The organism is Streptomyces sp. GbtcB7 (assembly GCF_019091445.1).
In the GTDB taxonomy this organism is placed as follows: Bacteria; Actinomycetota; Actinomycetes; order Streptomycetales; family Streptomycetaceae; genus Streptomyces; species Streptomyces mirabilis.
In genome coordinates, this window is sequence record NZ_JAGXJM010000011.1 from 1 (window position 1) to 57,309 (window position 57,309).

A 57,309-nucleotide genomic window follows, 5' to 3' on the forward strand; every position below is an offset into this window, starting at 1 on the left:
GATCGGTGACGTCGTGATCGTCAAGAACTCCGAAGACAAGACCACGTTGGCCCCCGACAACGGCCTCAGCGACTGGAACATGCCGTGGAGCGAGTGGGTCGCGGGCAGCACCACCCACTGACGCCACGTCACTCCCCAAGCATCTGAACCTGAATCCCTTCCGCCAGGCGGAGGGCGACACGGTGTCGCCCGCCGCCTGCGGCGTCAGGACGCTCGAGCAGCCTTGCCGCGTGTGGGACCGCGGTTGCGTCACGTCGCCCAACAGACGACCGATGTCGGCGGACCGGTGGGCTGTTCGACACCAGTACTGTGCGCCCATCGCCCGCCAGTCCCGCTTGGTACTGGGCCGGAAGAAGCTGATCGCGAGCAGCGCGAACAGCACGGTGTTCAAGATCACCCGAGGCCACAGGCCATACGCGGCGCCGTCCATCATGCAACTCCCTCCACGGCGCATCCTGCGGTCCGTCCGACAGGCGGCGAGGGCGTGCCCGGCTGCCCCTTCAGGATCGTGGCGGGGGCGGCGAAGACCCGGCCGACATGGCGAGCCAGCCCCATCCGCTGGTATACAGCAGCCGTTTCCACCGTCGTCTCCCACAACCTCCCCTACCGCAAGCGGGCTTGTTCCCGTCACATCAGTAACACGACGGATACACAGCACCGTTGACGCGTTTCAGTGCTGATCCTAGGCTCGCTCGCCATCGGTTCCGGCCAGGGTTCGCACACATGGTCCCGTTCCTTACATGTGTGCGACCGTCCGTCGTCACTGCGATGGCGGGCACTCGGAAACGCCGTTCCGCTCCGTACCGACGACTCGGGAGAGCATGCGAGCAGACGTCGCGCGCCCGGCTGGGCCGCCTCGGCACTCATCACCACTCTGGCGCTGACGGGCGCACTCGCCGGCCCCACCGTCGCGTCAACGGCCGCCGTTTCCGCTCAGACTCCGACCACGGCGGCCGCCACCGCGACCGACGGCATCGCGCACAAGCAGAACGACCGTGTCCCAAAGGGCTCGGTCTGGACCCAGCCCTACTTCCCGTCCTCGGACGGCTCCGGTACCGAACTGCACGGCGACCTGCTGACGCCCGAAGGCGTGCCCGCCGGGCAGAAGGTGCCGATCATCCTCTCCATCGGCCCGTACTTCGGGCACATGGGCCAGACGAACCGCGAGGGCGGACCCACACCGGTCCCTCGAATCGCTTCCAGGACTTCATCGAGGGCAGCGACCTCTTCGCCCATGGCTACGCGTTCCTCATGGTCGACCTGCACGGCTTCGGCGGCTCGACCGGCTGCCTCGACTGGGGCGATCCCGTGAGCAGGCCGACGTGAAGGCCGCGATCAACTGGGCCGCGAGCCAGTCGTGGTCGACCGTCGCGGTGGGCATGTACGGCAAGTCCTACGACGCCGTCACCGGCCTCATCGGCAACGACCTGAAGCAGTCCGCGCTGAAGGCCGTTGTCGCCGGGGAGCCTGTGGGGCTCACAAAGTCATCGCTGCAGGCGGGAGCCCGCGTACCGAGCCCTCGACAGTGGCTGGGATGCTGCACGGGTGATCACCTCGCTGCTGTACCGGGCCACCCGTGCACTGCTGTCCGTGCCGGCGGTACTGCTGCGCCGGGAGACCACCAAGGATGCCGAACTGCTGGTGCTGCGGCACGAGAACGCGGGCGGATCTTCACCATGTACGTCGACGGCATGAGCGACAAGGCCATCGCCGCCCGCCTCACACGCGACAGTATCCCCTGCCCATCCGCCCACGACCCGGGCCGCAATCCCCACCGCGCGAAAACCGCGTGGCAGCAAGGCGCCGTACGGGCCATCCTCATCAACCCCCGCCACCGGCTACGAGGTCTGGAACAAACAACGCAAGGAAGAACGCCTACTCGACATCGACGACGTCACCCTCGGCCACACCACCCGCATGACCCACAACCCCACCGAGCAGTGGATCCACTCCCACGAAACGATCATCAGCCCCAACCGGTTCGACACCGTCCAAACCCTCCGCAGACAGCGCGCCCGCAACCACGGCCGGCAGGAACGAGCCGGAAAACAAGGCGCACGCCCCTACACCCTCCGCGGACGGATCCGATGCACCCTCTGCGGACGAAAGACGAAGCCCGCCACCATCCGCAACGGCGTCTACTACCGCTGCGAATTCAAGGACCAGGAACAGGCCCTCTACCCCGGCCTGACCCCCCCCCCGCACCGTCAACCTGCGCGAAGACATCGTGTGCCAGGCCCTGGACCAGTGGATCGCCCGCGCCTTCGCCCCGACCGACTCACCGCCACCATCACAGCACCCACCCACGCCAGCGCCGCAGCAAACGCCGCAGAGACCCACACACCCGAGCAGGCCCAAGCCCGCCAGGCAATCAAGGACTGCGAACGCCGACTCGCCCGCTACCAGGCCGCCATCGAAGCCGGAGCCGACCTCGCCGTCGTCACCCAATGGATCAACCACGCGCAGAGAGACAAGGAAGTGGCGCGGAAGAAACTCGACGCGCTCCCCGCCGTCACCCGGAAGAAGGAACCCCCACTCGACGCCCAGCAGATCCGCGAGATCACTGAAAGTCTCGGAGACATCACCCAGCACATCCGCACAGCCGACACCGAGAAGAAAGGCCCGCTCTACGAAGCCCTAGGCATCACCATCAATTACGAAAACGCAACAAGGACCGCGACCGTAAGGTCGAGGCCCTCATCACCGTATCGTCAGTGGTTGTAACGTTGTGTCCGAGGGGGGACTTGAACCCCCACGCCCGATAAAGGGCACTAGCACCTCAAGCTAGCGCGTCTGCCATTCCGCCACCCGGACTAGGTGTCTGCCGCCTGGCCGGGGGTGTTCCCCGCGGCGACATGGACAACAATACCAAGGTTTCGGAGTGCCTTTCACCTGCATATCGGGGTCCTGGGAGTGGCTGCACGGGGCCGAAGGAGGGGGTGCGCGGCCGATCACAAAAGGTGACGCGAAGATCACCCAGGGTCCACGCGGGAGGGGCGAAGAGCCCCCGTACCCACACCGTCACTCCGCGATCCGACGCTCCTCCACCACCAGGATCCGCAGGGCCCGCACAAGCGCGTCCGCCGCTTCCTCGCCCAGCGGGTCGAGGAAGCGCCGCTCCATCGCGAGGCGCGCGCGCTCGGCCCGGTCGAGGCAGTCCCGGCCCTCGGGCGTCAGCTCGACGATGTTCTTGCGCCGGTCCTGAGGACTGCGGCGCCGCTCGACCAGCCCCTGATCCTCCAGGCCGTCGACGAGCGCGACCATCGTGGTGCGGTCGACGCCGAGCCGTCCGGCCACCTCGACTTGCGACAACGGGTACTCGGCGGCGAGCACCGCCAGCACCGCGAGCTCGTGGCCGTCGATCCCGAAGGGCGCCAGCGCCTCCGCGGACGCCCGCGCCAGCCGCTGCTGGGCGTGCTTGAGCAGATAGCCGAGCCGGGACTCAAGGGGCACGGGAGGGACATGACGCACTGGAGGTACGGGAGGGCGCTCACCGGTCATGCCGGGAACTGTACCCAAGACTGATTGTCAGCTCAGCTGATGATTGTCTAAGCTGAGCGATATGAGCGATCAACGCGTGCGCTTCGGTATCAAGACCACCCCCATGCACGTCTCCTACGACGACATCCGCCGCGTCTGGCAGGAGGCCGACGCCCTGCCCGAGATCGAGGACGCCTGGCTCTGGGACCATCTGCTTCCGCTCCGCGGCCCCAAGGACGGCCAGATCCATGAGGGTTGGACGCTGCTCAGCGCCCTGGCCGCGCAGACCGAGCGGCTGCGGCTCGGGCTCCTCGTGACCAGCAACCGCATCCGCCCGCCGGCCGTCCTCGGGAAGATGGCCTCGACCGTGGACGTGATCTCCGGCGGTCGGCTGGTCATGGGCATCGGTGTCGGCGGCACCCACCAGCCGCCCAACGCAGGCGGGATCGCCGACGAGAATCCGGCCATCGCCGAGTACGAGGCGTACGGGCTCTCCCTCGTCCCGCCGGGCGAGGGGGTCGCCCGGCTCGGCGAGACGGTCGAGATCCTGCGCCGGATGTGGACGGAGGACGAACCCTTCGACTTCGAGGGGCGTTACTACCGGTTGCGGGGCACGCGGAACGAGCCCAAGCCGGTGCAGCGGCCCGGGCCGCCCCTGCTGATCGGCGGCTGGGGGACTCGACTGCTGCGGCTCGTCGCCGAGCAGGCCGACATCTGGAACATCCCCGGGCCGCCGCACAACGACGTCGAGTTCGTCGCCGAGCGCGGTCGGGTGCTGGACGCGCACTGTGCGGACATCGGACGGGATCCACGTGAGATCACGCGTTCCGTACAGGTCGTCGTCTCGTACGACGATCCCGCCGCCACCCGCGCCACCGTCGCCGACCTCATCGGCATCGGCGTGAACCATGTGGTGCTCGGTCTGCCCCAGCCCTACCCACCAGGTGTCGCCCGCTGGCTGGTGGACGAGATCATCGCAGGAGTCCGCAGGGGTCCGACAGAGCAGGCGGCGCCCTGAGGCGGGTACCGCCCGCCCTCACCTCACGGAACGAGCTGGTACTCGGGGAAGTTGCCCGGCAGCCGCTCCCCCGCCGGTCCCTGTGTGACGGCGCGCACGAGCAGCTCGCCGCCGACGAAGGCGCCGCGCCAGGACGCGCCGAGGCCGCCGAAGAGCTCGTCGCGGTCGCCGCGGGAGCGGGGCTTGCCGCGGCCGACCTTGAACGCGCGGATCTGCGGGGCCAGTCGGGCGTACGTCGCCTCGTCGTCCGTGGACAGCGTGGCGACGAGCGCGCCGTTCGACGCGTTCATCGCGGCGAGCAGCTCCGCCTCGGTGTCGACCAGGACGATGGTGTCGACCGGCCCGAAGGGCTCCGCGTGGTGCAGCGGTGAGGATGGCGGCGGGTTCAGGAGCGTGACCGGTTGGACGTATGCCGCCGTGTCCTGGCCGGGCAGGAAGCGTGCGTCGCTCAGCTTGCCGCGGTGCAGCGGGACGGCGCCGCGGTCGATGGCCTCCGCCACCTGGTCGTGCAGCTCCTTCGCCTTGGCCGCGTTGATGACGGGCCCGAAGTCCAGCGCGGGGTAGGGGTCTTCGGGGTGCTCGACGGCCAGTGGGTGACCGACCCGCAGGGTGCGGACGGCGGGGAGGTAGGCGGCGAGGAACTCGTGGAACAGCGAGCGCTGGACGACGAAGCGCGGGTAGGCGGTGCAGCGCTGCTTGCCGTAGTCGAAGAGCTTGGGGATGACGGCCGTCAGTGCGTCCCAGTCCGTGTGGTTCCAGATGCCCCAGGTGTTGAGTCCCTCCTGTTCGAGTACATGCCGTTTGCCTAGGTCGGCGACGGCGGTGGCCACCGCGGCGCCCGTGTCACGACCGCCGACGAAGGAGACGCAGCCGATCTCGGGCGCGCGGACCAGCGCCTCCGACAGCTCGCCTCCGCTGCCGCTGACGAGGGTGACGGGGATCCCTTCGCGTGCGGCGAGCGCGCCGGCCAGGGTGAGGCAGGCGACGCCGCCGTCGGTCGGGGTCTTGGCGATGACCGCGTTCCCTGCCAATGCCTGTACCAGCATTGCGTGAACGAGCACGCTCATCGGGTAGTTCCAGCTCGCGATGTTGGACACGGGCCCCTCGAGCGGAGCCCGGCCGTCCACCATGGGCTCGATGCCGTCGACGTACCAGCGCACGCCGTCGATCGCCCGGTCCACGTCGGCCTGCGCGAGTCGCCAGGGCTTGCCGATCTCCCAGACGAGGAGGAGGGCGAGCAGCTCGCGGTGCTCGGTCAGGGCGTCGAGGGTGGCCGCGACGCGCGCCCGTCGTTCGGCGAGCGGGACATGGCGCCAGGCCCGGTGCTGGTCGAGTGAGGCCCGTACGGCCTGATGGGCGGTCGCGGCGTTCAGGCGGGGCGGGCCCGCGATGGGGCTTCCGTCGACCGGACTGGTGGCGGGCAGTGCCCGGCCGTCCGCCCGCCAGGCGGCGTCCCAGAGATTGAGGACGCGGTCCTCCTGGAACGCCTCGGGGGCGACGGCGAGGCAGCGCTGCCAGGCGTCGGCCCAGGACGTACCGGACTTCAGGACGAGGGGGGTGTTGAGGGTGGATGCCATTCGGATGTCTCCGCTCTCGGTGCACAGTCGGGGGCGGGAGGTGCCTGGCTCCTGCCGAGCTGCATGGTGCACGGGCCCGGACGAGGAGTGGTCGCATCCGTGCGGAGGAGGACGGTGGTCGCGTCCGCACGGAGGGAAGGGTTCGTACGCGCAGGGTGGTCGCGTACGTACGGAGGAAGGTACTGAGGAGGCTCCGCTCGTGACAGTCACCTCACATCAACTATGAGTGACGTCTCATCTCACCCCTGTGCGGCGACACGCTCCGATTCCAATCGGGTCAGCACCAGCCGGGCCGTCTCGGTCGGTGTGCCGCCCACCCTTACTCCGGCCGCCTCGAGGGCCTCCTTCTTCGCCTGTGCGGTGCCCGAGGAGCCGGAGACGATCGCGCCCGCGTGGCCCATCGTCCTGCCCTCGGGCGCGGTGAAGCCGGCGATGTAGGCGACGACGGGCTTGGTGACGTGGTCGCGGACGTACGCGGCGGCCCGTTCCTCGGCGTCGCCGCCGATCTCGCCGATGAGGACGACGAGTTCGGTGTCCGGGTCGTCCTGGAAGGCGGCCAGGCAGTCGATGTGGGTGGTGCCGACCACGGGGTCGCCGCCGATGCCCACGCACGTCGAGAAGCCGATGTCGCGGAGTTCGTACATGAGTTGGTACGTCAGCGTGCCCGACTTGGACACCAGGCCGATGCGCCCCGGCTTGGTGATGTCGGCGGGGATGATGCCCGCGTTCGACTGCCCCGGAGTGATCAGGCCCGGGCAGTTGGGGCCGATGACGCGGGTGCCCTTCGTGGCGGCGTACGCGTGGAAGGCGACGGAGTCGTGGACGGGGATGCCCTCGGTGATGACGACGGCGAGCCCGATGCCCGCGTCGGCGGCCTCGGTCACCGCGGCCTTGGCGAACGCGGGCGGTACGAACACGACGGTGACGTCGGCGCCGGTCGCCGCCATCCCCTCGCGCACCGAGCCGAAGACGGGCACCGCCCGGTCGTCGAAGTCGACGGTCCGGCCGGCCTTGCGCGGGTTGACCCCGCCGACGACGTCCGTGCCGGCGGCGAGCATCCGCCGGGTGTGCTTCATGCCCTCGCCGCCGGTCATGCCCTGGACGAGAACCTTGCTCTCCTTGGTGAGGAAGATGGCCATGTCCTGTTCCTCCTTCAGCCGGCGGTGGCGAGTCGGGCCGCGCGGTGTGCGGCGTCGTCCATGGTGGTGGCCTGCTGCACCAGGGGGTGCGCGCGGCCGTCGAGGATGGCGCGGCCACGGACGGCGTTGTTGCCGTCGAGGCGGACCACGAGGGGTTTGGTCAACCGCACGGTCTCCAGCGCCCGCACGATGCCGTCGGCGACCGCGTCGCAGGCCGTGATGCCGCCGAAGACGTTGACGAAGACCGATTTCACGGCCGGGTCGGAGAGGATCACGGAGAGGCCGTCGGCCATGATCTGGGCGGAGGCCCCGCCGCCGATGTCGAGGAAGTTCGCGGGGCGGGCGCCGCAGCCCGCGACCACGTCGAGCGTCGACATGACGAGGCCCGCGCCGTTGCCGATGATGCCGACCTCACCGTCCAGTTTGACGTAGTTGAGGCCCTTGGCCGCGGCCGCCGCCTCCAGGGGGTCGTCGTGCGTGGCCTCCTGCTCACCCCAACGCGTCTGGCGGAAACGGGCGTTGTCGTCGAGGGTGACCTTGCCGTCCAGGGCGAGGATCTGTCCCCGGGCGGTGCGTACGAGGGGGTTCACCTCGACGAGCACGGCGTCCTCGCGGGTCAGCACCCCCCAGAGGCGGACGAGAACGTCGACGGTCTCCGGGGGCAGCCCCGCGGCCTCGGCGATCTCGGTCGCCTTCGCCGAGGTGACGCCCACGGCCGGGTCGACGGGAACACGCGCCACCGCCTCCGGGCGGCTCGCGGCCACCTCCTCGATGTCCATGCCGCCCTCGGCCGACGCGATCGCGAGGAAGCGTCCGGCGGCGCGGTCGAGGACGTAACCGACGTAGAACTCGCTCTCGATGTCGACCGGTTGGGCCAGCATCACCTTGCGGACCGGGTGGCCCTTGATGTCCATGCCGAGGATCTGACGTGCCGTGAGTTCGGCGGCGGCCGGGTCGGCGGCGAGTTTGACGCCGCCTGCCTTGCCGCGTCCGCCGGTCTTCACCTGGGCTTTCACGACGACTCGGCCGCCGAGCCGGCGGGCGATCGTGCGTGCTTCCTTGGGCGAGTCCGTGACCTCGGCCCTCGGCACCAAGATGCCGTGTTCCTCGAAGAGTTCCCTTGCCTGGTGCTCGTACAGGTCCATCACCGGCTCCTGACTGCTGTGTCTGTCCGGGGAGCGACTCTCAGACCCCCGAAAAGTGCCGCACGCCCCCTGGACACCACCCACCGGATGCGGGATAACAAGCTTCATACAGTATTCGTCGACTGTATGCAATGTACCGCGAGAGCGTTCCAACCCCCTACGAAGGGACAGGACTTCGCCATGCCCGACGACATCAGCCAGGACTCCATCTCCGGTGGGCATCTGGTCGCCAAGGCGCTCAAAGCAGAAGGTGTGGAGGTCATCTACACCCTGTGTGGCGGCCACATCATCGACATCTACGACGGCTGCGTCGACGAAGGCATAGAGGTCGTCGACGTCCGTCACGAGCAGGTCGCCGCCCACGCCGCCGACGGCTACGCACGCATCACCGGCAAGCCCGGATGCGCCGTCGTCACGGCGGGTCCCGGTACGACCGACGCCGTGACCGGCGTCGCGAACGCCTTCCGCGCCGAGTCCCCGATGCTGCTCATCGGCGGCCAGGGCGCGCACACCCAGCACAAGATGGGGTCCCTGCAGGACCTGCCGCACGTCGACATGATGACGCCGATCACCAAGTTCGCGGCGACGGTGCCGGACACCGCGCGCGCCGCCGACATGGTGTCGATGGCGTTCCGGGAGTGCTTCCACGGCGCGCCCGGCCCCTCCTTCCTGGAGATCCCGCGCGATGTCCTGGACGCCAGGGTGCCGGTGGAGAAGGCCCGGATCCCGGCCGCCGGCCACTACCGGGCCTCGACCCGCTCGGCCGGTGACCCCGAGGCGATCGAGAGGCTCGCCGACCTCCTCGTCCACGCCGAGAAGCCGGCGATCCTGCTGGGCAGCCAGGTATGGACGACGCGCGGCACCGCGTCCGCCATCGAGCTCGTCCGCACCCTCAACATCCCGGCGTACATGAACGGCGCGGGACGCGGCACGCTGCCGCCCGGGGACCCGCACCACTTCCAGCTCTCGCGCCGGTACGCCTTCTCCAACGCCGATGTCATCGTCATCGTGGGTACGCCCTTCGACTTCCGCATGGGCTACGGCAAGCGGCTCTCCCCGGACGCGACCGTCGTGCAGATCGACCTCGACTACCGGACCGTCGGCAAGAACCGGGACATCGACCTCGGCATCGTCGGCGACGCGGGTCTGATCCTGAAGTCGGTCACCGAGGCGGCCTCCGGGCGCCTCAACGGCGGCGCGTCGAAGCGCAAGGAGTGGCTGGACGAACTGCGGGCCGCCGAGCAGACGGCCATCGAGAAGCGGCTGCCCAGCCTGAAGTCGGACGCCTCACCGATCCACCCGTACCGCCTGGTCAGCGAGATCAACGACTTCCTCACCGAGGACTCGATCTACATCGGGGACGGCGGCGACATCGTCACCTTCTCCGGGCAGGTCGTCCAGCCCAAGTCACCCGGGCACTGGATGGACCCGGGCCCGCTCGGGACGCTCGGCGTCGGCGTCCCGTTCGTGCTCGCGGCCAAGCAGGCCCGGCCCGACAAGGAGGTCGTCGCCCTCTTCGGGGACGGCGCCTTCTCCCTCACCGGCTGGGACTTCGAGACCCTCGTCCGCTACAACCTCCCCTTCGTCGGCATCGTCGGCAACAACTCCTCCATGAACCAGATCCGTTACGGCCAGGCCCAGAAGTACGGCCTGGAGCGCGAGCGGGTCGGCAACACCCTCGGCGACGTCCACTACGACAAGTTCGCGCAGATGCTGGGCGGTTACGGCGAGGAGGTCCGCGACCCCGCCGACATCGGCCCGGCGCTCCAGCGTGCCCGGGAGTCGGGCAAGCCGTCGCTGATCAACGTCTGGGTCGACCCGGACGCGTACGCCCCCGGAACCATGAACCAGACGATGTACAAGTGAGGTGCCCCCGATGACCCCGATCACCCCGATCACAGGAACGTCGACCAAGGCTCTCGAAGGCGTCCGTGTCCTCGACATGACGCACGTCCAGTCGGGTCCGTCCGCCACGCAGCTGCTGGCCTGGCTGGGCGCGGACGTCGTCAAGCTGGAGGCGCCGACCGGTGACATCACCCGCAAGCAACTGCGCGACCTCCCCGACGTCGACTCCCTCTACTTCACGATGCTCAACTGCAACAAGCGGAGCATCACCCTCAACACCAAGACCGAGCGCGGCAAGGAGATCCTCACCGAACTGATCCGGCGCTCCGACGTCATGGTCGAGAACTTCGGACCGGGCGCGGTCGACCGCATGGGCTTCACCTGGGACCGCATCCAGGAGATCAATCCGCGGATCGTCTATGCCTCCATCAAGGGGTTCGGGGACGGCCCGTACACCAACTTCAAGGCGTACGAGGTCGTCGCGCAGGCCATGGGCGGGTCGATGTCGACCACCGGTTTCGAGGACGGGCCGCCGCTGGCGACGGGGGCCCAGATCGGTGACTCGGGCACGGGCGTGCACGCCGTGGCGGGGATTCTCGCGGCGCTGTACCAGCGGGAGAACACCGGGCGCGGGCAGCGGGTCAACGTGGCCATGCAGCATGCCGTGCTCAACCTCTGCCGGGTGAAGTTGCGCGATCAGCAGCGACTGACACATGGCCCGCTCGCTGAATATCCCAACGACGACTTCGGCGTCGAGGTTCCCCGCTCCGGCAACGCGTCCGGCGGCGGCCAGCCGGGCTGGGCGGTCAAGTGCGCTCCGGGCGGCCCCAACGACTACGTGTACGTCATCGTGCAGCCCGTCGGCTGGAAGCCGATCACCGAGCTCATCGGACGGCCGGAACTGGCGGACGACCCCGACTGGGCGACCCCGGAGGCCCGGCTGCCACAGCTCACCAAGATGTTCCAGCTCATCGAGGAGTGGTCGGCCACGCTCCCCAAGTGGGAGGTGCTGGAGAAGCTCAACGCCCACAACATCCCGTGCGGCCCGATCCTGTCCACCAAGGAGATCATCGAGGACGAGTCGCTGGTCGCCAACGAGATGGTCGTGTCGGTGCCGCACCCCGAGCGGGGCGAGTTCGTGACCGTGGGCAGCCCGCTGAAGCTCTCCGACTCCCCCGTGGACGTGACCAGTTCACCGCTGCTCGGCGAGCACAACGAAGAGGTCTACGTCGGCGAGCTCGGCCTCGGCGACGAGGAACTTCGCCTGCTCAAGTCGAACGGAGTGATCTGAGTGATGGGCGAAGACCGGATTCTCAGGGTGCGCACGCTCCTCGACGCCGTGCGGGCCGAGGGGCGGAGCGCGCTCACCGCGCCCGAGGGAAAAGTGATCGCCGACGCGTACGCGATCGCCGTCCCCGGCGAGGAACTGGCGACGGACGTCGACGAGGCGGTGGCGTACGCGGCGCGCTTCGGCGGACCCGTCGTGATGAAGATCGTCTCGCCGGACATCCTGCACAAGACCGACGCCGGCGGCGTGATCGTGGGTGTGGACGGCGCGGCGGACGTACGCGCCGCCTTCCACAAGATCGTCGAGAACGCGCGGGCGTACGACCCTGGGGCCCGTATCGAGGGCGTCCAGGTCCAAGAGCTGCTCCCCCAGGGGCAGGAGGTCATCGTCGGGGCGGTGACCGACCCGACGTTCGGGAAGGTCGTCGCCTTCGGGCTCGGTGGGGTGCTGGTGGAGGTCCTGAAGGACGTCACCTTCCGGCTCGCCCCCGTGGACGCCGACGAGGCACTGTCGATGCTGGACTCGATCAGGGCGGCCGAGATCCTGCGCGGGGTGCGTGGCGCGCCGCCGGTGGACCGGTGGGCGATCGCCGAGCAGATCCGCCGGGTCTCCGAACTCGTCGCGGACTTCCCCGAGATCGCCGAGGTGGACCTCAACCCGGTGATCGCCACTCCGGAGGGCGCGGTCGCCGCGGACATCCGCGTGATCCTCGCGGACTCGGTCCCCAAGGAGCGGCGCAAGTACACGCGCGAGGAGATCCTCACGTCGATGCGGCGGCTGATGGAGCCCTCGTCCGTGGCCGTGATCGGTGCCTCCAACGAGCAGGGCAAGATCGGCAATTCGGTCATGCGCAACCTCGTCGACGGGGGCTTCTCCGGCGAGATCCACCCGGTGAACCCCAAGGCCGATGACATTCAGGGCCGCAAGGCGTACAAGAGTGTCACCGACGTTCCCGGTGAGGTGGATGTGGCGGTCTTCGCGATCCCCGCCAAGTTCGTGGCCTCGGCCCTGGAGGAGGTGGGACGCAAGGGGATCCCCAACGCCGTACTGATCCCCTCCGGGTTCGCGGAGACCGGCGAGCACGAGCTCCAGGACGAGATCGTGGCCATCGCCGAGCGGTACGGGATCCGGCTGCTCGGGCCGAACATCTATGGCTACTACTCGACGTGGCAGGACCTGTGTGCCACGTTCTGCACACCGTACGACGTGAAGGGCGGCGTCGCCCTCACCTCGCAGTCCGGTGGCATAGGAATGGCCATCCTGGGCTTCGCGCGCACTACGAAGACGGGTGTTTCCGCGATCGTCGGGCTCGGCAACAAGTCGGACCTGGACGAGGACGACCTGCTCACCTGGTTCGGCGAGGACCCGCACACCGAGTGCATCGCGATGCACCTGGAGGACCTGAAGGACGGCCGCGCCTTCGTGGCGGCGGCGCGCGCGACGGTCCCGAAGAAGCCGGTCGTCGTCCTGAAGGCGGGGCGTACGGCCGCCGGGGCGAAGGCCGCCGGCTCGCACACCGGCGCGCTCGCGGGCGACGACGCCGTGTATGAGGACATCCTGAAGCAGGCCGGCGTCATCCGGGCTCCCGGGCTGAACGAAATGCTGGAGTACGCGCGCGCGTTGCCCGTACTTCCCACCCCCAAGGGCGACAACATCGTCATCATCACGGGTGCGGGCGGCAGCGGTGTGCTCCTGTCCGACGCGGTGACGGACAACGGCCTGTCCCTGATGGAGATCCCGCCGGACCTGGACGCGTCCTTCAGGGCCTTCATCCCGCCCTTCGGGGCCGCGGGCAACCCGGTGGACATCACCGGGGGCGAGCCGCCGTCGACGTACGAGGCGACGATCCGGCTGGGCCTGGAGGACCCGCGCATCCACGCGCTCGTCCTCGGCTACTGGCACACCATCGTGACCCCGCCCATGGTCTTCGCCGAGCTCACCGCGCGCGTGGTGGCCGAATTCCGTGAGCGCGGCATCGAGAAGCCCGTGGTGGCCTCGCTCGCGGGTGACGTCGAGGTCGAGGAGGCCTGCCAGTACCTGTACGAGCGGGGGGTCGTGGCTTACCCGTACACGACGGAGAAGCCGGTGGCCGTGCTCGGCGCGAAGTATCGCTGGGCGCGGGCGGCGGGCCTGTTGGGGGGCGGTTCATGAGGTGAACCAGGGCGGGGGGGGCCGGCGGTGCGCGTCGGCCGCCCCCAGGACCCGTGCGCACACGAAAGGCATTTGGACAGGGGGCGCTGGCCAGATCTTTCGACGCGAGGGGTGCTGAACCGACATGACAACCACCGACCTATCGACATCCGTCCCCTACAGGGAGGTGACGGATCGCAACGGCCGCCTGTACCGCATCGGTGAGACCGATCGGGACATCATGGGGCGACCACGCTGGACCATGGTGCTCTTCCCCTGGATGGGGATGCTGGGCATCAGCTCCTCGGAGTACGCGTTCACCTCCGCCGAGGACACCCTCCACGACGCCCATCTCTGGGGCAGTGGGCACATCTTCTGGCTGATGGGCGTCTGGATATTCTTCCAGGCCGCCGTCGCCTTCCCGGCCGGGCAACTGCGGGAGAGCGGACGGCTGCCCGCGCGGTACGCCATGATGCTCGGCGCCCTGGGCACGGTCCTGGGGTACCTCTCGCTCGCGTTCGCGCCGCATGTGACCGTCGCGTACATCGGCTTCGGCATGTTCAGCGGTATCGGCGCCGGCCTGGTCTACGCGACCTGCGTGAACATGGTCGGCAAGTGGTATCCGGAGCGCAAGGGCGGCAAGACGGGCCTGGTCAACGGCGGTTTCGCCTATGGCTCGGTGCCCTTCGTCTTCCTGTTCACCTCGTACATGGACCTCGGCAACTACCAGGGCGTCCTGGTGACGGTGGGCCTGGTCTGCTGTGCCGTGGTCGCCTTCGCGGGCTGGTTCTTCAAGGACCCGCCCAAGGGCTGGTGGCCCCCACACGTGGACCCGCTGAAGGTGTCCGACGACCCGAGGATCCGCCGGGCGCTGGAGAAGAACCCGCCGGCGGTGAAGCAGTACACCCCCAAGGAGGCCGCCCGTACGCCCGTTCTCTGGATGATGTGGTTCTGTCTGCTGTGCACCGCCGGGATCAACATCTTCGGCATCGCCTTCCAGGTGCCGTTCGGCAAGGACATGGGGTTCGCGGGCGGGATCGTGGCCACCGCGATGTCCCTGAAGGCGATCGTCAACGGCACGGGCCGCGGCGTGATCGGCTGGATCTCCGACCGCTTCGGACGCCGCAACACACTGATCATCGTCTGTCTGGTGCTGGGCTCCGCCCAGTTCGGGGTGCTGATCTCCGGCCAGATGGGCAGCATGCCGTTCTTCCTGTTCTGCTCCATGGTCTCCGGCTTCGGCGGCGGGGCGATCTTCCCGCTGTTCGCGGCCATGACGGCGGACTACTTCGGCGAGAACAACAACGCGTCCAACTACGGAATGGTCTACAGCTCGAAGCTGATCTCGGGCCTGGTGGGCTCGGGCATGGGCGCGGTCGTCGTCGGCGCGTGGGACTACCACGGGGCCTTCGTGCTCGCGGGCTCCATCGGCCTCGCCTCCGCCGTGCTGGCGCTGTTCCTCAAATCACCGGGCCGGCCGAACGCCCGGAGCATCGTCCCCAACCCGCAACCGCTCGGCGAGGAGATGGCGTGACATGACGACAGAACCCATCGCCACCCAGGGCACGTCGGCCACCGCCGGCGCCTCGAACCGCTCGTACCGCGAAGTCACCGACGCCCGGGGCCGTGTCTACCGGATCGGTGAGACGGACCGCGACATCCTCGGCCACTCCCGCAAGTTCATGGTGTATCTGCCGTGGATCGCCATGATGGCCATCAGCGTCTTCGAATACGCGTACGGCTCGGCCGAGGACACCCTGTCCCACGCCCACGGTTGGACGCAGAGCAACACCTTCTGGATATTGAGCGTCTGGGTCTTCTTCCAGGCCGGCATAGCCTTCCCGGCGGGCTGGCTGCGGGAGCGGGGCATCCTCACCGCCCGCAGGGCCATGTACATCGGCGCGGTCATGTGTGTGATCGGCTTCCTGGCCCTCTCGCACCTGAGCAACGTGCTGCTGGCCATCCTGGGCTTCGGCGTCATCGGCGGCCTCGGCTCCGGCCTGGTGTACGCGACCTGCATCAACATGGTCGGCAAGTGGTTCCCCGAGCGCCGGGGCGCGCGGACCGGATTCGTCAACGGCGGGTTCGCGTACGGCTCCCTGCCGTTCATCTTCATCTTCAACTACGCGTTCGACACCGGGAACTACCACCGTGTCCTGGACCTCATCGGCTGTTACGTGATGATCGTCGTGCTGTCCTGCGCGTTCTTCTTCAAGGACCCGCCGAAGAACTGGTGGCCCTCGGACATCGACCCGCTGACATACGGCGGCAACAGCAAGACCTCCGCCGCCCTCGCCAAGAACCCTCCCGCGGTGAAGCAGTACACGCCCAAGGAGGCCATCAGGACGGGTGTGCTGCCCCTGATGTGGATCACGCTGGTCATGACCGCGGGCGTGTCGATCTTCGGGATCTCCTTCCAGGTCGACTTCGCCAAGGAGGTGGGCTTCGGACCGCTGGTGGCGGCGTCCTCCATGGGCATCATGGCCGTCATCAACGGCATCGGGCGGGCCGTGGTGGGCTGGCTGTCCGACACCTGGGGCCGCAAGCTGACCCTGGTGTTCGTCATCGTCGTGCTGGGGCTCGCGCAGTTCGGGGTGATCTGGGCCGGTGACATCAAGAGCGAGTGGCTGTTCCTGTTCTTCGCCTTCCTCTCCGGGTTCGGCGGCGGCGCGTTCTACCCGATGTTCGCGGCCCTGACCCCGGACTACTTCGGCGAGAACTACAACGCCACCAACTACGGCCTGGTGTACAGCGGCAAACTGATCAGCGGCCTGTTCGGCGGCGGTCTCGGCTCGATGGTGGTCGCGGCCTGGGGCTACAACGGCGCGTACGCGCTGGCCGGCGGTATCTCGATGTTGGCGGCGGCGATCGCGTTGCTGCTGAAGCAGCCGGGGCGCGACAGCGAGGTACACACTCCCCAGCCGCAGCCCGCGAGCTGAGAGGTCTCCTGGTCAACGGGTTGAGAGATTCTCCTACCGGCACGGAGCACGGATCGGGCGGCCCTCCCCACGTGGCGTGTTGTGGGGAGGGCCGCCCGGTGCACTGCCGCGAAGCTAGTGACGCCGCTTGCGGAGAGCCGCGAGGTTGTCGTAGCCGATCTTCGCGTGCGTGAGTGACTGCCCGGGATCCGTGGCGCTCGGGGCGTTGTCCTGCTCGACCATCGGGTTGTGGTAGTTCCGGTCACCGACGCGCGAGAAGAACGTGGTGTAGTCGATGACGCCGGTGCCGAAGGGCACCATGTCGTAGCCCATGCCGTTCGTCGTGTTGACGACGCCGTCCTTGGCGTGGAAGAGCGGGTAACGCTTGTTGTTGCGGACGACGAGCCCGGCGGGATCGAACACCTTCTCCTGGGTGGAGCCGTCGTGGGCCGTGTACGTGTGGAACTTGTACTGGGCCACGTGCGCCCAGAAGATGTCCATCTCCAGCCAGACCACCTTCGGGTCGGTGATCTTCAGGAAGTACTCCAGCTTGCGGATGCCGGAGCTGCGGGTCGGGTTGCCCTGGGCGTCCAGCGGACCCCCGTCGAGCAGGAAGCCGTACGCCGCGTCGTGGTTGTGGGTGTACAGCTTGAGGCCCTCGCGGCGGGCGATCTCGCCGAGCGCGTTCCACTTGTCGGCGGCCACGTCCCAGTCGGCGCGGTAGGCGCTGCCGGTGGGGTCGCCACCGGTGCCCATGTGCGCCATGCCGAGGATGTTGGCGATCTCCAGGTGCTTCTTGAAGGTGTCCAGGTCGGTCGTGGTGAGGGGCCAGGACGGGGGTATGAAGCCGTGGTTGCCCTGCGCCCGCAGCCCGTACTCGTCGAGCCAGGAACGCAGCAGCTTGGCGCCCTGCACGGACTCCAGGCTCGCGCCGCCGGGAGCGTTGGCGTGCTGGCCGTATCCGGCGAACTCCACCTGCCGGTAGCCGAAGCGCGAGAGCTGCTTGAAGACCTCGCGGAATCCGGAGGGCAGGTCGGTGGCGAGCGGGTCGCGGCCCGTGGCGTCCCGGACGGTGTAGAGGATGATGCCGCGCCTGTTCGCGGGGACGAGGACGTCACCGCCGTGGTCGTGGTCGTGGCCTCTGCCCCGGTCCTGGGCCAGGGCGGGCGAGGCACCGAGGACGGGTGCCGCGATCGCCGCGGTCGCGGCGGCGGTGCAGGTGCTCAGAAAGCGGCGGCGGTTGAGGCCGAGCGCGCGGCGCAGGGCTTCGCCGGTCGCGGGTTCGTCGTTGAAGGCGGTCACGGTTTCTCTCTTTCGGATCGGTGTACGGCTTTGACGGGTGCCGTTGGGTCTGCTGCTCGTGCGCAGGTCAGAGGCGTGCGAAGCGCTCGCCGGACGCGTTGTCAGTGGCGCGTGCTTCACTTTCCGTAGTCGCTCGTCACGCCTTGTCAGGCCTCGTCAGGTGAGGCCGGCCAGGTCGAGCAGCAGGGATTTCACTTCGGTGGCCGCGATGCGGCCGGGGGCGGTGTGGGGGGTGGAGCAGATGAGGAGCGGACCTTCGTCGTCGCTCGTGGGAAGGCGGCCGTGGCTGCCGCGAATAGGTGAGGGATCCAGCGGCACGACCGCCATGCGGTAGCGCAGGCCGAGCTTCTTGCGGGCCAGTGCCGTGGCCGCCTTCACCTTGACGTAGGGGTCGAGGGGATCCATGAAGAGTTCGACCGGGTCGTAGCCGGGTTTGCGGTGGATCTCGACGAGCTGCGCGAAGTCGGGCGCGCGGGCGTCGTCGAGCCAGTAGTAGTACGTGAACCAGGCGTCCGGCTCCGCGACGGCGACGAGTTCGCCGGAGCGCGGATGGTCGAGGTGGTGGGTCTTCTTGCCCTCGTCGTCGAGGAGCCGCTCGATGCCGGGCAGGTCGGCGAGGGCTGCCTTGGTGGCCTCCAGGTCCTCGGGGCGGCGCACGTAGACATGGGCGATCTGGTGGTCAGCGACCGCGAAGGCTCGGGAGGTCATCGGGTCGAGGTACTCCATGCCGTCCTGCGTGTGCACTTCGAGGAGTCCGGCGCGGCGCAGGGCGCGGTTGATGTCGACGGGGCGGTCCGCGCGGGTGATGCCGTACTCGGAGAGCGCGACGACGGTGCGGCCTTCCGCCTTCGCGTCGTCGAGGAGGGGAGCCATGGCCGCGTCGAGGTCCGCGGCCGCCTGGAGGGAGCGCGGGTCGTCGGGGCCGAAGCGCTGGAGGTCGTAGTCGAGGTGAGGGAGGTAGCAGAGGGTCAGGTCCGGCCGGCGGGTGCGGTTGATGTGGCGGGTCGCGTCGATGATCCAGCGGCTGGAGACGAGGTCGGCGCCGGGACCCCAGAAGTGGAACAGGGGGAACGTGCCGAATTTCTGGGTGAGTTCGTCGTGCAGGGCCGGGGGCCGGGTGTAGCAGTCGGGTTCCTTGCGGCCGTCGGCGTAGTAGACGGGACGGGGAGTGACGGTGATGTCGGTGTCGGCGCCCATGGCGTACCACCAGCAGATATTGGCGACCGTGTAGCCGGGACGCGCGCGCCGGGCGGCGTCCCACAGCTTGTCGCCGGACACCAGGCTGTTGTGCTGCCGCCACAGCAGTACGTCGCCGAGCTCGCGGAAGTACCAGCCGTTGCCGACGATGCCGTGCTCGGACGGGTGGGTGCCGGTGAGGAAGGTGGACTGGGCGGCGCAGGTGACGGCGGGCAGGACGGTGCCGAGCGGGGCGCGGAAACCGGACTGGCCGAGGGCCTTGAGGTGGGGCATGTGGTCGAGGAGACGGGGGGTGAGGCCGACGACGTCCAGGACGAGGAGAGGAGTGGGGCCGGCCGGCTCCTGTGGTGGTGGGGTCACGGCAGCTCCTTCAGGCCGAGGTCCGTCAACAGGTCGCGGGCGAGGGTGAGTTCGGCGGCGATGCCGTCGGCGAGCTGGGCGCGGGCACGGGGGCGCAGCTCCGGCGGGAGGGCCTGCCAGGTGTAGGTCTCGACCTCCAGGTGGTGGGTGAGGGGGTGTGGGCCGCCGACGAGGCGGGTCAGTGCGGCCCGCAGGACGGGGAGTGTGGAGGTGAGGGGTGCGGCGGGGGCCGCGTGCAGCGGGACGTGGAAGTGGGCGCGCCACGGGGAGGCGTCGGGCAGGGCGTCGCCGGCGAGGGCCTCGCCGAGGTCGTCGGTGCCGCGCAGGCCCGCGGCGGTGCGGGTGCGGGTCTGGTGCAGGAAGCGGGGTTCGTCGAAGGCGGCGAGGGCCGCGCGGACTTCGGGGAGATGGGGGTGTTCGGCGTGCAGGGCGGCTGAGAGCTGGGATTTGACGATGGGGACGCGGGCCTGTGCGAGCGCGTCCAGGGCGGTGTGCGGGTCTTCGAAGGAGGTGGCGAGATGGCAGGTGTCGACGCAGATGCCGATGCGGTCGTGACCGATCGCGGTGAGCGGGGCGAGGGCGTCACGGGTGGTCTCGACGGTGCAGCCGGGTTCCGGTTCCAGGCCGATGCGCAGGGAGCGGCCGGTGAGTTCGTGGAGGGCGTCGAGGCGTTCGGCGAGCGTGGTCAGCGCGGTGTGCGCTGCCGTCGCCCGCTCCTGGTCGTATGCGGTGCGCCAGGCGAGGGGCAGGGTGGAGATGCTGCCTACGGTGACGTCGTCGGGCAGGAGCTGGGCGAGGACTCGGGCCAGGTCGGTGGTGTGGGCGAGGCGTTCGGGGTCGGCCCAGTCCGGCTGGTAGACGCGGTACTTGACCTCTTCGGCGCCGAAGCCTTCGTAGGGGAAGCCGTTGAGGGTGACGACTTCGAGGCCTCGGTGTTCGAGTTCATTGCGCAGGCCGCGCAGCGCGGAGGGGTCGGTGACGAGGGCGTGGGCGGCGTCCCTGGCCAGCCACAGGCCGATGCCGAGGCGGTCGCGGCCGAGGCGGCGGCGGACGGGTTCGCAGTGGTCGCGGAGTTGGGCGAGGACGCCGTCGAGGGTTTCGGCCGGGTGGACGTTGGTGCAATAGGCGAGGTGGACGGTGGAGCCGTCGGGATGGCGGAAGCGCATCGCTCACTCCCCGCCACGCAGGATGGAGTTGCCTTCGTGGGTGACGTCGGGGGCGGTGACGTCGAGGCTCAGCCGGCCGCTGAGGCCGTAGAAGGCGACGGGGTTGCGCCACAACACCCGGTCGACGTCGTCCTCGGTGAACCCGGCGGACAACAGGGCATCGGCCACGCGGCGAGTCTTGAGAGGGTCACTTCTGCCCCAGTCCGCGGCCGAGTTGACCAGCACCCGCTCCGGCCCGTACTCCGCAAGGACGGCGACCATGCGTTCCTCGTCCATCTTGGTGTCGGGATAGACGGAGAAGCCCAGCCAGCAGCCGCTGTCCTTGGCCTCCTTGACGGTGTTCTCGTTGAGATGGTCGACCAGGACGCGGTCCGGGGACAGGGCGGACTCCCGGACGACGTCGAGGGTGCGGCGCAGGCCGGCCTGCTTGTCGCGGTGCGGGGTGTGGACGAGCGCGGGGAGCTCGTGGTCGGCGGCGAGTTGCAGCTGGGCGGCTAGGGCGGTGTCCTCGGCGGGGGTCATCGAGTCGTAGCCGATCTCGCCCACGGCCACGACCTGGTCCTTGACGAGATAGCGGGGCAGTTCGTCGAGGACGGGGGCGCAGCGGGGGTCGTTCGCCTCCTTGGGATTGAGGGCGAGCGCGCAGTGGTGGGCGATGCCGTACTGGGCGGCGCGGAAGGGTTCCCAGCCGAGGAGGGAGTCGAAGTAGTCGAGGAAGGAGGCGACCGAGGTGCGGGGCTGGCCGAGCCAGAAGGAGGGCTCGACGAGGGCGCGGACACCCGCGGTGTGCATGGCCTCGTAGTCGTCGGTGGTCCGTGACGTCATGTGGATGTGGGGGTCGAAGATGCGCATCAGGACTCCTTGCCGGATGTGCGGGAGGTACCGCACGGGCCTGCGGGGGCGGCGGTGGGCTCGGTCAGGGCCAGGACGCGGTGCAGGTCCTCGGGGACGGGACGGTCCGCGGCGGTGCGTTCCCGCGCGTAGTCGCCGAGCATTCGGGCGAGTTCGGCGTCCGCGTGGGCGCGCGGCGCCAGGTCGGCCACGACGTCCACGGGTACGCCGGTGAACAGGCACTTGAGGACGGCGTGCCGCCAGGTGTGGGCGTCCAGGTGGCGGGCGGCGTACGGGCCGAGGGCGGCGGCGACGAGCCGGGTGTCGTTGGTGCGCAGGGCGTCCTCGACGAGGGGCAGCGCGTCGGGGCCGGGCACGAGGTGGGGCAGGGCGTGCAGGACGGCCCGGCGTTCGGCGGCCGTGCCCTGCCGGTAGACGCGGGCGAGTGCGTCGGGGTCGGCGTGGGCGGCGTGCAGAAGGAGCACGCGGGCGGCGTCGGCGTGCTCGGGGCCGCAGCGGCGGCCCGCCTCCGCGATGCGCAACTCCCAGACGGAGATGGGTCCGTGGGTGCCGGGGTGGTCGGCGGCCTCGTCGAGGGCCTGGTCCAGCCAGGCGCGGGCGGGCGGGGCGAGGGAGGTGTTCAGACGGGCGTGCAGGGCGGCGAGGGCGGGTTCGGCCGGGTGGTTCGCCGTGCTGCCGTGGGATGCGTGCGGGTGGTGGTTCACGGGGTGCTCCCTTCGGCGCCTGCGGGGATCGCCCGGGCCGCGCGGTGGAGGAACGGGAGGGACTGTGCGGCGAAGTGGGGGCCCGCGTGGGAGTGGCGGGGCAGTTCGACGACGGTCAGCGCCTGGTATCCGGTGGCGGCCAGGGCTTCGAGTACGGGCGGGAAGTCGATCTCCCCGTCCCCGAACGGGAGGTGTTCGTGGTGGCCGCGGCGCATGTCCTCGATCTGGACGTGCCGCAGCCAGGGGGCGGCGGCGCGGACGCAGTCGGCGGGTGACAGGGGTTCCAGGCACTGGCAGTGGCCGATGTCGAGGGTGAGGCCGAGGGCGGGCGGGTCGCCGAGGATGCGGCGCAGGTGGTGGAAGTCGGCGAGGGTGGCGAGGAGATGACCTGGTTCGGGTTCGACGGCGAGCGGGACGCCGGCGTGGGTGGCCGCGTCCAGCACGGGGGTGAGTGCCTCGGCGAGGCGCTTCCAGGCGGTGCCCTCGGCTGTGTCGGCTGTGGCGGCGGGATTGGCCGGATCGGCTGGGTTGGCCAGGTGGGTCGGGTCGGCCGGGAGTACGCCGCTGAAGCAGTGGACGGCGTGGGCGCCGAGGTCGGCGGCGATGCGGACGGCGCGGATGAGGAGGTCGACGCGGCGGGCCCGGTCGGCCGGGTCCGGGTCGAGGAGCGAGGGGCCGTGCTTGCGGCGCGGGTCGAGCACATAGCGGGCGCCGGTCTCGACGGTGACGCCGAGTCCGAGGGCGTCCAGCCTGCGGGCCACCTTCCGGGTGCGGGCGGCGACGTCCGGGGCCAGGGGGTCCAGGTGCATGTGGTCGAGGGTCAGGCCGACGCCGTCGTAGCCGAGGTCCGCGAGGAGGGCGAGGGCGTCGTCGAGGCGGAGGTCGGCGAGACCGTTGGTGCCGTAACCGAAGCGGAGAGGGTGGTCGTTCGTGGCGTGGGGCCGGGGGTTCGTGCGGTGGGGTGTCGGGGTCATGTGACGCTCACCTTCCTCGCGAATCTGCGGGCCGCCGGGGCGAGGGCGGCCGTGAGAAGGGCGGAGGCGAGGGCGCCGGAGCGGGCCGCGAGGGCGGCCTGGAGGGGGATCATCGCGCGGATTCCGCCGCCGACGGCTCGCTGGGTGAGCGGGGGTGAGGGGTTGAGGGCGGCGTGGAGGAGGGGGCGGCCCGAGGTGGTGACGAAGGCGGCGGCGAGGACGGTGCGCAGGGTGTCAGCGGCGGGGCGCCGGGAAGGGGCCGCGGCGGGGTATCGGGAGGGGGCCGTGCCCGAGGCCCCCGGGGTTCTCGTCAACCTCCAGGCGAGCATGCCCGTCGTGGTGAGCGCGGCGAGCGGTGCGAGCGGCGAACCGCCCCGGGTCTCGCCGCGGGACACCGTGGTCACCGCGAGGGTGTGGGTGGCCAGGGTCAGGGCGGAGGGCAGGGCGGGGCGGGCGCTGCCGCCGGTGGCCGTCGCGCCGAGGAGCAGGTCCAGGCCCCGTGCGGTGGCCATCGCCGCCGGCCCGGCGGGGGTTCGCTTGAGCGCGAGGTCGTACGCCCAGACGGTGGCCGCGAGGGGGACCGCGACGGCGAGGGCCGGGCGTCCGGCGCGTGCTGCCAGAGCCAGGCCCGCCGCCGTGAGGGCGCCTGCGGCGGCGAGGGCCGCGGACGGGCGGATGCGTCCGGAGGGCAGTGGGCGATGTGGGCGTTCGAGGGCGTCCTCGGTCTGGTCGGCCCAGTCGTTGAGGGCCATGCCCGCCTCGTACAGACAGAGGGAGGAGGCGATGGCGAGCAGGGTGCGGGGGTTGGGGCGGTTGCCGGTGGTGGCGGCGCCGGCGAGGGCGTCGCCCGGGACGGTGAACAGGGCGGGCAGGCGCAGGAGTTCGGCCCAGGCCCTGGCCCCCGCCCCGGCCCCGGATGTTGTCCCCGGTCGCGGGCTCTGGCTCTGGCTCTGGCTCTGGGTCGGGGTCGGGGTCGGGCTCTGCGGCGGGCTCGTCGTGGTCGGTCGGTCCGGCCCGGGCGAGCGCGGCGTCATCGGGTCTCCCCGGGGAGTGCGCGGAGCCGTTGCGCGAGCCCCGCCAGGGCGGCGTACTGCTCACCCAGCGCCGCGGGCCCGTCGCCCACCGGGTCCTTGAAGTAGAAGCCGAGTTCGCTCAGAGGGCCCGAGAGACCGGCCTCGTGCGCGCGGGACACCAGGCGTGCGAGGTCGAGGACCAGGGGCGCCGCCAGTGCGGAGTCGCAGCCCTGCCAGGTGGTCTGCAGGATCATCCGGGTGCCGAGGAAGCCGTCGAAGGCGATGTGGTCCCAGGCGGTCTTCCAGTCGCCGAGGGCCGGTACGTCGTCGATGTGGACCTCGCCCTGCGGGGCCGCGCCCAGGGTGTCCGCGAGGACCCGTTCCTTGCCCGCGTTCTTGGCCGCGGCGGCGGCCGGGTCGGCGAGGGAGGCACCGTCGCCGCCGCCGAGCAGATTGGTGCCGGACCAGGCGCGGACCGCCAGGGCGCGCTGCGCGAACATCGGGCCGAGCACCGACCGCAGCAGGGTCTGGCCCGTCTTGCCGTCGCGGCCGGCGTAAGGGAGACGGCCGGCGCGTGCCGCCGAGGCGAGCGCCGGGTGGTGCAGGCCGGTGGACGGGGTGAAGTTCACGTAGGGGCAGCCGGCCGCCAGCGCTGCCGCCGCGTAGAGCGAGCTCGGGGGCAGGGCGGAGCCCACGGGCGCGGGTTCGGTGGAGGCCACGTTCAGCACGACCGCACGGGTCAGGCCCCGTCGTCGTACGAAGTCGCGCAGATCGGCCGCGAAGGCGTCCACGAGCTCGGAGTCGTCCCGTGTGTCGCCGGGGGCGGGGCCGCCGGGGCGGATCTCCGCGTCGGCGGCCTCCAGTTCGGCCGCGATCGCCGAGGGGAGGCCGGGTGGGAGCACACCACCGGCGGCCAGGGCCTCGGCCCGTTTCGGCAGTGGGCAGTCCACGGTGTCGTGGCCGCCGAAGACGAGGGAGGACAGGGTGGGCAGGCCGCACTCGGCGAAGAGGGATGTCTCGGTGACCATGCCCGTCGGGGGGTGCAGGCCGGCGGTGAGGGCCGCGCAGCCCGCGATGACGGTGGTGGCGACGGAGCCGCGGGCTCCGATCAGCCACACCCCCACCCGAGGTTCGGAAAGGGACGCGGGCATGGGGGACATGGGCAGCCTCCTTGTCGTACGTCAGCCACACAGGGGAGAGGAGAGAGGAGAAAGAAGCGAGGTGGGCGAGACGGCGGGCGGGGGTACGGCGTCCCCCGCCCGCCGCCGGTCAGTCGCCCTTCGTGGGCAGTTCCTTGATCCGGACGTCACGGAAGGACACCTGGTCGTCGGCGCCGTGGTTCTGGAGGCCGATGTGTCCGTCGCGCAGGCTTCGTACCGGATCGGTGTTGGTGAAATCGTTGATCTTCACGCCGTTGAGCCAGACGCGGAGGCGCTCGCCCTCCACGCGGATCTCGTACGTGTTCCACTCCCCCGGCGGGTTCAGCGCGCGGTCGCGCTTCTTCAGGTCGGCGGACTGGAAGCTGTACACGGCCCCGGTGGTGCGGTCGGGGGCGTCGGTCGCGTCGATCTGGATCTCGTAGCCGTTGTTGACGGCCGACCAGGGGTCGTCGGACTCCGGAAACCCGACGAACACTCCGGAGTTGTCGTCCCCGGCCACCCGCCAGTCGAGCTTCAGCGAGTACGAGCCGAACCCGGAACCGGCGTACCAGAGCATTCCCAGGCCGTCGTGCGACGTCAGCGTGCCGTCGTCGCTCAGCGAGAACGAACCCGGGCCCGCCTGTCTCCACGCCGTCAGCGACTCGGCCGTGCCGTCGAAGAGCGGCCGGTAGCCGTTCTCCGGGCGGCAGTCGGCCTGGGCGGCGCCGATGGCGTACCGGATGCCGCCCAGCAGGTGCTGCCGGAAGGCGGGTTCGGCGTAGGACTCCTTGGTGTGGCCGCCTCCGGTGTAGAAGGCGCGGCCGCCCCGGTACTCCTGGCACCAGGCGATCGGATGGTCGCCGCTCATCGTGCCGCCGGTGTACGAGGACTCGTCGAGCGAGGCGAGGACGTGCGCCCGGTCGCGCGGATCGGAGCGGTAGTTGTACCACTCGTCCGTGCGGTCCCAGGATCTCGGGAGCCCCGAGGTCGCCGGGTGGGCGCGGTCCTCGACGGTGACCGTCGCGGGCTGGATCGCGGGGTGCGACTGGAAGTACGCGCCCGCGAGGCCGCCGTAGAAGGCCCAGTCGTACTCGGTGTCGGCGGCCGCGTGGATGCCCACATAGCCGCCGCCCCGCTTGATGTACCGCTCGAAGGCGGCCTGTTGGGTGGTGTCGAGGACGTCACCGGTCGTCGAGAGGAAGACGACGGCGTCGTACCGCGCCAGGTTGCGTGCGGTGAAGGCGCCCGCGTCCTCCGTGGCATCGACCGCGAAGCCGCCCGTGGCCCCGAGCTCCCGTACGGCCGCGATCCCCTCGGGGATCGAGTCGTGCCGGAAGCCCGCGGTCTTCGAGAAGACCAGCACCCGGCTCCTGTCGGGGCCGTCCGCGCCTTTCGACGCCGCCGGTCCCGACACGCAGCCGAGGAGCAGGGCGGCAGCGGCACCCACGGTCAGCATGCGTATCGATGTGCGCATGACCGTCACCCCCCGTCAGCTCGTCGTGAAGGTGAAGTCGTCCACGTCGTAGAGCGCTCCGGTGCCGCTTCCCTTGAAGACGAGGTAGAGCGTGGTGGTGCCGCGCGGGGCGTGCGCGAGATCGGCGCTCACGTCCTGGAACGTGTCCCAGCCGCCCGTCACCGGTACGGTCGCCCGGCCCAGGGTGCGGCCGGTCGGGGAGCCCGCGCGGATCTCGAGGGTGCCGCCCGCGCCGGCGGAGGACACACGTGCCGTGATCTTCTGGGCGTCGCTCAGGGAGTAGGGCGTGAAGGAGATCCAGTCGCCGTTGTCGATGTCGCCGACGGTCTTGCCGCCGTGCGCGGTGGCCTTCGTCTGGACGGTGATGCCGGAGGCCTTGCCGTAGTGCTCGGCCTGGCGGTGCTTGGGCTGGAGCACGTTCTGGTCATGGGTGGTCAGCGGGGCCTGGCCGCCGCCTCCGCCGTCGGTGTACTCGGCGTCGAGGACTCCGAAGATGTTGGCGTCCTGGTCGTGGCCGCCGTCGGCACTGGTCTGCAGGGTGCCTGAGCAGCCGTTCGCCGAGGTGAGCGGGTGGCCGTGGCTGTCGTGGCCGAGGATGAAGGTGACCTTCACCTTGGCGCAGTCGATCGTTCGGCCGTCCTCGGGGTCGGTGACCTTCACCTTGAACGGCACGGGGTCGCCGAAGCTGAACAGCTGACCGTCACGCGGTTGTTCGATCACGACCTTGGGTGCGGTGTTGCCGACCACGATCTGCACGCTCGCGCTGCCGGTGCGGCCGGTCGCGTCCTTGGCGGTCACCGTCGCCGTGTAGGTGCCGTTCGTCCTGTACTTGTGGGAGGGGTTCGCCGCCGTCGACGTACCGCCGTCGCCGAAGTCCCAGCCGTAGGTGAGGGCGTCGCCGTCCGCGTCGGACGAACCTGCCGAGGAGAAGCTCACCTTGAGAGCGGCCTGCCCCGAGGTGCGGTCGGCCGCGGCCTGCGCGACCGGAGAGTGGCCGTCGGTGGCGTTCTCGATGCGGTAGAGGCCCGAGTTCTCGTCGCCGCCGAACCAGGCGGTGCCGTAGTCGAGGACGTACAGGGCGCCGTCCGGTCCGAACGCCATGTCCATCACCTGCGTGCCGGTCCACGGGACGGAGTTGATGGACTGCACCGTGCCGGCGGAGTCGCTCGCGATCCGCTTGATCCAGCGGCGGCCGAACTCTCCGGCGAAGAAGTCCCCGTCGTACGCCTGCGGGAACTTCACGGGCGAGTCGAGCGAGGCGTCGTAGTGGTAGACCGGGCCGCCCATCGGGGACTCCGAGCCGCTGCCGAACTCCGGGACGGAGGCGCCGTCGTAGGGGATCCAGGCGGGCTGGGCCGGGGGCAGGTCCGTCAGTCCCGTGTTGTGCGGGGAGGTGTTCTTCGGGGCGTTGCAGTCGAAGGCGGCGCCGGAGGTCTTCGTCGCGAAGTCGTAGTCCACGTAGGCGTCGTTCTTGCCCGTGCAGTACGGCCAGCCGAAGTTGCCGGGGCCGGTCACGCGGGCGAACTCGACCTGTCCGCCGGGACCGCGCGCCGGGTCGGCCGCGCCCGCGTCGGGGCCGTAGTCACCGACGTAGACGATGCCCGTCGCCTTGTCGACACTGAAGCGGAACGGGTTGCGGAAGCCCATCGCGTAGATCTCGGGCCGCGTCCTGTCCGTGCCGGGCGGGAAGAGGTTGCCGTCGGGGATGGAGTACGAGCCGTCGGCGTTCACCTTGATGCGCAGGATCTTGCCGCGCAGGTCGTTGGTGTTGCCGGCCGAGCGCTGGGCGTCGAAGACCGGGTTGCGGTCGGGGCGCTCGTCGATGGGCGTGAAGCCGTCGGACTGGAAGGGGTTGGAGTCGTCCCCGGTCGACAGGTACAGGTTTCCCGCCGCGTCGAAGTCGATGTCGCCGCCGACGTGGCAGCAGATGCCGCGGGTGGCCTGGACGTCGAGGATCTTCTTCTCGCTGGCGGTGTCGAGGGTGCCGTCCGTCTTGAGGACGAAGCGGGAGAGACGGTTGACGCCGTCGAAGGGCGCGAAGTCGGCCGCGGTGCCCGTCTCGGGGGCGTCGCCCGCCGGTGTGTTCAGGGGCGGCGCGTAGTAGAGGTAGATGAAGCGGTTGTCGGCGAAGCCCGGGTCTATGCCGACGCCTTGCAGGCCTTCCTCGTCGTGCGTGTAGACGTCGAGCTTGCCCGCGATCCTGGTGTTTCCGGCCGCGTCGGTGAGGCGGAGTTCGCCGTCGCGCGAGGTGTGCAGGACCGAGCGGTCGGGGAGCACGGCGAGCGACATGGGCTCGCCGACCTCGGGCTCGCCCTTGGCGAGGGTGACCTGCTGGAAGTCCTCCGCCGCTGCCGTGTTCCCCGGGTCGGCGACGGCTGCGCCGGCCGGGGGTGCGGTGAGGGTGAGCGAGGCGGTCGCGAGCAACGCGCCGCTCAGCAGGGCGAGCGCTCGGCGGAATGCGGGGCGTCGTCTGTGGGTCTCGGTTCTGTCGGTGCGGGTGGCGCGGTCTTTCCCGTGCACGAATGCCTCCAGAAAGGGGCTGGTTGTACGAGCGGGTGCTTGCGCCGGGGTGCGCCGTCACCCCGGAGACACAGGAGAAGTCAGTCGTTGCCGCCGAACGCCGCGTCGAAGGATGCCGACGGCGGCTCGAAGTCGTACGCCTTGAGACGGGTCAGGGCCTCGGGTGCGCCCTGGAGCCGGTCCATGCCGGCGTCCTCCCACTCCACCGAAACGGGGCCCGTGTAGTCGATGGAGCGGAGCATGCGGAAGACGTCCTCCCAGGGGACGTCGCCGTGCCCGGCCGACACGAAGTCCCAGCCGCGCCGGGGATCACCCCAGGGCAGGTGCGAGCCGAGGCGGCCGTTGCGGCCGTCGAGCCGCTTGCGGGCTTCCTTGCAGTCGACGTGGTAGATGCGGTCGCGGAAGTCGTAGAGGAAGCCGACCGGGTCCAGGTCCTGCCAGACGAAGTGCGAGGGGTCGAAGTTCAGTCCGAACGCCGGTCGGTGGTCGACTGCCTTGAGCGCGAGGTGTGTTGTCCAGTAGTCGTAGGCGATCTCGCTCGGGTGGACCTCGTGCGCGAACCGCACGCCCTGCTCGTCGAAGACGTCCAGGATGGGGTTCCAGCGCGTCGCGAAGTCCTCGTAGCCACGCGCGATCATCGACTCGGGAGCGGGCGGGAACATCGCGACCAGGTGCCAGATCGCCGAGCCGGTGAAGCCGACTACCGTGTCGACGCCGAAGGCCGCCGCGGCGCGCGCGGTGTCGGCGATCTCGGCCGCGGCCCGCTGCCGTACGCCCTCGGGTTCGCCGTCGCCCCAGATCCGGGCGGGCAGGATCGCCCGATGCCGCTCGTCGATGATGGCGTCGCAGACGGCCTGGCCGACCAGGTGGTTGGAGATCGCCCAGCACTTGAGGCCGTACTTGTCGAGGAGCGCGTGCCGGGAGTCGATGTACGAGGGGTCCGCGAGTGCCTTGTCGACCTCGAAGTGGTCGCCCCAGCAGGCGAGTTCGAGGCCGTCGTAGCCGAAGTCACGGGCGAGGCGACAGACCTCTTCGAGCGGCAGGTCGGCCCACTGGCCGGTGAAGAGTGTGAAGGTGCGCGGCATGTCCGGGGCCTCCTCAGACCGCGATGGGTGTGTAGACGGAGTTCTTCTCGGCGCTCTCCTCCACCGCCGCGAGGACGCGCTGCACCCGCAGCCCGTCGGCGAAGGACGGTTCGGGGCGCCGGCCGGCGGCGATGGCCCGCACCAGGTCGCGGGCCTGGTGGGTGAAGGTGTGCTCGTAGCCGAGGCCGTGGCCCGGCGGCCACCAGGCTTCCAAGTAGGGGTGGTCGGGCTCGGTGACGAGGATCCGGCGGAAGCCCGCGTGCGTGCCGGGTTCGGTGTGGTCGTGGTACGAGAGCTCGTTGAGCCGTTCCAGGTCGAAGGCGAGCGAGCCGCGCTCGCCGTTGAGTTCGATGCGCAGGGAGTTCTTGCGTCCGGTCGCGAAGCGGGACGCCTCGAAGGAGGCGAGGGCGCCGGAGGCGAAGCGGCCGGTGAAGAGGGCGGCGTCGTCGACGGTGACCGTGCCGACGCCCCCCGCCCGCGGGTTCGCCTCCGACACGGCGGTCAGTCCGCTCGACACTCCGCCGGGCAGCGGGCGCTCCCGTACGAACGTCTCGGTGAGCGCGGACACCCCGACGACCGGCTCGCCCGCCAGGTACTGGGCGAGGTCGACGATGTGGGCCCCGAGGTCGCCGAGCGCGCCCGATCCCGCGAGCTCCTTGCGCAGCCGCCAGGTGAGCGGGAACTCCGGGTCCACCAGCCAGTCCTGAAGGTACGTCACCCGCACATGCCGCAGGGCTCCGAGCCGCCCCTCGGCGACCATCTTCCGGGCGAGTGAAGTCGCGGGCATCCGCCGGTAGTTGAAGCCGACCATGGACATCTGACCGCGGGCGAAGGCGGCCTCGGCGGCCTCCGTCATCGCCTCCGCCTCCTCGACCGTGTTCGCGAGGGGCTTCTCGCACAGTACGTGTTTGCCGGCGGCCAGGGCGGCGAGGGCGATCTCGGCATGGCTGTCGCCGGGGGTGCAGATGTCGACGAGGTCGACATCGTCCCGGGCGATCAGGGCCCGCCAGTCGGTCTCGGCCGCCGCCCAGCCGTGCCGGTCGGCCATGGCCCGCACCGCGCTCGCGTCCCGACCGCAGACGGCGGCGAGGACCGGGCTGCGCGGCAGGTCGAAGACGCGGCCCACGGTGCGCCAGCCCTGGGAGTGGGCGGCGCCCATGAAGGCGTATCCGACCATGCCCACCCCGAGTGTCGGCTTGCCCGCCTTCGCCCCGGCCGCCTCGGCCCCGGGCCCGGAAGCGAGTCCCGCCTCTACCCCGAGCCCGGAAGCGAGCCCCGCCTCCACCCCGGCTGCCTCGCCCTGGTGCGGCTGTCCCATACGGATGTCCTCCTCGTCGTCGTGACGCTGTGGGGGGTGTGAGCGGGGCGGATCACCTGAAGCCGGTGGCCATGTACTGGCCGACGTTGTCCTTGTCGACGACGGCCGAGTAGAGCGTGAGCGAGACCGGGATCTCGAACTCGGCGAGCCCGCCGATCGCCTTGCCCTGGCCGAGCGCGCGAGCGAGGTCGATCGCGGAGGCCGCCATGGTCGGCGGGTAGAGGACGGTGGCCTTCAGGACGCTGTTGTCGGCCTGGATGGCTTGGAAGGCGGAGAGCGCGCCCGCGCCGCCGACCATCAGGAAGTCCTCGCGCCCGGCCTGCTTGATGGCGCGCAGCGCGCCCACGCCCTGGTCGTCGTCGTGGTTCCACAGGGCGTCGAACTTCGGCTGAGCCTGCAGGAGTTGGGCCATCTTGGCCTGTCCGGACTCGACGGTGAAGTCGGCGGCCTGGCGGGCGACCTTCTTGATGTTGGGGTAGTTCTTCAGGGCCGCGTCGAAGCCCTGGGTGCGCTGCTTGGTGAGTTCCAGGTTGTCGAGCCCGGCGAGTTCGATGACCTTGGCGTCCTGCTTGTCCTTCAGCTTCTCGCCGATGTAGTGGCCGGCGCTGAGGCCCATGCCGTAGTTGTCGCCGCCGATCCAACAGCGGTACGCCTGTGGGGTGTTGAAGATCCGGTCGAGGTTGACGACCGGGATGCCCGCGCGCATCGCCTTCAGGCCGACCTGGGTGAGCGCCTTGCCGTCGGCGGGCAGCACCACCAGGACGTCGACCTTCTTGTTGATCAGTGTCTCGATCTGGCCGATCTGCGCGGCCGTGTCGTTGGAGCCCTCGGTGATCTCCAGTGTCACGTCCGAGTACTTCTTGGCCCGGCTCTTGGCGTTGTCGTTGATCGCGTTGAGCCAGCCGTGGTCGGCCTGCGGACCCGCGAAGCCGATGGTGACGTGCTTGCCGGGCTTGTCGTCGGCGGCCGGCCGGCTGTCCGCGGCCGGCTTCTCGTCCTTGGTGTCGTTGCTGGTGCAGCCGACCAGGAGGGCGCCGGCCGAGGCGGCGGCGGTCCCGAAGAGGAGCCCTCTGCGGCTCGTGAAACTGGTGGAGCTCGTGGATTCTGGCATGGCGGTGGGCCCTTCCCGTGTCAGGTGCTGCTTGCTCCCGTGTCAGGTGCTGCTTGCTGCCGTACGCCGCTGGACCAGGACCGCGGCGACGATGATCGCGCCCTTGGCGATCTGCTGGACGTCGCTCTGCAGGTTGTTCAGCGCGAAGATGTTGGTGATCGTGGTGAAGATCAGGACACCGAGCACCGAACCGGTGATGGTGCCGCGGCCCCCGCTGAGCAGGGTCCCGCCGATGATCGCGGCGGCGATGGCGTCGAGTTCGTACAGGTTGCCGTTGGTGTTCTGGCCGGAGCCGGACAGGATGATCAGCAGGAAGGCGGCGATGCCGCAGCACAGTCCGGAGAGCAGGTAGAGGTACAGCCGCTGGCGCCGTACGTCGATGCCGGCCAGCCGGGCCGCCTCCGCGTTGCCGCCGACGGCGACCGTGCGGCGGCCGAAGGTGGTGCGGTTGAGAATCAGCCAGCCGATGATCGTGACGACGGCGAAGACCAGGACCAGCGGGGGGATGCCGAGGATGTACGAGTCGCGTTCGCCGAGCTTCAGGATCCCGTCGATGGTGACGATCTGCGTCTTGCCGTCCGTGATCTGGAGGGCGAGGCCGCGGGCCGAGGCGAGCATGGCCAGCGTCGCGATGAACGGGACCATCCCGCCGTACGCGATGAGCAGGCCGTTGACCAGGCCGCAGCCCACGCCGACGAGCACCGCGGTGAAGAGGATGCCCGCGAAGCCGTACTCCTGGGTGGCGACCGTCGTGGCCCACACCGAGGACAGCGCGACGATCGCGCCGACGGACAGGTCGATGCCGCCGGAGGTGATGACGAAGGTCATGCCGACGGTGACGACGCCGATCACCGAGGCCTGGGTGAGGACGAGTTGGAGGTTTCGGGTGTCGAGGAACTCGTCGGGCTTGGTGATACCGCCGATGACGATCAGCGCGACGAGCACGCCGAGCAGCGAGAGGGTACGGACGTCGGCGCGGGCCACGAGGGTGCGCCACGCGGGGAGTTCGCTCATCGGCGGCACCTTGTCGGTGCTGCCCCGGGGCGGGGACACGGGCTGCGTCATGACGCCGGGCTTCCTTCCATGACAAGGTCGAGTACGCGGTGTTCGTCGAGCTCCTGGGCGGGCGCCGTGTGCACGACGCGGCCCTCCCTGAGCACCAGCACGCGGTCGGCGAGTCCCAGCACCTCGGGCACCTCGCTCGACACGAGCAGGACGGCGAGGCCTTCGTCGGCGAGGCGCCGGATGACCGCGTACAGCTCGGCGCGGGCGCCGACGTCGACACCGCGGGTGGGTTCGTCGAGCAGCAGGACGCGGCAGCCGCGCAGCAGCCAGCGGGCCAAAACGGCCTTTTGCTGGTTGCCGCCGGACAGCGTCCGGATAGGGACGGACGGGTTGTCGGGGCGCAGCGACAGCTCGCGTGTCGCGGCGCGGGCGGCGCCTCGCTCGGCGCTCCGGTCGATCCAACCCGCGCGTGAGAAGCGGGACATGGAGGACACGGACACATTGCGGGTGACGGACTCCAGCATCAGCAGGGCCTGCGCCTTGCGCTCCTCGGGGGCGAGTCCGAGTCCGGCGCGGACAGCGGCGCGTACGCTGCCGGTCCGCAACGCCCGGCCATCCACACTGACTTGACCGGCTGTCGGCTTGCGGGCCCCGTAGATCGTCTCCAGGATCTCGGAGCGCCCGGAGCCGACGAGACCGGCCAGGCCGACGATCTCGCCGGGGCGCAGTTCGAGGTCGAGGGGCTCGAACTCGCCCGCGCGTGCCAGTCCTTGGACCCTGAGCACCGGCTCGGACGAGGGGCCTCGCGTGGGGCGTTCCGGGAAGACGTACTCGACGTTACGGCCCGTCATCAGCGCCACCACCTCGCGCGTCGGGGTGGACTTCGCGGGCAGTCCACCCGCGACCGCGCGGCCGTCCTTCAGTACGGTCACCCGGTCGCCGATGCGGCGGATCTCCTCCAGCCGGTGCGAGATGTAGACGACGGCGACGCCGTCCGCGGTGAGGTCGCCGACGATACGGAAGAGGTTGTCGACCTCGTCGGGGTCGAGGGCGGCGGACGGTTCGTCCATGACGATGAGGCGTACGTCGTGGGAGAGTGCCCGCGCCATGGACACGATCTGCTGCTGGGCGGCCGACAGCTCACCGACGAGCCGCGCCGGATCGATCTCCGGATGGCCGAGTCGGCGTAGCAGCTGCGCCGTTGACGCCTTGGCCGCCTTTCCCCGTACGACGAAACCGGCGGCGGTGGGTTCATGGCCGAGGTGGACGTTCTCGGCCACCGACAGGCCCTCCACCAGGTCCAGTTCCTGGTAGATGGTGGCGATACCGAGGCGCATGGCGGCGATCGGGGAACGGAGCGTGACGGGTTCGCCACGCCAGCCGATGGTGCCGCCGTCGGGCTGGTGGGCGCCGGCCAGGACCTTGATGAGGGTGGACTTTCCGGCCCCGTTCTGGCCTAGCAGACAGTGGACCTCGCCGGCCTGGACGTCGAGGTCGACGCCGTCGAGGGCCCGGACTCCGGGGAACGACTTGGTGATGCCGGACATGGTGAGCAGCGGTGGTTCTGGTGCCATGACGTTCCCCTTGGCGGGCGTGCGGGCCGGTTTCAGGGCGGTGCGCTCGCGGAGCGGGCGATTTCGGGCAGGGCAGAGCAGGGCGCTGTACGGGTGGGGTGCTTGGGTGAGGTGACCTTTGGTGCGGCTCTGGAAGGAGTGCGTGCGGCTCTGGAAGGAGTGCTTCGTACGGCTCTGGCAGGGTTACGCGGGCGAGAACAGGTGGTCGCTGATGAGCCGGGCCGCGCCGATGACCCCGGCGGTCGGCCCCAACTCCCCCAGCACGATGGGTAGGTTGCCGGTCGCCAGAGGCAGCGACTGGCGGTACACCTGGGTACGGATCGCGGCGAGCAGCGTGTGGCCGAGGCCGGTGACGCCGCCGCCGATCACCACCAGGCCGGGGTTGAAGAACGAGACGAGGCCGGCGATGACCTGCCCCGTGCGGTTGCCGCCCTCGCGGATCAGCCCGAGGGCGGTGGCGTCGCCCGCGGCGGCCGCGGCGGCGACGTCGACGGCGCTCAGGGTGCCCGCCGCCTCCAGCCGGGCGGCGAGCTCCGCCGAAAGCCCCTGCTGGGCGGCCTCCGTAGCGTCCCGGGCGAGCGCGGCCCCGCTGAAGTGGGCCTCCAGGCAGCCCCGGTTGCCGCAGGCGCACGGACGCCCGTCGGGCACGGCCTGGATGTGCCCGATGTCGCCGGCGCTGCCCGTCGTACCGCGGTAGACCTCACCGCCGACGACGATGCCGCAGCCGATGCCGGTGCCGATCTTGACGCAGAGGAAGTCGCCCACGGAGCGTGCGACGCCCGCGTGCTGTTCCCCCATCGCCATCAGGTTCACGTCGTTGTCGACCATGACGGGGCAGCCCAGGTCCTGGCTGAGCGCCTCGCGGACCGGGAAGCCGTCCCAGCCGGGCATGATCGGCGGTGCGACCGGAACACCCTCGGGGAAGCGGACCGGACCCGGGACGCCGATCCCGGCGCCGTCGAATTCCTCCGCGAGCCCCGACGACCTCAACTTGGCTGCCATGGACAGGACTTGCTCGAAGACGGCGACCGGTCCCTCGCGGACGTCCATGGGCTGGTTGATGTGCCCCAGGACCTCCAGTTCCGCGTTGGTGACGGCCACGTCGATCGAGGTGGCCCCGATGTCGACGCCGAGGAAGCGCAGCGCCGGGGCGAGCCGGATGTTGTGGGAACGGCGGCCGCCGCGGGATGCGGCGAGGCCGTCGGCGACCACGAGCCCGGTCTCCAGGAGCCGTTCCACCTCGACGGCCAGTTTCGACCGGGAGAGGTCGATCTGGTCGCCGAGCTGGGCCCGTGAGTTGGGGCCGCCGTCGCGCAGCAGTCGCAGCAGGCGCGCCTGGTGCGCGTTCGCGGGTCGTGCCGTCATGCGTCTCACGAGCCCCTCCCCGCCTCAATCGGCCAGTGTCCAACGGGTTTTGGCCACATCACCGTGGCTTGCTTTCGATGGGAACGTAGCAGCGGCTGCCGGGAGTGGGAAGAAGTTGCGCAGAGATTGCCGTCAACTTTCTCCACTGAGTGGACAAAGAGAGACCCGGACGTAGCCAGTCCGGGTCACAGGGGGAACGCACGAATGAGGTGGGTTACTTCTCAGATGGGCTACTTCTCGGTGGGTTACTTCTCGCGCTCGTGGTACGTCTTGCGCGTGTGCTCCGTGTGGGCGCGCATGACCTGGGTGGCGCGGGGTTCGTCGCGGGCGGCGATGGCCGCGATGAGGTCGCGGTGCTCGATCCAGGACTGGTGGCCGCGCTGCCGGGCGACCGGGGTGTAGTACCAGCGGACCCGGCGGTCGACCTGGGCGGCCAGCTCGGCGAGGACCGCGTTGCCCGCGAGCTCCATGACCTTCGCGTGGAAGCGGGCGTTCATCGCGACCGCGAGGTCCACGTCGTCGGCGGCGACCGCGCGCTCACCCTCGGCGCACAGCTCCTCGAGCGCGGTGATGCCGGCGGTGCCCGCGTTGGCGGCGGCGAGCCGGGCGGCCTCGGCCTCCAGCAGCGTACGCACCGTGAGGAGCTGGTCGGCCTCCTCCTCGGTCGGCTCGTGCACGAAGGCGCCCTGGGCGGGCCGGAGATCGACCCACCCCTCCGTGTTCAGCCGCTGGAGCGCCTCGCGGACCGGCTGCCGGGAGACGCCGAGATGCCCGGCGAGCTCGCTCTCGACCAGGTGCTGGCCCGGCTGGAGGGCGCGGGTCGTGATGAGTTCGAGCAGCGCCTCGTAGACACGGTCGCGCAGCGGGCCTGGCCGTTCGAGCTTGGGCACCGCCCCCGGCGGCAGTCCTGTCGACAACATCGGGGTCCCCTCCTGCCGAGCCATCCCGTCACCGTCACCGTCGCCGTCACCGGAAAGCATGTGTCAAAAGACAGTATCGATTGTCTTTCGTCTACAGTCTACGGCGCACCATGGCCAGGCCCGTGGAGAGTCGGACGCGTCACACCCGGTCGTCCGCGCACGTCAGGGGCAGCGGACGACCTGTCCCGCGTACGAGAGGTTGCCGCCGAAGCCGAACAGGAGCACCGGGTCGCCGGTGCTGATCTCGCCGCGTTCGACGAGCTTGGAGAAGGCGAGCGGGATGCTGGCGGCGGAGGTGTTCCCGGAGTCGACGACATCGCGCGCGACGACGGCGTTCACGGCTCCGATCTTCGCGGCGAGGGGTTCGATGATGCGCAGGTTCGCCTGGTGCAGGACGACCGCGGCGAGCTCCTCGGGCGCGAGCCCGGCCCGCTCGCAGGCCTGCCGGGCGATCGCCGGGAGCCGTGTCGTCGCCCAGCGGTAGACGCTCTGCCCCTCCTGCGCGAACCGCGGGGGCGTGCCCTCGATGCGTACGGCGTGCCCCATCTCGGGCACCGATCCCCACAGCACCGGCCCGATGCCGGGCTCGGCGCCGGGAGCGGCGGCCTCGACCACCGCCGCGCCCGCCCCGTCGCCGACCAGGACACAGGTCGTACGGTCGCTCCAGTCCGTGACCTCGGACATCTTGTCCGCGCCGATGACGAGGGCGCGGGTCGCCGCCCCCGCGCGCACGGCGTGGTCGGCGGTGGCGAGCGCGTGCGTGAAGCCCGCGCAGACCACGTTGACGTCCATCGCGGCCGGGGAGGGCACGCCGAGGCGGGCGGCGACCCGGGCGGCCATGTTCGGGGAGCGGTCGATCGCCGTGGAGGTCGCGACCAGTACCAGGTCGATGTCGCCCGAGGTCAGACCGGCCGCCGCGAGCGCCTTGGCCGCGGCGTGCGCGGCCAGCTCGTCGACGGGCTCGTCGGGACCGGCGATGTGGCGCGTGCGGATGCCCACCCGGCTCGTGATCCACTCGTCACTGGTGTCGACCAGGCCCGCCAGGTCCTCGTTGGTGAGTACCTTGGCGGGCTGGTAGTGGCCGACGGCCGCGATGCGTGAGCCGTTCATTGGGGGGTCTCCCTCATTGCCTTGGGTAGGGGGATCCTCCAGTCTGATCAGTGACTCGCGGGTACGACGGCAGCTGTTGCCACAGGAAAGCGGCGTCAGGCTTGTCGGCTTCTGTCAGACCTTCGGACGTCCTGGCAACGTCCGCACGCACGCCCGGCGTCCGAATCCGTACGCCGGGCTCTATCCCGTGAACAGCTGCTTGGCCTTCAGGACGAGCTCGTACAGGCCGTAGCAGAGCGGCGCCCCCACCCACAGCCAGGCGAAGGCGATCAGTGGACGGCGGTCAGGCGGACTGCTGGGGCTGGACGGAGTCGTCATCGGCGGCCTCCCTCGGGGCGGGGATGTGGTGGCGGGCATGGACGGGGCGCACCAGCTCATTGGCGACGAACCCGACGACCAGCAGCCCGATCATGATCAGGAACGAGGTGTCGTAGAGCTGCGCACCGTGCTTGCCCGCCTCCTTCTGGCGGTCCGCGATCCAGTTGACGATCAGCGGCCCGAGGACGCCGGCCGTGGACCAGGCGGTGAGCAGCCGGCCGTGGATGGCACCGACCTGGTAGGTGCCGAAGAGGTCCTTCAGGTAAGCGGGAATCGTCGCGAAGCCGCCGCCGTAGAAGGAGAGGATCACCAGGGCGCAGATGATGAACAGGGGCTTGGAGGAGTCCCCGAACTGCGAGATCAGCAGATACATGATCGCGCCCACGCCGAGGTAGACGCGGTAGATGTTCTTGCGTCCGATCAGGTCGGACGTGGAGGACCAGCCGATCCGGCCCGCCATGTTCGCGGCGGAGAGCAGCGCCACGAAACCCGCGGCGGCGGAGACCGACACCGGGGTCGAGGTGTCCGCGAAGAAGTCCGTGATCATCGGGGCGGCCTTCTCCAGGATGCCGATGCCCGCGGTCACGTTCATGCAGAGCACGACCCACAGGCACCAGAACTGCGGGGTGCGCACGGCGCTGTTCGCGGACACCTGCACCCCGTCGAGCGGTGCGGGTCCGGCCTTGACCGGCGGTTTGTCGCCGCGCGGCACCCGCACCAGCAGGACGCCGAGCGTCATGAAGACGGCGTACGACAGCCCGTGCACGAGGAAGGCGAGCGCGATGCCGGAGGAGTCGGAACCGAAGGACTTCAGCATCTGCGCGGACCACGGCGAGGCGATGAGCGCGCCGCCGCCGAAGCCCATGATCGCGATGCCGGTGGCCATGCCGGGCCGGTCCGGGAACCACTTGATCAGGGTCGAGACGGGGGAGATGTAGCCGATGCCGAGGCCGATCCCGCCGACGAATCCGTAGCCGAAGACGATCAGCCAGTACTGCTCGGTGGCGGCGCCGAGCGAGGCGATCAGGAAGCCGGTGGAGAAGCAGACCAGGGCGACGGTCATCGCCCAGCGCGGTCCGTTGCGCTCGACGAGGGTGCCGCCGAACGCGGCGGACAGTCCGAGCATGACGATGCCGAGCTGGAAGGGCAGCGCGCTCTGGGTCCCGCTGAGGCCGAGCGCGGATTCGAGCGGCGGCTTGAAGACGCTCCAGGCGTACGCCTGGCCGATGGAGAGGTGGACGGACAGTGCGGCGGGCGGGACGAGCCAGCGGCTCCAGCCGGGTGGCGCGACAGGGGGACTCATGATCCCGGACGATAGGAAGCGGTTGCCCGGTTGTGAAGCCGTTCGACACCAACTCGTCGACGGTATGCGGTGAGCGGTATCCATCGCGCGACGAACGGTCGGCCGCCCCTCACGGTGGTCCGTCGAGGTGCTGCGCGAAGCCTTGCCGCCCCAAGTTCCATACTGTAGACAATATTTCGTCGACAGAGTTCGGCAGTTCCTCGGTACCCTCGACCGAACGGAGCGAGCCACAGTGAAAGTCGCCGTTCTCGGCGCCGGTGCGATCGGCGCCTACGTCGGCGCCGCGCTGCACCGCGCCGGCGCCGATGTGCACCTCATCGCCCGTGGACCGCATCTTGCGGCCATGAGGCGGCACGGAGTCCAAGTCCTCAGCCCGCGTGGCGACTTCACCGCGCGCGCCCATGCCACCAACGACCCGGCCGAGGTCGGCCCGGTCGACTACGTCCTGCTCGGCCTGAAGGCCAACTCGTACGCGGCGTGCGGGCCGCTGATCGAGCCTTTGCTGCACGACACCACGGCGGTGATCGCCGCCCAGAACGGCATCCCCTGGTGGTACTTCCACCGGCACGGCGGCCCGCACGACGGCCACCGTGTGGAGAGCGTGGACCCGAACGGCGCGGTCAGTGCGGTGCTCGCGCCCGAACGGGCCATCGGATGTGTCGTGTACGCCGCGACCGAGCTGGAAGGACCGGGCGTCGTACGGCACTTGGAAGGCACCCGGTTCTCCATCGGCGAGCCCGACCGCACCCTCTCCGAGCGGTGCACGGCGTTCAGCGAGGCCATGACGGCCGGCGGCCTCAAGTGCCCGGTCGAACGGGATCTGCGTAACGACATCTGGCTCAAGCTGCTCGGCAACATCTCCTTCAACCCGATCAGCGCGCTGGCCCGCGCGACGATGCGGCAGATGTGCCTGCACGGCGGCACCCGCAAGGTCATCGAGATCATGATGACCGAGACGCTCGCGGTCGCCGAGGCGCTCGGCTGCGAGGTGGGCGTCTCCATCGAACGGCGGCTGGCCGGCGCCGAGCGCGTCGGTGACCACCGCACCTCCACCCTCCAGGACCTGGAGCGCGGCAAGCCGCTCGAACTGGACGTACTGCTGGCGGCGGTCGTCGAGCTGGCGGACATCACCGGCGTCGAGGTGCCCACCCTGCGCACCGTCCACGCCATCTCGGACCTGCTCGCGCTGAGGAGCGCCGCATGAGGAAACGTGAATCGAAGGTCTACGCCCGGCTCACGCACCCCCTGGTCCGTGACGCGCGCGACGAGCCCTTCCGGCGGGCCACCTGGGACGAGGCCCTGACCCGGGCGGCGGCGGGGCTGAGTGCCGCCCGCGACGCCTTCGGCCTGTTCTCCTGTGCCCGCGCGACCAACGAGATGAACTACGTGGCCCAGAAGTTCGCCCGGGTCGTGATGGGCACGAACAACGTCGACTCCTGCAACCGCACCTGTCACGCCCCGAGCGTCGCGGGCCTGAGCGCCGCCTTCGGTTCCGGCGGCGGCACCTCCTCGTACGCGGAGGTCGAGGAGACCGACCTCATCGTGATGTGGGGCTCCAACGCCCGCTTCGCACATCCGATCTTCTTCCAGCACGTGCTGAAGGGGATCAGGAACGGCGCCCGGATGTACGCGGTCGACCCGCGCCGCACGTCCACGGCCGAGTGGGCGGAGAGCTGGCTCGGTCTGAACGTCGGCACCGACATCCCGATGGCGCACGCGATCGGCCGCGAGATCATCCACGCGGGCCTCGCCAACCACGCCTTCATCGAGCGGGCCACCAGCGGCTTCGAGGAGTACAAGGCGCTCGTCGAGCCCTGGACGCTGTCGCTCGCCGAGAAGGTGACGGGCGTACCGGCGGCGGCGATACGGCAGCTGGCGCACGCGTACGCACGGGCCGAGCGCGCCCAGCTGTGCTGGACCCTCGGCATCACCGAGCACCACAACGGCACCGACAACGTCCGCGCGCTGATCAACCTGTCCCTGCTGACGGGGCACGTGGGCCGCCACGGCTCCGGGCTCCAGCCCCTGCGCGGGCAGAACAACGTGCAGGGCGGCGGCGACATGGGCGCCATCCCCAACCGCCTCCCCGGCTTCCAGGACATCCTCGACCCCGAGGCGCGGCTGAAGTTCGAGTCCGCCTGGGACACCGTCATCCAGCCGCACTACGGGCTGAACCTGACGGAGATGTTCGAGGCCATGGAGGAGGGCACGCTCAAGGCCGTCTACTGCATCGGCGAGAACCCGGCGCAGTCGGAGGCCGACAGTGAACAGGCGGTACGGCGGCTGGGTGCCCTCGACTTCCTCGTCGTGCAGGACATCTTCCTCACGAAGACGGCCCAGTTGGCGGACGTCGTGCTGCCCGCGACCGCCGGGTGGGCGGAGACGGAGGGCACCACCACCAACAGCGAGCGGCGTGTGCAGCGGGTACGCGCGGCGGTGACGCCGCCCGGTGAGGCCCGCGAGGACATCGACATCCTCTGCGACCTCGCCGCGCGCCTCGGGCACGACTGGAAGTACGCCGGCGCCGAGGCCGTCTGGAACGAGCTGCGGTCGGTGTCGCCGGACCACTACGGGATGACGTACGAACGTCTGGCGGAGCACCAGGGCATCCAGTGGCCCTGCCCCGACATCGGGCGGATCGAACCCACCTATCTGCACGGCCGGTTGTGGGCCTCGGACCCCGCCGAGCGCGGCCGGCTCGCGCCGTTCGGGATCGTCCAGCACGACCCGCCCGTGGATCTGACGGACGAGGAGTATCCGATCCGGCTCACCACCGGGCGGCGGCTCGACTCGTACAACACCGGGGTGCAGAGCGGCGGTTTCGCCTCGCCGCTGCGGCGCGGCGAGTATGTCGAGCTCTGCCCGGAGGACGCCGAGCACTACGGGGTCGTGGTGGGCGAGGAGGTCCAGGTCTCCTCGCGCCGCGGATCCGTCGTGGCACCGGTGTGGATCGACACCGCGCTGCGGCCCGGCCTTGCGTTCATGACCATGCACTTTCCCGACGAGGTGGACACCAACCAGCTGACGATCGAGGCGAACTGCCCGATCGCGGGGACGGCGGAGTTCAAGGCGTCGGCCATCCGGATCGAGAAGCTGCCGGTCGCGACTCAAGTGAGGTGATGTGGTGGATCTGCACTTCGGTGACAGCAAGCCGACGGACGAGGAGCGGGCGGCGATCGACGCGCTGCTCGGTCCTCCGGAGTCCTCGTGGGAGGGCGCCGCGCGCGATGAGATGAGGGCCGCCGACCTCAGGTGGGCGCGCGGCGGCCGGGAGGCGCGCGAACGCCGCGACCTGCTGTTGCCGGGGCTGCACGCCGTCAACGACCGGATCGGCTGGATCAGCGAGGGCGCGCTCGACTACCTGTGCCGCCGGCTGACCGTGCCGCCGGCGGAGGCCTACGGGGTCGCGACCTTCTACGCGATGTTCTCGGTGAAGCCGCGCCCCGCGACCGTGCTGCACGTGTGCACGGACCTCGCGTGCGCGGCGGCGGGCGCGGCGGAGCTGTGCGCCGGGGTCGAGGCCCGCCTCGGGCCCGGCAGCGGCGTCGGCGTCGAGCGCAGCCCCTGCCTGGGGTTGTGCGAGCGCGCTCCGGCGGCCCTCGCGGTCAGAGCGGGCGATCCGGTGCGTACGGCCGTGTCGGCGCCCACCACCGTCGCGCGGGCGGCGGAGGCGGCGAGCGCCCCCGACTCGGCGCCCGAGGAGCCGCCCGCGGCCTTCGCGGTGCCCCAGGCGGGCGATCCCTCCCTCGTGCTGCTGAGCCGTGTCGGTGTGGTCGACCCCGCCTCGCTCGACGACTACCGGGCACACGGCGGGTACGCCGCGCTGCGGCGGGCCTTCGCACTCGGGCCGGCCGGGGTCATCCGCGAGGTCACCGACGCGGGCCTGGTCGGGCGCGGCGGCGCCGCCTTCCCCACCGGCCGCAAATGGCAGGCCACGGCGTCCCAGCCCGACCGTCCGCACTACCTGGTGTGCAACGCCGACGAGTCCGAGCCGGGCACCTTCAAGGACCGGGTCGTCATGGAGGGCGACCCGTACGCCCTCGTCGAGGCGATGACCATCGCGGCGTACGCCGTCGGGGCGCACAAGGGTTACCTCTATCTGCGCGGCGAGTACCCGCGCGCCCTGCGCCGCATGGAGCACGCCATCGGGCAGGCACGCGCGCGTGGCCTGCTCGGCGAGGACGTCCTCGGCCAGGGGTACGCCTTCGACATCGAGATCCGGCGGGGCGCGGGCGCGTACATCTGCGGCGAGGAGACCGCCCTGTTCAACTCGATCGAGGGGTACAGAGGAGAGCCGCGTTCCAAACCGCCCTTCCCTGTGGAGAAGGGTTTGTTCGGCAAACCCACTGCCGAGAACAACGTCGAGACCCTGGTGAACGTCCTGCCGATCCTGACGAGGGGGGCCGAGGCGTACGCGGCGATCGGCACCCCGGGCTCCACCGGCCCGAAGCTGTACTGCGTGTCGGGCAGCGTGGACCGGCCCGGAATCTACGAACTGCCGTTCGGGGCGACACTGAGCGAGCTGCTGGAGCTGGCGGGCGTGCGTGAACGGCTGCGTGCGGTGCTGCTGGGCGGCGCGGCGGGCGGCTTCGTACGGCCCGACGAACTCGACATCCCGCTCACCTTCGAGGGCACCCGGGCGGCGGGCACGACCCTCGGCTCGGGTGTGGTCATGGCCTTCGACGACACGGTCCCGCTCCCCCGCCTCCTGCTGCGCATCGCCGAGTTCTTCCGCGACGAGTCGTGCGGGCAGTGCGTGCCGTGCCGGGTCGGGACCGTACGGCAGGAGGAGGCGCTGCACCGGATCGCCGAGCGGACCGGCGCGGCGGCCGCCGACGACATCGCCCTGCTCAGGGAGGTCGGCCGCGCGATGCGGGACGCGTCGATCTGCGGTCTGGGGCAGACCGCGTGGAACGCCGTGGAATCCGCGATCGACCGCTTGGGGGCCTACGAATGACCGCGATACCGCTGGGAGTGCCGCGTCGGCTCGTCGAGTTCACCCTCGACGAGCAGGAGGTCAGGGTTCCGGAGGGCTCGACGATCCTCGACGCCTGCCGGGCGGCGGGCAAGGACGTCCCCACCCTCTGCCAGGGCGACACGCTCACCCCCAAGAACGCCTGCCGGGTCTGTGTCGTCGAGCTCGAGGGCGCCCGGACCCTCGTCCCGGCCTGCTCCCGCAAGGCGGAGGCGGGCATGGAGGTACGGACGGACACGGAGCGCGCCCGCCACAGCCGCAAGGTCGTCATCGAGCTCCTCGCCTCCTCGGTCGACTTGTCGACCACCCCGGAGGTGGCCGGGTGGATCAAGGAGTACGAGGCGAAACCGGACCGCTTCGGCCCCGACGCGGCGCGCCTCGACGAGGAGCCGAAGATCGACAACGGCCTCTACGTCCGCGACTACGACAAGTGCATCCTCTGCTACAAGTGCGTCGACGCGTGTGGCGACCAGTGGCAGAACACCTTCGCGATCTCGGTCTCCGGGCGCGGATTCGACGCCCGGATCGCCGTCGAGCACGACGCCCCGCTGACCGACTCGGCGTGCGTGTACTGCGGCAACTGCATCGAGGTGTGCCCGACGGGGGCGCTGTCGTTCAGGTCGGAGTTCGACATGCGGGCGGCGGGTACATGGGACGAGTCGGCGCAGACCGAGACGACGACGGTGTGCGCGTACTGCGGTGTGGGCTGCAACCTCACCCTGCACGTGCAGGACAATGAGATCGTGAAGGTCACCTCCCCGCACGACAACCCGGTGACCCACGGCAATCTCTGCATCAAGGGCCGCTTCGGCTACCAGCACGTACAGAACCGGGACTGATCAGGACATGGGACGAGTCACGGAACGACGCAAGGTGATCCGCATCCGGGAGGGGGCCGTCTCCACCCGCCCCGACACGCTCGTCGCCGAGGAGCCACTGGAGATCCGCCTCAACGGGAAACCGCTCGCGATCACCATGCGCACCCCGGGCGACGACTTCGCGCTCGCGGCGGGCTTCCTCGTCAGCGAGGGGGTGTTCGGCAGGGCCGACGAGCTGCAGAACATCGTCTACTGTGCGGGCGCCACGGTGGACGGGTCGAACACGTACAACATCGTGGACGTCCGGACAGCGCCGGGCGTCGTGCTGCCCGACATCACGCTGGAGCGCAACGTCTACACGACCTCCTCCTGCGGCCTGTGCGGCAAGGCGAGCCTGGACGCGGTCCGTACGACGGCCCGCTGGGCCATCGACGACGGCGCCGACGCTCCCCCGGTCCGGCTGGAGCCCGCTCTCCTCGCCGGCCTCCCCGACCGGCTGCGCGAGGCCCAGCGGGTCTTCGACCGGACCGGGGGTCTGCACGCCGCGGCCCTGTTCACGGAGGACGGGGAGATGCTCGACGTACGGGAGGACGTGGGCCGGCACAACGCGGTCGACAAGCTGGTCGGGCGCGCCCTGCAACGCGGCGACCTGCCGCTCTCCCGCACGATCCTGCTGGTGTCGGGGCGGGCCTCCTTCGAGCTGGCGCAGAAGGCGGTCATGGCGGGCATCCCCGTACTGGCGGCGGTCTCGGCACCGTCCTCGCTGGCGGTGGACCTGGCCGCCGAGACCGGGCTGACCCTGGTGGGCTTCCTGCGCGGCCCCTCCATGAACGTGTACGCGGGCGAGCACCGCATCGCCCTGCGGGCCGCGGCCGCCCAGGGCTGACCGGCTCCCCGCGGCACGGCGGCGGGGCCCCGACCGGCGGGGAGCGCCCCCTGCGCCGTAGGGGCCCCGCCTCAGCCCGCCGCGACCGGGCTCACGGCTCCTCGGCCCGCGCCGGGTCGGCGAGGGGGGCGAGCCGGGCGAAGGCGGTGATCAGGGGCGAGCGTCGGCTCGCCTCCCAGGCGAGCAGCACCTCGTCGCGCTCCGCGTCCGGCACCGGTACGTAGGTGATGTCCGGGCGCGAGTACTGCTCGGCGACGGACTCCGGTACGAGCGTGATACCGGCCCCGCTCGCCACGGACTCGAACTTCTCTTCGATGGTGCGGATCGGCAGCTCGCCGGGACGGGGGTCGGCGTACCTCAGGCGCGGTTCGTCCGCCAGGTCGGCCAGCGCGAGTTCCGGTTTGCCCGCGAGCCGGTGGTCGGCGGGGAGCATCGCCACGCGCGCCTCGCTGAACAGCGGCAGCAGCGTGAGGCCCTGCTCGCGGATCGGGCGGCGTACGTAGGCGAGGTCGACGGTTCCGTCGAGGATCAGCCGCTCCTGGTCGTCCCATTCGACGCGGCGGGCGAGCGCCACGACGTCCGGGTGGGCGGCCCCGAAGGCGCGCAGGGCGCGGGTCACGACGACGCCGGCCCGGAAGCCGACGACCAGCCGGCGCGGTCCGCCGGCGGCCCGGCGCACCCGGAGCCTGGTGGCGTCCGCGGTGGCGAACAACTGCCTGGCGTCGTCGAGGAGTTGACGCCCGGATGCCGTCAGGGTCACACCATGGCTGTCGCGTTCGAAAAGCGGTGCGCCCAAGTCCTTCTCCAGGGCGCGGATCTGACGGCTCAGGACCGGCTGAGCGATGTGCAGTCGCTCCGCCGCGCGGCCGAAGTGGAGCAGCTCGGCGACCGCCACGAAGTAGCGGATCTTCCGCAGGTCGAGGTCCATGGCCGCCCCTTCCGTCGTCCCGGTGGCGATGCCTTCAGGGTATCGCCCCCGGCGAAGGAGGTCTTGGACGGTCAGGTACGGCGCACCGTCGATCAGGAAGGGCGGTTCCATCGTGCTCACCACGGGCACCGCGGGCCGGCGTCCGATGCCGGGCACGACCGTGGCGGCCGGCCTGTGCGGGGCGATGGAGTCCCTCACCCGCGTACTGGCACTGGAGCCGGCGCCGATCCGGGTCGACGTGGCCTCCCCCGGTGTGGTCCGCACCGAACTGTGGCGGGAGCTGCCGGAGGCCGACCGCGAGGGCCTGTTCGTGTCCGCCGCGCGGTCGCTGCCGGTCGGGCGGGTCGGGGAGCCCGAGGACGTGGCGGAGGCGTACCTCTACCTGATGCGCGGCCGGTTCAGCACCGGTTCGACCGTCGTCGTGGACGGCGCCACGGTGCTGGTGTGACCGCGCGCGATCCCCTGCCCCGCTCCGCGCCTCAGCCCGCGCTGAAGTGCACCTGCGCGGTGGTCACGACCGTGCCCAGGCGGGGGAAGTCGAGGCGGACCGACGCCTCGTGTTCGGGCGCGGTGAGGGCCGCCATCGCGTCCTCGGCGAACACGAGGTCGTAGCCGAGGTCGCCGGCGGCGCGGGCGGTTGACTCCACACCGAGGTTGGTGGCGATCCCGCCGAACACCAGGGTGGAGATGCCGCGCTCCCGCAGCCGCTCGTCGAGACCGCTGCCCTGGAACCCGCCGATGGTCCGCTTCACGACCTCGAGGTCACCCGCCACCGCGAGCCCGGCGACGAGTCCGCTGCCGGGCGGCTGTTCGGGCAGCCCGGGCCGTTCGCCCCGGACGAGCACGACGAGTGCGCCCGCCTTGCGGAAGGTGGCCGCCAACTCCTCGGCGGCGGCGAGGACCTCGGTGCCCTTGCGGGGTTCCACGGGCAGTCCGACGATGCGCTCCATCAGATCCACGAGCACCAGGGCGGTGCGCGCGGGGTCGAGGGCGAGCCGGGGTTCGGTTTCGGGTGCGGTCATGACGGAACGTTAGCCTTCATCAGCCGTCCGTACCGGAAATCCGGATCAACAAGCCCATGAACTGCTCCCGCTCGGCCTCCGAGAGCGGCGAGAGGAGCGCGTCGTTGGCCTCGCGCGCCGCCCGCTCGCAGCGCGCGAGGAGGCGTGCGCCCTCCTCGGTGAGGGACACCGCGTTCTTGCGACGGTCCCTGGGGTCGGGTTCACGCAGGACCAGGCCCGCGCCCTGGAGGTCGTTGAGAACACCGACCAGGTCCTTGGGGTCGAGCTGGATGCTGCGGCCCAGTTCGGCCTGGGCGACGGGGCCGAGATCGGAGACGGCGGACAGCACCACGTGATCCCACATCTTCAGGCCCTCGGCCGCCAGCGCCTCGGCGACGAGGGCACGGCCGCGGGCGGCGGTGCGGCCGAGGAGCCAGCTGGGGAGGGAGCGGATGGCGGACAGGGGGGCGGAGGCGGACATGGGGCCAGCTTATCGAATAACCGTTGGTCCACCCAATGAATCTGGGATACCGTTGGGGATCCCAACGACCCGAGGGCTCGCCCCCCTCACCCCCTCACCCCTGGAGGTGCGATGCGTCGCGTCCGATACGAGCACACCGGCGGCCCCCTGTTCCTGGAGGACGTCCCCGCACCCGCCGCCAGGCCCGGCGAACTGCTGGTGCGCACCGAGGCGATCGGCGTCACCCTCCCCATCGTCCGCAAGGTCACCGAGGCCGCGGAGCCGATCCCGCTGGGCGGCGAGATCGCGGGCGAGGTCGTCGCCGTCGGCGCGGGCGTCACCCGCTTCGCGGCGGGCGACCGCGTCACCGGACTCTGCTTCGGGCACGGGTACGCCGACTACGCCCTGCTCAACGAGACCATGGCCTCCCCGGTTCCGGCGGGTGCGAGCGCGGTCGACGCCGTCGCCCTCGTCCGCAGCGGGCTGGTCGCGCTCGGCGCCCTGAAGGCAGCGCGCCCCGCACCCGGCGAGGCGGCGCTGATCACCGGCGCGGCGAGCGGGGTCGGCCATCTCGCCGTCCAACTCGCCCGGCTGCGGGGCGCGTCACGCGTCGTCGGGGCCGTGTCCGCGCTCACCCTCGGCAAGGCGGAGTTCGTTCGGGGGCTCGGCGCGGACGACGTGATCGCGTACGACTCCGAGGACTGGGGCGAGCCCGTCGACTACGTTCTCGACGCGGTCGGCGGCGACCTGCTCACCCCGGCCGTCGCCGCCCTCGCCCCGGGCGGGCGGCTCGTCGCGTACAGCTCGGGCGGCGGGAACGTGCGGGCGTACGACCTGCTGGTGGGCGCCAAGTCCGTGATCGGCTTCCAGATGGCCCGGATCGCCCGGAACGAGCCGGGGCGGTACGAGCGGTGGCGCGAGGAACTGTGGCGACTGTTCGCGGAGGGGGCCCTGCGGCCCGCCGTGCACGGGGAGTTCGCCCTGGAGGGCGCGGCGAAGGCGCACGCGGCGATCGAGTCACGGAGCAACCTGGGGAAGGTGGTGCTGCGCCCCTGACAGACGAGTTCAGTTTTGGCGTGAACACGACCGGTGCTCGCTTCTTGTGGGGCCACTGAGAGCCCAAGTAGCGTCTGTGGCACGCACATTGGACGTCGGATGTCGGATGTCGGATGTCCAGATCACCCTGGTTGCCCAGACACACGAAGGGCAGGTCGCACCATGTCGGCACGTCTGCGCGCACGTCTCAGATCGACCCTGACCGCCGTCCTCACGGCCACCGCACTGTGCGTGCTCGCGCTGCCGAGCCCCGCGAGGGCCTCCGCGGCCGACGCGTCCGGGGCATCCGGTGTATCCGGTGCGTCCGGTGCGTTGTTCGAGCAACAGGTGCTCTTCAGGGCCTCCCAGGATCCCGGCTACGCCTGCTTCCGCATCCCGGCCGTCGTGCGGAGCACCCACGGCACCCTGCTGGCGTTCGCCGAGGGGCGCGTGCACGACTGCGGCGATGCGGGTGACATCGACATCGTCGTCAAGCGGTCGACCGACGGCGGCCGGACCTGGGGGCCGCTCCAGGTCGTCAACGAGGGGGCGGGCGACACCCACGGCAACCCCGCCCCGATCGTGGACCGCGAGACCGGTCGCATCGTGCTGGCGGAGACGTACAACACGGGCCGCACGGACGGGCGCGGTTGCGACGTCCCCTGCGACCGCACCCCGCATCTCCAGTACAGCGACGACGACGGCCTCAGCTGGTCCGCACCGCGCGACCTGAGCGCTGAGATCCTCCCGCCGAACTGGAACTCCTGGTACGCCACCGGCCCCGTGCACGGCATCCAGCTGACCCGTGGCAGGCATGCCGGGCGGCTCGTCTTCGGCGTCAACACCGAGACCTGGAACGGCAGTCGGGTCACCGCCAACAACGCCGCCCTCATCACCAGCGACGACGGCGGCGACCACTGGCGGATCGGTGCGAGCGACTCCTGGCCGATCGCGGAGGACGGCACCTTCCGTCAGAAGCCGTCCGAGCTGACGCTCACGGAACGCGCCGACGGGTCCGTCCTCGTCAGCGGGCGCGAGCAGGACGGCACCGACCTCGGCCACCGCACCCAGACCGTCAGCCGCGACGGCGGCGACAGCTTCACGGCGCCCTTCCGCGACCTCCCCGGCCTCTACGCACCCCAGGTCCAGGGCTCCGTACTCCGCCTCGGCGACCGCATCCTGCTGGCCTGCCCCGGCGACCCCGACCGCCGCAGGACCATGATGATCCGCTCCTCGTACGACGGCGGGCGCACCTGGGACAGCGTGGACCGCGGCACGGTCGTGACGACCGACTGGTCGGGCTACTCCGACCTGGTCGGGATCGGCGGCGGCGCCGTGGGGCTGCTGTACGAGGGCGGCGCGGTCGACGCACGCGACGAGGTCCGCTTCGCCCGCTTCACCGAGGACTGGCTCACCCCGCGCCGCGGCCCTGACCCGACGACCGCCGACCTCGCCCGGCACGCCGAACCGGCCGCGGTCCTCGGCGGCGCCCAGGAGACGGCGGGCGTGCGCGGCGGCGCGCTGGAGTTCGACGGCGCCGACGACGCCGTACGTCTGCCGTATCAGGACCGACTCCCGCTCGGGACGAAGGACTTCACCGCGTCGCTGTGGTTCCGCTACACGGCCATCGGCGGGGAGCAGCCGCTGCTGTGGATGGGCGGGATCGGGACGACGCAGCCGCAGGTGTGGATGCGCGCCGAGCCCGCGTCCCACCGGATCACCGCGCTGATCACCACCAGGAGCGGAGCAGCGGCCCCGACCTCCGCCTCCGTGCGCACCGCGAGCGCCTACAACGACGGCCAGTGGCATCATCTGGCCCTGCGCCGGGGCGGCGGACTGCTCACGCTCTCCGTCGACGCTACGGCGGTCGGCGCCGCGGACGTGCCCGGGTCGGTCAGCCGCAACTCGCCGTTCGGGGTCCATGTCGGTCAACGGATGGACAGCCGGGCGTACTTCACGGGAGCGATCGACGAAGTACGCGTCTACGACCGGGTGTTGAGCGACGACGAGCTGGCCGCGCCGCCCTCCCGGAAAGTGACCCGGGACACCGTCCTGTATCTGCCCATGGACCAGGTGCGCGGCGGCCACTAACGTCCCGTCCGTGCCCGACGACGCACGAGCACGACGACGGCGGACCGGGGCCGGCCTCGGTGTCCTGCTCGCCCTGGTCTGCGCGGCCGTGCTGCTCACCGCCCTCCCCGACCACGACCGGGAGGGCGGCGGCGCGTGCGCGGCCCGTACGCCGCGGTCCTGGAGCGCGGACGCGCGGCTCACGGGCGAGTTCGCGCGCTACGGCGACGACGCGAGCCGTGTCGACGACTGGACCGGCGGCGACGGCACGCACTCGGTGCGGCTGCCGGACGGGCGGGTGCTGTGGCTGTTCTCGGACACGTATCTGGGCCAGGTGCACGCGCCGCCGAACCCGGTCGGCGAGTCGTACGCGTGGCGCGACACGAGCGCGCCCCTGGTGCGGAACTCGGCCGTGGTGATGGCGAAGGACGGGCGGCTGGAGACGACACTGCCGACGCCGGTGTTCCCCGACCCGGGGCCGGGGCGGTGGCGGTGGCCGGTCGCGGCCCGTGTCGAACCCCGCTCCCCCGGCTCCTCCGAGCAGGTCGTCCGCGTCCTGCTGTGGACCCGTACCGCCGGCCAGGCTCCCTGGATCTACGGCGTGCCCACGTCCACCGAGGTCGCCACGCTCTCGCTGCCCGACCTGCGGCTGGAAGGCGTCACCACGGTCCTGGACCAGAGTTCCGTGGCGGATCCCTCCCGGCGGGTGCTGTTCGGCACCTCGACGGTCGACGCGGGCGCGTGGACGTACGTCTTCGGCGGCGACGACGGCCAGGCCGCCTCGCGTCCCGCCTCGCAGGCGTACGTGGCGCGGGTGCCGCGCGGCCGGCTCGGGCAGCCGGCGGCCTGGGAGTACTGGGACGGCAGCGGATGGGCGGTGCGGGCACGGCCGGGGCCGGTGCTCGGGGACGAGCGGCGCACGGGGGTCGGCAGCGCGTTCACGGTGGTGCGGGACGGCGGGACGTACGTCCTGTTCACGATGGCGGCGGGCACCGCGGGCCTGACGACGATCACCTCGTACTGGGCGTGCGCGCCGACCGGCCCCTGGCACGGGCCCACCCGGAGTTTCAGTCCGTCCCTGCCGCAGGGGCAGGTGGCCGCGTACAACCCGCAGGTGCACGCGGCGCTGAGCGACGGCGACCGGCTCGTCCTGAGCTATGACGTGAACTGGCTGGACACGACGGGCGGTGTCTCGGCGCAGGCGAACCTCAGTCGGAACGTGGCGCTGTACCGACCGCGATTCGTGACGCTGCGACTGGGGGAACCGGGGTCGTAGCCACCTCAGGGTCGTGGGCGCGGCGCTTGGCGATCACCGCGCACACCATCAGCTGCATCTGGTGGAAGAGCATCAGCGGCAGCACGGCGAGCGAGGCGTGCGCGCCGAACAGCACGCCGGCCATGGGAAGTCCCGAGGCGAGGGACTTCTTCGACCCGGCGAACTGGATCGCGATGCGGTCCTCGCGGTGGAAGCCCAGCGCCCTCCCGCCGTACCAGGTGAGCGTCAGCATCACCGCGAGCAGCACGGCCTCGACCGCGAGCAGGCCCGCCAGTCGCACCGCGCTCACCTGGTGCCATATGCCCTGCACCATGCCCTCGCTGAACGCGGCGTAGACGACGAGCAGGATCGAGCCGCGGTCGACGTACCCGAGAACCTTCTTGTGACGCGTGATGAATCCGCCGATCCAGCGGCGCAGCACCTGCCCGGCGAGGAACGGGACCAGCAGCTGCAGCACGATCTTGACCAGCGAGTCCGCGGAGAAACCGCCGCCGCTGCTGCCCAGCAGTGCCGCGGCAAGCAGCGGGGTGACGACGATGCCCGCGAGGGAGGAGAAGGAGCCGGCGCAGATCGCGGCGGGCACGTTGCCGCGGGCCATGGAGGTGAAGGCGATCGACGACTGGATGGTCGAGGGGACGAGTGTGAGGAAGAGCAGACCGGTGTAGAGGTTGTGGGTCAGGAGCACCGGTTCGAGGCCGCGGGCGGCCAGGCCGAGCAGCGGGAAGACGACGAAAGTGCAGGCCAGGACGGTGACGTGGAGCCGCCAGTGCTTGAGGCCCTCGACCGCCTCACGGGTGGAGAGCCGGGCCCCGTAGAGGAAGAAGAGGAAGGCGATGGCGGCCGTGGACGCGCCCGACGCGACGTCGGCGCCCGTACCCCGTGCGGGGAGCAGGGCCGCGAGGCCCACTGTCCCGAGCAACAGCACGATGTACGGGTCGATCGGCATCCAACTCGGCCACTGCAGGCGTTTCACGGTGCTCCACTGCTCAGACGTCGTACGGGGCGGCCCCGGGCAAGGGTGGTCCCGGGGCGGGTCGTGCCCTCTCCATCGTCCTCTTCCAGCCCGCGATCGGGAATCCGTCATACCGTTCTGACTGTCATCGCGAATCGCGATAACGTGTGGGTGTGTACGACCCCTCCCAACTGCGTACCTTCCTGGCGGTGGCCCAGACCCTGAGCTTCACGCAGGCCGCACGGCGGCTCGGGCTGCGCCAGTCCACCGTCAGCCAGCACGTGCGCCGGCTGGAGGACGCGGTGGGACGGCAGCTGTTCTCGCGGGACACGCACTCCGTGGAGCTCACCGAGGACGGTGAGGCGATGCTCGGCTTCGCGCGCCGCATCCTGGCGGTGCACGAGCAGGCGACCGCCTTCTTCACGGGCACCCGTCTGCGCGGCCGGCTGCGCTTCGGCGCCTCCGAGGACTTCGTACTGACCCGGCTCCCGGAGATCCTGGAGGGCTTCCGGTACGACCATCCGGAGGTGGACCTGGAGCTGACGGTCGAGTTGTCCGGCACGCTGCACGAACAGCTCACGGCGGGCAGGCTGGACCTGGTGCTGGCGAAGCGGCGGCCCGAGGATCCGCGCGGCGAGCTGGTCTGGCACGACCGCCTGGTGTGGATCGGCGCGGAACGCCTGCGGCTCGACCCCGACCGCCCGGTTCCCCTGATCGTCTACCCGCCCCCGGGCATCACCCGCGCCCTCGCCTTCGAAGCCCTGGAGCGCCAGGGCCGCGCGTGGCGCATCGCCTGCACCAGCGGCAGCCTGAACGCCCTCGTCGCGGCGGCCCGCGCGGGCCTCGGCGTGATGGCCCACTCGCGCGGACTGATCCCTCCCGGCCTCGTCCGCGTCCCGGACCGCGCGGGCCTGCCGGAACTGGGCGAGGTCGACTTCGTCCTGGTGCACGGGCAGCGGCGTACGTCCGCGCAGGGCGCGGCGGACGCCCTCGCGGCCGCGATCCTGGGCGGCGGGGACCGACTGCTCCGGGGCGGCGGCCCTAGCGGGTCGGTCTCGCGTACGTGAGTTGCTTGACGCGGCGCAGGAACGGGGTCGTCTCGACGTGCTGGACCCCTTCGAGGGTGCCGAGGCGGCCGCTCAGGTAGGCGTAGAGGCCCGCCGTGTCACGGGCGACGGCGGTGACGACGATGTTGGAGGGGCCGGCCGTCGCCGCGGCGAAGGCGATCTCGTCGTGGGTGGCGAGGGCCTCGCCGACGGAGTGCAGGGCCGCCGGGGCCGCGGTGATCCACAGGACGGCGGCGCAGGCGTAGCCGAGGGTCTCGGAGTGGTACTCGACGTCGACGTACACGGCGCCGGAGGCGAGCAGCGCGGCGAGGCGGCGCTTGACGACGGACTCGGAACGGCCGGTGGCGCGCTGGAGTTCCGGATAGGTGGCGCGTCCGTCGCGTTCGAGCGCGGTGACCAGCGGCTCGTCCTCGGGGTCGATCCGGACGGGCCCCGAGGGGTCGGCGAGTCGCGGCCGCAGCGCGGCGATCTGCTCGTCCGTCAGCGCGTCGAACCTGCTGACCCAGCCCGTCGGTCCGCCGAAGAAGCGGTTCAGGATCTGGTGGGCGCGGATCTCCATGATGCTCGGGGTGCGCGGCAACTTGCCGAGCAGCAGGTCGTCGTGGTCGCCGGGGCTGCGCGGCCGGGTCATGCAGACCACCTCGGTGCCGCCCGAGGCCAGTCCGATCCACGCGGTGTCCGGCCGCTTGGCCAGCGCCTCCGCGATCGTCTCCGCGCTGTCGGGCGCGCAGCGCAGCCGTAGCATCCACTGGCTCTGGCCGAGCCGTTCGGCGTCGCGCACCGCGACCACCCGCAGCCCGCCCTCGGCGGAGAGTCTGCGGAAGCGGCGCGCGATCGTCTGGTCGGAGACGCCCAGCACCGCCGCGATCCGGCTGAAGGCCGCGCGGGCGTCCAGTTCCAGCGCGGCCAGCAGTTGCAGATCGAGCTTGTCGAAGGTGTGGGATTCCATCTCCATGGGGGCCGTCCTTGTCGGATTCCGGCGATCCGGGGCCCGAGGCCACCGCGATCACCCCTCGGGAGCTCATCGTACGGAGGCATCCGCATCCGCGGCACGGGGTTCTGGAGGAGTTGAGGACATGCGTACATGGGGGCCGCTCACGGCGGTGTGCCTGGGGACGTTCATGTTGTTGCTGGACGTGACGATCGCGGTCGTCGCGCTGCCGGACATGGCACGGGCGCTGCACGCGTCGCTGAGTGATCTGCAGTGGGTGATCGACGGGTACGCGCTCGCGCTCGCCGCGCTGCTGCTGGGAGTGGGGGCCGCCGCCGACATTCTGGGACGGCGCCGGGTGCACGTGGCGGGCGTGGTGCTGTTCGCGGTGGCGTCGTTGCTGTGCGGGCTCGCCTCCGGGCCCGGGATGCTGGTGGCCGCGCGTGGGCTGCAGGGGGTGGGCGCGGCGGCGATGTTCGCGACGACCCTGCCGCTGCTCGGCTCGGTCTACCAGGGGCGGCAGCGGTCGACGGCGCTCGGGGTGTGGGGCGCGGTCAGCG

At 70.8% G+C, this 57,309-nt stretch carries 48 protein-coding genes, 1 tRNA gene and 2 pseudogenes (1 of these 51 only partly in view); 21 read left to right on the forward strand and 30 right to left on the reverse strand.

Annotation, left to right across the window (positions count from 1 at the left end; translation table 11 throughout):
* Window positions 1–865: 865 nt before the first annotated feature.
* From KVT44_RS19085 to KVT44_RS19100, 4 genes and pseudogenes are all read left to right on the forward strand, one after another.
* Window positions 866–1,472, forward strand: a pseudogene (locus KVT44_RS19085) (CocE/NonD family hydrolase); the annotation flags it as partial.
* A 73-nt stretch (window positions 1,473–1,545) separates the two neighbouring features.
* Complete coding sequence (locus tag KVT44_RS19090; protein WP_308314053.1) at window positions 1,546–1,695, forward strand: hypothetical protein; 150 nt, start codon at window positions 1,546–1,548, stop codon at window positions 1,693–1,695.
* Window positions 1,696–1,724: 29 nt separating this feature from the next.
* Window positions 1,725–1,841, forward strand: a pseudogene (locus KVT44_RS61060) (hypothetical protein); the annotation flags it as partial.
* 76 nt (window positions 1,842–1,917) lie between these two features.
* Window positions 1,918–2,724: a hypothetical protein gene (locus KVT44_RS19100; protein WP_217567887.1), complete on the forward strand. Its 807-nt coding sequence runs from the start codon at window positions 1,918–1,920 to the stop codon at window positions 2,722–2,724.
* Window positions 2,725–2,729: 5 nt separating this feature from the next.
* On the opposite strand, the gene KVT44_RS19105 is transcribed toward KVT44_RS19100, so the two are convergent.
* Together KVT44_RS19105 and KVT44_RS19110 are read right to left on the reverse strand one after the other, a co-directional pair.
* Window positions 2,730–2,814: transfer RNA gene (locus tag KVT44_RS19105), tRNA-Leu, on the reverse strand.
* 207 nt (window positions 2,815–3,021) lie between these two features.
* Entirely contained in the window at window positions 3,022–3,453 is a 432-nt protein-coding gene (locus KVT44_RS19110) for a MarR family winged helix-turn-helix transcriptional regulator (protein ID WP_229888697.1), read from the reverse strand.
* Window positions 3,454–3,562: 109 nt separating this feature from the next.
* Here KVT44_RS19110 and KVT44_RS19115 point away from each other — a divergent pair, with 109 nt between their 5' ends.
* A complete protein-coding gene (locus KVT44_RS19115) occupies window positions 3,563–4,498 on the forward strand; it encodes an LLM class flavin-dependent oxidoreductase (protein ID WP_217567889.1) in 936 nt (311 codons plus the stop codon).
* A gap of 23 nt (window positions 4,499–4,521) precedes the next feature.
* Here KVT44_RS19115 and KVT44_RS19120 read toward each other — a convergent pair whose 3' ends face one another.
* From KVT44_RS19120 to sucC, 3 genes are all read right to left on the reverse strand, one after another.
* Window positions 4,522–6,075, reverse strand: a complete 1,554-nt coding sequence (locus KVT44_RS19120; protein ID WP_217567890.1) for an aldehyde dehydrogenase family protein — start codon at window positions 6,073–6,075, stop codon at window positions 4,522–4,524.
* Between the two features lie 239 nt (window positions 6,076–6,314).
* A complete protein-coding gene (sucD, locus tag KVT44_RS19125; protein ID WP_168497618.1) occupies window positions 6,315–7,214 on the reverse strand; it encodes a succinate--CoA ligase subunit alpha in 900 nt (299 codons plus the stop codon).
* 14 nt (window positions 7,215–7,228) lie between these two features.
* Window positions 7,229–8,359, reverse strand: a complete 1,131-nt coding sequence (gene sucC / locus KVT44_RS19130; RefSeq protein ID WP_217567891.1) for an ADP-forming succinate--CoA ligase subunit beta — start codon at window positions 8,357–8,359, stop codon at window positions 7,229–7,231.
* Between the two features lie 180 nt (window positions 8,360–8,539).
* On the opposite strand from sucC, the gene KVT44_RS19135 reads away from it, so the two are divergent.
* The 5 genes from KVT44_RS19135 (at window position 8,540) to KVT44_RS19155 (ending at window position 16,561) form a co-directional block, all read left to right on the forward strand.
* Window positions 8,540–10,225, forward strand: a complete 1,686-nt coding sequence (locus KVT44_RS19135) for a thiamine pyrophosphate-binding protein (RefSeq protein WP_099919724.1) — start codon at window positions 8,540–8,542, stop codon at window positions 10,223–10,225.
* A gap of 10 nt (window positions 10,226–10,235) precedes the next feature.
* Window positions 10,236–11,495, forward strand: coding sequence for a formyl-CoA transferase (frc, locus tag KVT44_RS19140; RefSeq protein ID WP_217567892.1), 1,260 nt, complete (start codon window positions 10,236–10,238; stop codon window positions 11,493–11,495).
* Between the two features lie 3 nt (window positions 11,496–11,498).
* Window positions 11,499–13,643 (forward strand): acetate--CoA ligase family protein, encoded by a 2,145-nt coding sequence (locus KVT44_RS19145; protein WP_217567893.1) that lies wholly within the window; start codon window positions 11,499–11,501, stop codon window positions 13,641–13,643.
* Window positions 13,644–13,767: 124 nt separating this feature from the next.
* Window positions 13,768–15,156 (forward strand): OFA family MFS transporter, encoded by a 1,389-nt coding sequence (locus tag KVT44_RS19150; RefSeq protein WP_099919726.1) that lies wholly within the window; start codon window positions 13,768–13,770, stop codon window positions 15,154–15,156.
* A gap of 1 nt (window position 15,157) precedes the next feature.
* The gene (locus KVT44_RS19155; protein ID WP_217567894.1) at window positions 15,158–16,561 is read left to right on the forward strand and encodes an OFA family MFS transporter; all 1,404 of its coding nucleotides are present in this window, start codon (window positions 15,158–15,160) and stop codon (window positions 16,559–16,561) included.
* Between the two features lie 114 nt (window positions 16,562–16,675).
* Here KVT44_RS19155 and KVT44_RS19160 read toward each other — a convergent pair whose 3' ends face one another.
* The 20 genes from KVT44_RS19160 to KVT44_RS19255 form a co-directional block, all read right to left on the reverse strand.
* Entirely contained in the window at window positions 16,676–17,842 is a 1,167-nt protein-coding gene (locus KVT44_RS19160; RefSeq protein ID WP_217567895.1) for a sugar phosphate isomerase/epimerase, read from the reverse strand.
* Between the two features lie 156 nt (window positions 17,843–17,998).
* A complete protein-coding gene (locus tag KVT44_RS19165; RefSeq protein WP_217567896.1) occupies window positions 17,999–19,399 on the reverse strand; it encodes a nucleotide pyrophosphatase/phosphodiesterase family protein in 1,401 nt (466 codons plus the stop codon).
* Window positions 19,396–20,565, reverse strand: a complete 1,170-nt coding sequence (gene eboE, locus KVT44_RS19170; RefSeq protein ID WP_217567897.1) for a metabolite traffic protein EboE — start codon at window positions 20,563–20,565, stop codon at window positions 19,396–19,398. Before eboE ends, KVT44_RS19165 begins: the two co-directional genes overlap by 4 nt.
* A gap of 3 nt (window positions 20,566–20,568) precedes the next feature.
* Window positions 20,569–21,417, reverse strand: a complete 849-nt coding sequence (locus KVT44_RS19175) for a TatD family hydrolase (RefSeq protein ID WP_217567898.1) — start codon at window positions 21,415–21,417, stop codon at window positions 20,569–20,571.
* Window positions 21,417–22,121, reverse strand: a complete 705-nt coding sequence (locus KVT44_RS19180; protein WP_217567899.1) for an EboA domain-containing protein — start codon at window positions 22,119–22,121, stop codon at window positions 21,417–21,419. Before KVT44_RS19180 ends, KVT44_RS19175 begins: the two co-directional genes overlap by 1 nt.
* Window positions 22,118–23,095, reverse strand: a complete 978-nt coding sequence (locus tag KVT44_RS19185) for a sugar phosphate isomerase/epimerase (protein WP_217567900.1) — start codon at window positions 23,093–23,095, stop codon at window positions 22,118–22,120. Before KVT44_RS19185 ends, KVT44_RS19180 begins: the two co-directional genes overlap by 4 nt.
* The gene (locus KVT44_RS19190; protein ID WP_217567901.1) at window positions 23,092–24,129 is read right to left on the reverse strand and encodes an SCO3242 family prenyltransferase; all 1,038 of its coding nucleotides are present in this window, start codon (window positions 24,127–24,129) and stop codon (window positions 23,092–23,094) included. The genes KVT44_RS19185 and KVT44_RS19190 overlap by 4 nt, the downstream gene beginning before the upstream one ends.
* Entirely contained in the window at window positions 24,126–25,259 is a 1,134-nt protein-coding gene (locus KVT44_RS19195; protein WP_217568040.1) for an inositol-3-phosphate synthase, read from the reverse strand. The genes KVT44_RS19190 and KVT44_RS19195 overlap by 4 nt, the downstream gene beginning before the upstream one ends.
* A gap of 118 nt (window positions 25,260–25,377) precedes the next feature.
* Window positions 25,378–26,721 (reverse strand): ThuA domain-containing protein, encoded by a 1,344-nt coding sequence (locus tag KVT44_RS19200; protein ID WP_217567902.1) that lies wholly within the window; start codon window positions 26,719–26,721, stop codon window positions 25,378–25,380.
* Between the two features lie 15 nt (window positions 26,722–26,736).
* Window positions 26,737–29,241 (reverse strand): PQQ-dependent sugar dehydrogenase, encoded by a 2,505-nt coding sequence (locus KVT44_RS19205; protein ID WP_217567903.1) that lies wholly within the window; start codon window positions 29,239–29,241, stop codon window positions 26,737–26,739.
* Window positions 29,242–29,321: 80 nt separating this feature from the next.
* Window positions 29,322–30,326 (reverse strand): sugar phosphate isomerase/epimerase, encoded by a 1,005-nt coding sequence (locus KVT44_RS19210; protein WP_217567904.1) that lies wholly within the window; start codon window positions 30,324–30,326, stop codon window positions 29,322–29,324.
* A 13-nt stretch (window positions 30,327–30,339) separates the two neighbouring features.
* Window positions 30,340–31,644: a Gfo/Idh/MocA family protein gene (locus KVT44_RS19215; RefSeq protein ID WP_217567905.1), complete on the reverse strand. Its 1,305-nt coding sequence runs from the start codon at window positions 31,642–31,644 to the stop codon at window positions 30,340–30,342.
* A 52-nt stretch (window positions 31,645–31,696) separates the two neighbouring features.
* Complete coding sequence (locus KVT44_RS19220; RefSeq protein WP_067362031.1) at window positions 31,697–32,755, reverse strand: substrate-binding domain-containing protein; 1,059 nt, start codon at window positions 32,753–32,755, stop codon at window positions 31,697–31,699.
* A 42-nt stretch (window positions 32,756–32,797) separates the two neighbouring features.
* Window positions 32,798–33,820, reverse strand: a complete 1,023-nt coding sequence (locus KVT44_RS19225; RefSeq protein ID WP_095851605.1) for an ABC transporter permease — start codon at window positions 33,818–33,820, stop codon at window positions 32,798–32,800.
* Entirely contained in the window at window positions 33,817–35,334 is a 1,518-nt protein-coding gene (locus KVT44_RS19230) for a sugar ABC transporter ATP-binding protein (protein WP_217567906.1), read from the reverse strand. Before KVT44_RS19230 ends, KVT44_RS19225 begins: the two co-directional genes overlap by 4 nt.
* Before the next feature lie 183 nt (window positions 35,335–35,517).
* Window positions 35,518–36,699, reverse strand: a complete 1,182-nt coding sequence (locus KVT44_RS19235; RefSeq protein WP_054230091.1) for an ROK family transcriptional regulator — start codon at window positions 36,697–36,699, stop codon at window positions 35,518–35,520.
* 245 nt (window positions 36,700–36,944) lie between these two features.
* Window positions 36,945–37,619: a GntR family transcriptional regulator gene (locus KVT44_RS19240; RefSeq protein ID WP_217567907.1), complete on the reverse strand. Its 675-nt coding sequence runs from the start codon at window positions 37,617–37,619 to the stop codon at window positions 36,945–36,947.
* A gap of 162 nt (window positions 37,620–37,781) precedes the next feature.
* On the reverse strand, window positions 37,782–38,729 hold the full coding sequence (locus KVT44_RS19245; protein WP_099919746.1) for a beta-ketoacyl-ACP synthase III: 948 nt from the start codon (window positions 38,727–38,729) through the stop codon (window positions 37,782–37,784).
* 180 nt (window positions 38,730–38,909) lie between these two features.
* Entirely contained in the window at window positions 38,910–39,047 is a 138-nt protein-coding gene (locus KVT44_RS19250; RefSeq protein ID WP_165853968.1) for a hypothetical protein, read from the reverse strand.
* Entirely contained in the window at window positions 39,013–40,350 is a 1,338-nt protein-coding gene (locus KVT44_RS19255) for an OFA family MFS transporter (protein ID WP_099919747.1), read from the reverse strand. Before KVT44_RS19255 ends, KVT44_RS19250 begins: the two co-directional genes overlap by 35 nt.
* A 232-nt stretch (window positions 40,351–40,582) precedes the next feature.
* Here KVT44_RS19255 and KVT44_RS19260 point away from each other — a divergent pair, with 232 nt between their 5' ends.
* From KVT44_RS19260 to fdhD, 5 genes are read left to right on the forward strand one after another with little or no spacing between them, the layout of a single operon-like run.
* Window positions 40,583–41,554, forward strand: coding sequence for a 2-dehydropantoate 2-reductase (locus KVT44_RS19260; RefSeq protein WP_217567908.1), 972 nt, complete (start codon window positions 40,583–40,585; stop codon window positions 41,552–41,554).
* Complete coding sequence (locus KVT44_RS19265) at window positions 41,551–43,470, forward strand: molybdopterin oxidoreductase family protein (RefSeq protein ID WP_217567909.1); 1,920 nt, start codon at window positions 41,551–41,553, stop codon at window positions 43,468–43,470. Before KVT44_RS19260 ends, KVT44_RS19265 begins: the two co-directional genes overlap by 4 nt.
* A 4-nt stretch (window positions 43,471–43,474) precedes the next feature.
* Window positions 43,475–45,307, forward strand: a complete 1,833-nt coding sequence (locus KVT44_RS19270) for an NADH-ubiquinone oxidoreductase-F iron-sulfur binding region domain-containing protein (protein WP_217567910.1) — start codon at window positions 43,475–43,477, stop codon at window positions 45,305–45,307.
* On the forward strand, window positions 45,304–46,164 hold the full coding sequence (locus tag KVT44_RS19275; RefSeq protein WP_217567911.1) for a 2Fe-2S iron-sulfur cluster-binding protein: 861 nt from the start codon (window positions 45,304–45,306) through the stop codon (window positions 46,162–46,164). Before KVT44_RS19270 ends, KVT44_RS19275 begins: the two co-directional genes overlap by 4 nt.
* A gap of 7 nt (window positions 46,165–46,171) precedes the next feature.
* Entirely contained in the window at window positions 46,172–47,029 is an 858-nt protein-coding gene (gene fdhD, locus KVT44_RS19280) for a formate dehydrogenase accessory sulfurtransferase FdhD (RefSeq protein ID WP_217567912.1), read from the forward strand.
* Between the two features lie 91 nt (window positions 47,030–47,120).
* Here the strand turns inward: fdhD and KVT44_RS19285 are convergent, their stop codons facing one another.
* The gene (locus KVT44_RS19285; protein WP_217567913.1) at window positions 47,121–47,957 is read right to left on the reverse strand and encodes a LysR family transcriptional regulator; all 837 of its coding nucleotides are present in this window, start codon (window positions 47,955–47,957) and stop codon (window positions 47,121–47,123) included.
* Between the two features lie 112 nt (window positions 47,958–48,069).
* On the opposite strand from KVT44_RS19285, the gene KVT44_RS19290 reads away from it, so the two are divergent.
* The gene (locus KVT44_RS19290; RefSeq protein ID WP_308314045.1) at window positions 48,070–48,405 is read left to right on the forward strand and encodes an SDR family oxidoreductase; all 336 of its coding nucleotides are present in this window, start codon (window positions 48,070–48,072) and stop codon (window positions 48,403–48,405) included.
* Between the two features lie 31 nt (window positions 48,406–48,436).
* Here KVT44_RS19290 and KVT44_RS19295 read toward each other — a convergent pair whose 3' ends face one another.
* Both KVT44_RS19295 and KVT44_RS19300 read right to left on the reverse strand, forming a co-directional pair.
* Window positions 48,437–48,979, reverse strand: coding sequence for an isochorismatase family protein (locus KVT44_RS19295; protein WP_060900453.1), 543 nt, complete (start codon window positions 48,977–48,979; stop codon window positions 48,437–48,439).
* A 19-nt stretch (window positions 48,980–48,998) separates the two neighbouring features.
* Complete coding sequence (locus tag KVT44_RS19300; RefSeq protein WP_181649189.1) at window positions 48,999–49,439, reverse strand: MarR family winged helix-turn-helix transcriptional regulator; 441 nt, start codon at window positions 49,437–49,439, stop codon at window positions 48,999–49,001.
* Between the two features lie 111 nt (window positions 49,440–49,550).
* On the opposite strand from KVT44_RS19300, the gene KVT44_RS19305 reads away from it, so the two are divergent.
* The 3 genes from KVT44_RS19305 to KVT44_RS19315 all read left to right on the forward strand — a co-directional run bounded on the left by KVT44_RS19305 (window position 49,551) and on the right by KVT44_RS19315 (window position 53,799).
* Complete coding sequence (locus KVT44_RS19305) at window positions 49,551–50,474, forward strand: zinc-binding dehydrogenase (RefSeq protein ID WP_217567914.1); 924 nt, start codon at window positions 49,551–49,553, stop codon at window positions 50,472–50,474.
* 162 nt (window positions 50,475–50,636) lie between these two features.
* On the forward strand, window positions 50,637–52,544 hold the full coding sequence (locus KVT44_RS19310) for a sialidase family protein (RefSeq protein WP_217567915.1): 1,908 nt from the start codon (window positions 50,637–50,639) through the stop codon (window positions 52,542–52,544).
* A 10-nt stretch (window positions 52,545–52,554) separates the two neighbouring features.
* The gene (locus KVT44_RS19315; protein WP_217567916.1) at window positions 52,555–53,799 is read left to right on the forward strand and encodes a DUF4185 domain-containing protein; all 1,245 of its coding nucleotides are present in this window, start codon (window positions 52,555–52,557) and stop codon (window positions 53,797–53,799) included.
* Here KVT44_RS19315 and KVT44_RS19320 read toward each other — a convergent pair.
* Window positions 53,732–54,772 carry a bile acid:sodium symporter family protein gene (locus KVT44_RS19320; protein WP_190168096.1) on the reverse strand — a complete coding sequence of 347 codons (1,041 nt, stop codon included), beginning with the start codon at window positions 54,770–54,772 and terminating at the stop codon, window positions 53,732–53,734. The genes KVT44_RS19315 and KVT44_RS19320 overlap by 68 nt on opposite strands.
* A gap of 152 nt (window positions 54,773–54,924) precedes the next feature.
* On the opposite strand from KVT44_RS19320, the gene KVT44_RS19325 reads away from it, so the two are divergent.
* Window positions 54,925–55,818 (forward strand): LysR substrate-binding domain-containing protein, encoded by an 894-nt coding sequence (locus KVT44_RS19325; RefSeq protein ID WP_099944252.1) that lies wholly within the window; start codon window positions 54,925–54,927, stop codon window positions 55,816–55,818.
* Here KVT44_RS19325 and KVT44_RS19330 read toward each other — a convergent pair.
* Window positions 55,793–56,773, reverse strand: coding sequence for an Lrp/AsnC family transcriptional regulator (locus KVT44_RS19330; RefSeq protein WP_217567917.1), 981 nt, complete (start codon window positions 56,771–56,773; stop codon window positions 55,793–55,795). The genes KVT44_RS19325 and KVT44_RS19330 overlap by 26 nt on opposite strands.
* Before the next feature lie 121 nt (window positions 56,774–56,894).
* Here KVT44_RS19330 and KVT44_RS19335 point away from each other — a divergent pair, with 121 nt between their 5' ends.
* Window positions 56,895–57,309, forward strand: partial view of an MFS transporter gene (locus KVT44_RS19335; RefSeq protein ID WP_190168093.1) — the beginning only. 1,070 nt of this gene lie beyond the right edge of the window; the window shows 415 of its 1,485 coding nt (coding positions 1–415); it begins with the start codon at window positions 56,895–56,897; its stop codon lies off the right edge, out of view.

Bases quoted from the DNA above. Each gene is read 5' to 3' on its own strand.
- KVT44_RS19100 (WP_217567887.1), top strand. From the start codon at position 1,918: ATGACCCACAACCCCACCGAGCAGTGGATCCACTCCCACGAAACGATC.
- KVT44_RS19115 (WP_217567889.1), top strand. From the start codon at position 3,563: ATGAGCGATCAACGCGTGCGCTTCGGTATCAAGACCACCCCCATGCAC.
- KVT44_RS19120 (WP_217567890.1), bottom strand. From the start codon at position 6,075: ATGGCATCCACCCTCAACACCCCCCTCGTCCTGAAGTCCGGTACGTCC.
- sucD (WP_168497618.1), bottom strand. From the start codon at position 7,214: ATGGCCATCTTCCTCACCAAGGAGAGCAAGGTTCTCGTCCAGGGCATG.
- sucC (WP_217567891.1), bottom strand. From the start codon at position 8,359: ATGGACCTGTACGAGCACCAGGCAAGGGAACTCTTCGAGGAACACGGC.
- KVT44_RS19135 (WP_099919724.1), top strand. From the start codon at position 8,540: ATGCCCGACGACATCAGCCAGGACTCCATCTCCGGTGGGCATCTGGTC.
- frc (WP_217567892.1), top strand. From the start codon at position 10,236: ATGACCCCGATCACCCCGATCACAGGAACGTCGACCAAGGCTCTCGAA.
- KVT44_RS19145 (WP_217567893.1), top strand. From the start codon at position 11,499: ATGGGCGAAGACCGGATTCTCAGGGTGCGCACGCTCCTCGACGCCGTG.
- KVT44_RS19150 (WP_099919726.1), top strand. From the start codon at position 13,768: ATGACAACCACCGACCTATCGACATCCGTCCCCTACAGGGAGGTGACG.
- KVT44_RS19155 (WP_217567894.1), top strand. From the start codon at position 15,158: ATGACGACAGAACCCATCGCCACCCAGGGCACGTCGGCCACCGCCGGC.
- eboE (WP_217567897.1), bottom strand. From the start codon at position 20,565: ATGCGCTTCCGCCATCCCGACGGCTCCACCGTCCACCTCGCCTATTGC.
- KVT44_RS19175 (WP_217567898.1), bottom strand. From the start codon at position 21,417: ATGCGCATCTTCGACCCCCACATCCACATGACGTCACGGACCACCGAC.
- KVT44_RS19185 (WP_217567900.1), bottom strand. From the start codon at position 23,095: ATGACCCCGACACCCCACCGCACGAACCCCCGGCCCCACGCCACGAAC.
- KVT44_RS19190 (WP_217567901.1), bottom strand. From the start codon at position 24,129: ATGACGCCGCGCTCGCCCGGGCCGGACCGACCGACCACGACGAGCCCG.
- KVT44_RS19195 (WP_217568040.1), bottom strand. From the start codon at position 25,259: ATGCCCGCGTCCCTTTCCGAACCTCGGGTGGGGGTGTGGCTGATCGGA.
- KVT44_RS19200 (WP_217567902.1), bottom strand. From the start codon at position 26,721: ATGCGCACATCGATACGCATGCTGACCGTGGGTGCCGCTGCCGCCCTG.
- KVT44_RS19210 (WP_217567904.1), bottom strand. From the start codon at position 30,326: ATGCCGCGCACCTTCACACTCTTCACCGGCCAGTGGGCCGACCTGCCG.
- KVT44_RS19215 (WP_217567905.1), bottom strand. From the start codon at position 31,644: ATGGGACAGCCGCACCAGGGCGAGGCAGCCGGGGTGGAGGCGGGGCTC.
- KVT44_RS19220 (WP_067362031.1), bottom strand. From the start codon at position 32,755: ATGCCAGAATCCACGAGCTCCACCAGTTTCACGAGCCGCAGAGGGCTC.
- KVT44_RS19225 (WP_095851605.1), bottom strand. From the start codon at position 33,820: ATGACGCAGCCCGTGTCCCCGCCCCGGGGCAGCACCGACAAGGTGCCG.
- KVT44_RS19230 (WP_217567906.1), bottom strand. From the start codon at position 35,334: ATGGCACCAGAACCACCGCTGCTCACCATGTCCGGCATCACCAAGTCG.
- KVT44_RS19235 (WP_054230091.1), bottom strand. From the start codon at position 36,699: ATGACGGCACGACCCGCGAACGCGCACCAGGCGCGCCTGCTGCGACTG.
- KVT44_RS19240 (WP_217567907.1), bottom strand. From the start codon at position 37,619: ATGTTGTCGACAGGACTGCCGCCGGGGGCGGTGCCCAAGCTCGAACGG.
- KVT44_RS19245 (WP_099919746.1), bottom strand. From the start codon at position 38,729: ATGAACGGCTCACGCATCGCGGCCGTCGGCCACTACCAGCCCGCCAAG.
- KVT44_RS19250 (WP_165853968.1), bottom strand. From the start codon at position 39,047: ATGACGACTCCGTCCAGCCCCAGCAGTCCGCCTGACCGCCGTCCACTG.
- KVT44_RS19255 (WP_099919747.1), bottom strand. From the start codon at position 40,350: ATGAGTCCCCCTGTCGCGCCACCCGGCTGGAGCCGCTGGCTCGTCCCG.
- KVT44_RS19265 (WP_217567909.1), top strand. From the start codon at position 41,551: ATGAGGAAACGTGAATCGAAGGTCTACGCCCGGCTCACGCACCCCCTG.
- KVT44_RS19275 (WP_217567911.1), top strand. From the start codon at position 45,304: ATGACCGCGATACCGCTGGGAGTGCCGCGTCGGCTCGTCGAGTTCACC.
- fdhD (WP_217567912.1), top strand. From the start codon at position 46,172: ATGGGACGAGTCACGGAACGACGCAAGGTGATCCGCATCCGGGAGGGG.
- KVT44_RS19285 (WP_217567913.1), bottom strand. From the start codon at position 47,957: ATGGACCTCGACCTGCGGAAGATCCGCTACTTCGTGGCGGTCGCCGAG.
- KVT44_RS19295 (WP_060900453.1), bottom strand. From the start codon at position 48,979: ATGACCGCACCCGAAACCGAACCCCGGCTCGCCCTCGACCCCGCGCGC.
- KVT44_RS19300 (WP_181649189.1), bottom strand. From the start codon at position 49,439: ATGTCCGCCTCCGCCCCCCTGTCCGCCATCCGCTCCCTCCCCAGCTGG.
- KVT44_RS19305 (WP_217567914.1), top strand. From the start codon at position 49,551: ATGCGTCGCGTCCGATACGAGCACACCGGCGGCCCCCTGTTCCTGGAG.
- KVT44_RS19310 (WP_217567915.1), top strand. From the start codon at position 50,637: ATGTCGGCACGTCTGCGCGCACGTCTCAGATCGACCCTGACCGCCGTC.
- KVT44_RS19330 (WP_217567917.1), bottom strand. From the start codon at position 56,773: ATGGAGATGGAATCCCACACCTTCGACAAGCTCGATCTGCAACTGCTG.